General features: G+C 41.7%; 55 protein-coding genes and 2 pseudogenes (1 of these 57 running past the window's edge). 30 read left to right on the top strand and 27 right to left on the bottom strand.

Annotated features, from left to right (window positions below; translation table 11 throughout):
• The 6 genes from argH to trmD all read right to left on the bottom strand — a co-directional run.
• Positions 1–266 carry the start of an argininosuccinate lyase gene (argH, locus tag AACU32_RS05335; RefSeq protein WP_096598539.1) on the bottom strand. It extends 1,126 nt beyond the left edge of the window, so 266 of the gene's 1,392 nt are visible here — the first part of the coding sequence; its start codon is at positions 264–266; its stop codon lies beyond the left edge, outside the window.
• A 75-nt stretch (positions 267–341) separates the two neighbouring features.
• Complete coding sequence (locus AACU32_RS05330) at positions 342–545, bottom strand: hypothetical protein (RefSeq protein ID WP_096598537.1); 204 nt, start codon at positions 543–545, stop codon at positions 342–344.
• 207 nt (positions 546–752) lie between these two features.
• Complete coding sequence (larB, locus tag AACU32_RS05325) at positions 753–1,532, bottom strand: nickel pincer cofactor biosynthesis protein LarB (RefSeq protein WP_096598535.1); 780 nt, start codon at positions 1,530–1,532, stop codon at positions 753–755.
• A gap of 96 nt (positions 1,533–1,628) precedes the next feature.
• Positions 1,629–3,410, bottom strand: coding sequence for an ABC transporter substrate-binding protein (locus AACU32_RS05320; RefSeq protein WP_096607866.1), 1,782 nt, complete (start codon positions 3,408–3,410; stop codon positions 1,629–1,631).
• A gap of 78 nt (positions 3,411–3,488) precedes the next feature.
• Positions 3,489–3,983, bottom strand: a complete 495-nt coding sequence (ispF, locus tag AACU32_RS05315; protein WP_096598533.1) for a 2-C-methyl-D-erythritol 2,4-cyclodiphosphate synthase — start codon at positions 3,981–3,983, stop codon at positions 3,489–3,491.
• Between the two features lie 66 nt (positions 3,984–4,049).
• Entirely contained in the window at positions 4,050–4,793 is a 744-nt protein-coding gene (gene trmD, locus AACU32_RS05310) for a tRNA (guanosine(37)-N1)-methyltransferase TrmD (RefSeq protein ID WP_096598531.1), read from the bottom strand.
• A gap of 226 nt (positions 4,794–5,019) precedes the next feature.
• On the opposite strand from trmD, the gene AACU32_RS05305 reads away from it, so the two are divergent.
• The 3 genes from AACU32_RS05305 to cphA all read left to right on the top strand — a co-directional run bounded on the left by AACU32_RS05305 (position 5,020) and on the right by cphA (position 9,078).
• Positions 5,020–5,352: a hypothetical protein gene (locus AACU32_RS05305; RefSeq protein ID WP_096598529.1), complete on the top strand. Its 333-nt coding sequence runs from the start codon at positions 5,020–5,022 to the stop codon at positions 5,350–5,352.
• Positions 5,340–6,203, top strand: coding sequence for a cyanophycinase (locus AACU32_RS05300; protein WP_096598527.1), 864 nt, complete (start codon positions 5,340–5,342; stop codon positions 6,201–6,203). The genes AACU32_RS05305 and AACU32_RS05300 overlap by 13 nt, the downstream gene beginning before the upstream one ends.
• 172 nt (positions 6,204–6,375) lie before the next feature.
• Positions 6,376–9,078 carry a cyanophycin synthetase gene (gene cphA, locus AACU32_RS05295; RefSeq protein ID WP_096598525.1) on the top strand — a complete coding sequence of 901 codons (2,703 nt, stop codon included), beginning with the start codon at positions 6,376–6,378 and terminating at the stop codon, positions 9,076–9,078.
• Between the two features lie 67 nt (positions 9,079–9,145).
• On the opposite strand, the gene tatA is transcribed toward cphA, so the two are convergent.
• Together tatA and AACU32_RS05285 are read right to left on the bottom strand one after the other, a co-directional pair.
• Positions 9,146–9,319 (bottom strand): twin-arginine translocase TatA/TatE family subunit, encoded by a 174-nt coding sequence (gene tatA, locus AACU32_RS05290; protein WP_096598523.1) that lies wholly within the window; start codon positions 9,317–9,319, stop codon positions 9,146–9,148.
• Positions 9,320–9,384: 65 nt separating this feature from the next.
• A complete protein-coding gene (locus AACU32_RS05285; protein ID WP_096598521.1) occupies positions 9,385–10,806 on the bottom strand; it encodes a serine/threonine protein kinase in 1,422 nt (473 codons plus the stop codon).
• Between the two features lie 94 nt (positions 10,807–10,900).
• Between AACU32_RS05285 and cbiT the strand changes: the two genes are divergently transcribed.
• Positions 10,901–11,503: a precorrin-6Y C5,15-methyltransferase subunit CbiT gene (cbiT, locus tag AACU32_RS05280; protein ID WP_096598519.1), complete on the top strand. Its 603-nt coding sequence runs from the start codon at positions 10,901–10,903 to the stop codon at positions 11,501–11,503.
• Between the two features lie 89 nt (positions 11,504–11,592).
• Positions 11,593–12,486 carry a phosphatidate cytidylyltransferase gene (locus AACU32_RS05275; RefSeq protein ID WP_096607865.1) on the top strand — a complete coding sequence of 298 codons (894 nt, stop codon included), beginning with the start codon at positions 11,593–11,595 and terminating at the stop codon, positions 12,484–12,486.
• A 133-nt stretch (positions 12,487–12,619) separates the two neighbouring features.
• Here the strand turns inward: AACU32_RS05275 and AACU32_RS05270 are convergent, their stop codons facing one another.
• Positions 12,620–13,333: an LmeA family phospholipid-binding protein gene (locus AACU32_RS05270; protein ID WP_096598517.1), complete on the bottom strand. Its 714-nt coding sequence runs from the start codon at positions 13,331–13,333 to the stop codon at positions 12,620–12,622.
• Positions 13,334–13,472: 139 nt separating this feature from the next.
• Between AACU32_RS05270 and AACU32_RS05265 the strand changes: the two genes are divergently transcribed.
• Positions 13,473–14,276 carry a pseudouridine synthase gene (locus AACU32_RS05265; RefSeq protein ID WP_096598515.1) on the top strand — a complete coding sequence of 268 codons (804 nt, stop codon included), beginning with the start codon at positions 13,473–13,475 and terminating at the stop codon, positions 14,274–14,276.
• On the top strand, positions 14,263–15,063 hold the full coding sequence (locus tag AACU32_RS05260) for a helix-turn-helix domain-containing protein (RefSeq protein ID WP_096598513.1): 801 nt from the start codon (positions 14,263–14,265) through the stop codon (positions 15,061–15,063). Before AACU32_RS05265 ends, AACU32_RS05260 begins: the two co-directional genes overlap by 14 nt.
• Positions 15,064–15,167: 104 nt before the next feature.
• Here the strand turns inward: AACU32_RS05260 and malQ are convergent, their stop codons facing one another.
• Positions 15,168–16,676 (bottom strand): 4-alpha-glucanotransferase, encoded by a 1,509-nt coding sequence (gene malQ, locus AACU32_RS05255; RefSeq protein ID WP_096598511.1) that lies wholly within the window; start codon positions 16,674–16,676, stop codon positions 15,168–15,170.
• A 171-nt stretch (positions 16,677–16,847) separates the two neighbouring features.
• Between malQ and AACU32_RS05250 the strand changes: the two genes are divergently transcribed.
• The 3 genes and pseudogenes from AACU32_RS05250 (at position 16,848) to AACU32_RS05240 (ending at position 19,502) form a co-directional block, all read left to right on the top strand.
• Complete coding sequence (locus AACU32_RS05250; protein ID WP_096598509.1) at positions 16,848–17,279, top strand: NUDIX domain-containing protein; 432 nt, start codon at positions 16,848–16,850, stop codon at positions 17,277–17,279.
• Between the two features lie 40 nt (positions 17,280–17,319).
• Positions 17,320–17,709: pseudogene (locus AACU32_RS05245) on the top strand (RidA family protein); the annotation flags it as partial.
• Positions 17,710–18,181: 472 nt separating this feature from the next.
• Positions 18,182–19,502, top strand: a pseudogene (locus tag AACU32_RS05240) (IS4 family transposase).
• Positions 19,503–19,603: 101 nt separating this feature from the next.
• Here the strand turns inward: AACU32_RS05240 and AACU32_RS05235 are convergent.
• Positions 19,604–19,888, bottom strand: coding sequence for a hypothetical protein (locus tag AACU32_RS05235; protein ID WP_339377527.1), 285 nt, complete (start codon positions 19,886–19,888; stop codon positions 19,604–19,606).
• Positions 19,889–19,982: 94 nt separating this feature from the next.
• Here AACU32_RS05235 and AACU32_RS05230 point away from each other — a divergent pair, with 94 nt between their 5' ends.
• The 4 genes from AACU32_RS05230 (at position 19,983) to AACU32_RS05215 (ending at position 24,300) form a co-directional block, all read left to right on the top strand.
• Positions 19,983–22,832, top strand: coding sequence for a pentapeptide repeat-containing protein (locus AACU32_RS05230; RefSeq protein WP_096598503.1), 2,850 nt, complete (start codon positions 19,983–19,985; stop codon positions 22,830–22,832).
• Between the two features lie 295 nt (positions 22,833–23,127).
• Positions 23,128–23,691 (top strand): Uma2 family endonuclease, encoded by a 564-nt coding sequence (locus AACU32_RS05225; RefSeq protein WP_096598501.1) that lies wholly within the window; start codon positions 23,128–23,130, stop codon positions 23,689–23,691.
• A gap of 100 nt (positions 23,692–23,791) precedes the next feature.
• Entirely contained in the window at positions 23,792–24,019 is a 228-nt protein-coding gene (locus tag AACU32_RS05220) for a hypothetical protein (RefSeq protein ID WP_096598499.1), read from the top strand.
• A complete protein-coding gene (locus tag AACU32_RS05215; RefSeq protein ID WP_096598497.1) occupies positions 24,016–24,300 on the top strand; it encodes a type II toxin-antitoxin system RelE/ParE family toxin in 285 nt (94 codons plus the stop codon). Before AACU32_RS05220 ends, AACU32_RS05215 begins: the two co-directional genes overlap by 4 nt.
• A 129-nt stretch (positions 24,301–24,429) precedes the next feature.
• On the opposite strand, the gene AACU32_RS05210 is transcribed toward AACU32_RS05215, so the two are convergent.
• A complete protein-coding gene (locus AACU32_RS05210; protein ID WP_096598495.1) occupies positions 24,430–25,122 on the bottom strand; it encodes a LuxR C-terminal-related transcriptional regulator in 693 nt (230 codons plus the stop codon).
• Positions 25,123–25,207: 85 nt separating this feature from the next.
• On the opposite strand from AACU32_RS05210, the gene AACU32_RS05205 reads away from it, so the two are divergent.
• The 5 genes from AACU32_RS05205 (at position 25,208) to AACU32_RS05190 (ending at position 30,700) form a co-directional block, all read left to right on the top strand.
• The gene (locus AACU32_RS05205; RefSeq protein WP_096598493.1) at positions 25,208–26,041 is read left to right on the top strand and encodes a sulfurtransferase; all 834 of its coding nucleotides are present in this window, start codon (positions 25,208–25,210) and stop codon (positions 26,039–26,041) included.
• Positions 26,042–26,145: 104 nt separating this feature from the next.
• The gene (locus AACU32_RS40630) at positions 26,146–26,322 is read left to right on the top strand and encodes a DUF6888 family protein (RefSeq protein ID WP_445223215.1); all 177 of its coding nucleotides are present in this window, start codon (positions 26,146–26,148) and stop codon (positions 26,320–26,322) included.
• Entirely contained in the window at positions 26,319–26,540 is a 222-nt protein-coding gene (locus AACU32_RS05200) for a DUF6887 family protein (RefSeq protein WP_096598491.1), read from the top strand. Before AACU32_RS40630 ends, AACU32_RS05200 begins: the two co-directional genes overlap by 4 nt.
• A gap of 170 nt (positions 26,541–26,710) precedes the next feature.
• Positions 26,711–29,179, top strand: a complete 2,469-nt coding sequence (locus AACU32_RS05195) for an ATP-dependent helicase (protein ID WP_096598489.1) — start codon at positions 26,711–26,713, stop codon at positions 29,177–29,179.
• A gap of 525 nt (positions 29,180–29,704) precedes the next feature.
• Positions 29,705–30,700, top strand: coding sequence for a hypothetical protein (locus AACU32_RS05190; RefSeq protein WP_096598487.1), 996 nt, complete (start codon positions 29,705–29,707; stop codon positions 30,698–30,700).
• 417 nt (positions 30,701–31,117) lie between these two features.
• On the opposite strand, the gene mddA is transcribed toward AACU32_RS05190, so the two are convergent.
• Positions 31,118–31,900: a methanethiol S-methyltransferase gene (mddA, locus tag AACU32_RS05185; protein WP_096598485.1), complete on the bottom strand. Its 783-nt coding sequence runs from the start codon at positions 31,898–31,900 to the stop codon at positions 31,118–31,120.
• Positions 31,901–32,761: 861 nt separating this feature from the next.
• On the opposite strand from mddA, the gene rpmI reads away from it, so the two are divergent.
• From rpmI to AACU32_RS05160, 5 genes are all read left to right on the top strand, one after another.
• On the top strand, positions 32,762–32,959 hold the full coding sequence (gene rpmI / locus AACU32_RS05180; protein ID WP_096598483.1) for a 50S ribosomal protein L35: 198 nt from the start codon (positions 32,762–32,764) through the stop codon (positions 32,957–32,959).
• Between the two features lie 21 nt (positions 32,960–32,980).
• Positions 32,981–33,337, top strand: coding sequence for a 50S ribosomal protein L20 (gene rplT / locus AACU32_RS05175; protein WP_096598481.1), 357 nt, complete (start codon positions 32,981–32,983; stop codon positions 33,335–33,337).
• Positions 33,338–33,361: 24 nt separating this feature from the next.
• On the top strand, positions 33,362–34,234 hold the full coding sequence (locus AACU32_RS05170; protein ID WP_339377524.1) for a transporter substrate-binding domain-containing protein: 873 nt from the start codon (positions 33,362–33,364) through the stop codon (positions 34,232–34,234).
• A gap of 121 nt (positions 34,235–34,355) precedes the next feature.
• Positions 34,356–34,880: a tetratricopeptide repeat protein gene (locus tag AACU32_RS05165; protein ID WP_096598479.1), complete on the top strand. Its 525-nt coding sequence runs from the start codon at positions 34,356–34,358 to the stop codon at positions 34,878–34,880.
• Between the two features lie 1,286 nt (positions 34,881–36,166).
• Positions 36,167–38,146 (top strand): primary-amine oxidase, encoded by a 1,980-nt coding sequence (locus AACU32_RS05160; protein WP_096598475.1) that lies wholly within the window; start codon positions 36,167–36,169, stop codon positions 38,144–38,146.
• A gap of 14 nt (positions 38,147–38,160) precedes the next feature.
• Here the strand turns inward: AACU32_RS05160 and AACU32_RS05155 are convergent, their stop codons facing one another.
• Positions 38,161–38,385 (bottom strand): hypothetical protein, encoded by a 225-nt coding sequence (locus AACU32_RS05155; protein ID WP_096598473.1) that lies wholly within the window; start codon positions 38,383–38,385, stop codon positions 38,161–38,163.
• Positions 38,386–39,034: 649 nt separating this feature from the next.
• Between AACU32_RS05155 and bchB the strand changes: the two genes are divergently transcribed.
• Positions 39,035–40,561, top strand: a complete 1,527-nt coding sequence (bchB, locus tag AACU32_RS05150) for a ferredoxin:protochlorophyllide reductase (ATP-dependent) subunit B (RefSeq protein ID WP_096598471.1) — start codon at positions 39,035–39,037, stop codon at positions 40,559–40,561.
• Positions 40,562–40,644: 83 nt separating this feature from the next.
• On the opposite strand, the gene AACU32_RS05145 is transcribed toward bchB, so the two are convergent.
• The 5 genes from AACU32_RS05145 to AACU32_RS05125 form a co-directional block, all read right to left on the bottom strand.
• Complete coding sequence (locus AACU32_RS05145; RefSeq protein ID WP_339377523.1) at positions 40,645–40,938, bottom strand: hypothetical protein; 294 nt, start codon at positions 40,936–40,938, stop codon at positions 40,645–40,647.
• A gap of 87 nt (positions 40,939–41,025) precedes the next feature.
• Positions 41,026–41,838, bottom strand: coding sequence for a hypothetical protein (locus AACU32_RS05140; RefSeq protein ID WP_339377522.1), 813 nt, complete (start codon positions 41,836–41,838; stop codon positions 41,026–41,028).
• Between the two features lie 276 nt (positions 41,839–42,114).
• Positions 42,115–42,561 carry a type II toxin-antitoxin system VapC family toxin gene (locus AACU32_RS05135; protein WP_096598465.1) on the bottom strand — a complete coding sequence of 149 codons (447 nt, stop codon included), beginning with the start codon at positions 42,559–42,561 and terminating at the stop codon, positions 42,115–42,117.
• On the bottom strand, positions 42,558–42,827 hold the full coding sequence (locus AACU32_RS05130; protein ID WP_096598463.1) for a DUF2281 domain-containing protein: 270 nt from the start codon (positions 42,825–42,827) through the stop codon (positions 42,558–42,560). Before AACU32_RS05130 ends, AACU32_RS05135 begins: the two co-directional genes overlap by 4 nt.
• A 45-nt stretch (positions 42,828–42,872) precedes the next feature.
• On the bottom strand, positions 42,873–43,613 hold the full coding sequence (locus tag AACU32_RS05125) for a M50 family metallopeptidase (protein WP_096598461.1): 741 nt from the start codon (positions 43,611–43,613) through the stop codon (positions 42,873–42,875).
• A gap of 229 nt (positions 43,614–43,842) precedes the next feature.
• On the opposite strand from AACU32_RS05125, the gene AACU32_RS05120 reads away from it, so the two are divergent.
• On the top strand, positions 43,843–45,108 hold the full coding sequence (locus AACU32_RS05120; RefSeq protein WP_096598459.1) for an L-lactate MFS transporter: 1,266 nt from the start codon (positions 43,843–43,845) through the stop codon (positions 45,106–45,108).
• A gap of 295 nt (positions 45,109–45,403) precedes the next feature.
• Here the strand turns inward: AACU32_RS05120 and AACU32_RS05115 are convergent, their stop codons facing one another.
• From AACU32_RS05115 to AACU32_RS05100, 4 genes are all read right to left on the bottom strand, one after another.
• Positions 45,404–46,384, bottom strand: a complete 981-nt coding sequence (locus AACU32_RS05115) for an FHA domain-containing protein (RefSeq protein ID WP_096598457.1) — start codon at positions 46,382–46,384, stop codon at positions 45,404–45,406.
• A gap of 229 nt (positions 46,385–46,613) precedes the next feature.
• A complete protein-coding gene (gene pgl, locus AACU32_RS05110; protein ID WP_096598455.1) occupies positions 46,614–47,336 on the bottom strand; it encodes a 6-phosphogluconolactonase in 723 nt (240 codons plus the stop codon).
• Positions 47,337–47,696: 360 nt separating this feature from the next.
• Positions 47,697–48,464 carry a ribonuclease PH gene (gene rph / locus AACU32_RS05105; protein ID WP_096598453.1) on the bottom strand — a complete coding sequence of 256 codons (768 nt, stop codon included), beginning with the start codon at positions 48,462–48,464 and terminating at the stop codon, positions 47,697–47,699.
• Positions 48,465–48,598: 134 nt separating this feature from the next.
• Positions 48,599–49,207, bottom strand: coding sequence for an adenylate kinase family protein (locus tag AACU32_RS05100; RefSeq protein WP_096598438.1), 609 nt, complete (start codon positions 49,205–49,207; stop codon positions 48,599–48,601).
• 480 nt (positions 49,208–49,687) lie between these two features.
• Between AACU32_RS05100 and AACU32_RS05095 the strand changes: the two genes are divergently transcribed.
• Positions 49,688–50,224: a P-loop NTPase family protein gene (locus tag AACU32_RS05095; RefSeq protein WP_096598436.1), complete on the top strand. Its 537-nt coding sequence runs from the start codon at positions 49,688–49,690 to the stop codon at positions 50,222–50,224.
• An 85-nt stretch (positions 50,225–50,309) separates the two neighbouring features.
• Entirely contained in the window at positions 50,310–52,028 is a 1,719-nt protein-coding gene (locus AACU32_RS05085) for a dCTP deaminase domain-containing protein (RefSeq protein WP_445223214.1), read from the top strand.
• Positions 52,029–52,228: 200 nt separating this feature from the next.
• On the opposite strand, the gene AACU32_RS05075 is transcribed toward AACU32_RS05085, so the two are convergent.
• Positions 52,229–52,447 carry a hypothetical protein gene (locus AACU32_RS05075; protein ID WP_096598432.1) on the bottom strand — a complete coding sequence of 73 codons (219 nt, stop codon included), beginning with the start codon at positions 52,445–52,447 and terminating at the stop codon, positions 52,229–52,231.
• A 194-nt stretch (positions 52,448–52,641) separates the two neighbouring features.
• Here AACU32_RS05075 and AACU32_RS05070 point away from each other — a divergent pair, with 194 nt between their 5' ends.
• The gene (locus AACU32_RS05070) at positions 52,642–55,227 is read left to right on the top strand and encodes an NACHT C-terminal helical domain 2-containing protein (protein ID WP_096598430.1); all 2,586 of its coding nucleotides are present in this window, start codon (positions 52,642–52,644) and stop codon (positions 55,225–55,227) included.
• Positions 55,228–55,321: 94 nt separating this feature from the next.
• Here the strand turns inward: AACU32_RS05070 and AACU32_RS05065 are convergent, their stop codons facing one another.
• The 3 genes from AACU32_RS05065 to thyX are packed head-to-tail and all read right to left on the bottom strand — an operon-like array spanning position 55,322 to position 56,699.
• On the bottom strand, positions 55,322–55,681 hold the full coding sequence (locus tag AACU32_RS05065; protein ID WP_096598428.1) for a DUF5615 family PIN-like protein: 360 nt from the start codon (positions 55,679–55,681) through the stop codon (positions 55,322–55,324).
• Positions 55,665–55,916, bottom strand: coding sequence for a DUF433 domain-containing protein (locus AACU32_RS05060; protein WP_096598426.1), 252 nt, complete (start codon positions 55,914–55,916; stop codon positions 55,665–55,667). The genes AACU32_RS05065 and AACU32_RS05060 overlap by 17 nt, the downstream gene beginning before the upstream one ends.
• A 60-nt stretch (positions 55,917–55,976) precedes the next feature.
• Entirely contained in the window at positions 55,977–56,699 is a 723-nt protein-coding gene (thyX, locus tag AACU32_RS05055) for an FAD-dependent thymidylate synthase (RefSeq protein ID WP_096598424.1), read from the bottom strand.
• A 197-nt stretch (positions 56,700–56,896) separates the two neighbouring features.
• Here thyX and AACU32_RS05050 point away from each other — a divergent pair, with 197 nt between their 5' ends.
• Positions 56,897–57,112 (top strand): chlorophyll a/b-binding protein, encoded by a 216-nt coding sequence (locus tag AACU32_RS05050; RefSeq protein ID WP_096598422.1) that lies wholly within the window; start codon positions 56,897–56,899, stop codon positions 57,110–57,112.
• Positions 57,113–57,671: the final 559 nt, after the last annotated feature.

Here is a 57,671-nt window from a genome sequence, read left to right as displayed (position 1 = left end):
GCAAAGTGAACATCTTCCGCATCAATACCAGGCTGAAATTTTCCTTGGCGATATTCCTGGCGAATTTGTTCTAACCCAGCAACTAGTTGTTCTCCTTCTTCTGAGGAAATGATACCAGTATGAGCCAGCATTTTCGCATGGGCTTGGGAACCAGTCAGGTCATATTCGATTAATTCAATGTCGAAATTTATACTTGCATTAAAAAGAGCGATCGCTGGATGCAACGCCGATTCAAACCGCTGGCTCCAAGTTTTTTGTTCGGTCATAAACGTTAAAAGTGGGGCAATCAATTTAAGATTTTGGATGTTAAATAAACCCAAAATCTTAAATTTTAAATTACTTTAACCGTAACTAGTTAGATTCCGAATCATATAGCCAATGACCAAACCAATCAACAGTGCCCAAATTTGGCCTGTCTTGACAAAGTGCTGCCAACTGTTCTGCATTTGTCCCAAAACATTAGGATCGTTAATATGTTGAGCTAACACTGAAGTTACAGGCGAATGCCAAAATAACTCAGATAGCACATCGCTGAAGTAGTGCATACTTAGTAACCTGAAGGATTGTTATGTCATAACCTCTACTTGCAGGTGATGTCCAGCATTGGGAGGAGATGAGGAGGATGAGGGGGATGAGGGGGATGAGGAAGCAGGGGAGACAACTGACAAATGCCCAATGACGGCAGTTGCTACAACGCGGGAAACCCGCGCAACGCACTACCTCCCCAATGCCCAATGCCCAATGCCCATTGACTATTGACTTTTTGTTAACTTATCGGCTGTCCGCAAAATTTGCCCTGCTAAGACTGCTGCACCAAAGCCATTATCAATATTGACTACACCTATTCCCGGCGCACAAGAGTTGAGCATTGTCAATAGGGGTGCTAAACCACCAAAACTCGCACCATAACCGATGCTGGTGGGTACAGCAATCACAGGACAATCCGCCAACCCTGCAACAACGCTGGGTAATGCACCTTCCATCCCCGCTACGACTATCAAAACTGATGCTGACTCAATTAAGTGGCGATTACTCAACAAGCGGTGAATACCAGCAACACCGACATCCCAAAGGCGTAGTACGCGAAAACCAGAAAGTTCTGCTGTCACTGCTGCTTCTTCAGCTACAGGTAAATCAGCCGTTCCTGCCGACAGAATCCCCATCACACCATCAAACTGGGGTTCAATTTCCGTGGGAGTAATGGCACAAATTTTTGCCAACTCATAGTATCGTAAACCTCTCACCCTAGATTGTAATTTGGTGTAGATTCCAGGTTCAATCCGGGTTGCCATTACTACCGGATTGCGCTGACGCATCACCTCCATAATTTGCACAATTTGATCGGGAGTTTTACCTAGACCCCAAATTACCTCTGGGAAACCAGTTCTCAGCGCCCGATGGTGGTCAATTTTGGCAAAATCACCCACTGTTTCATAAGTTAAGTCTTTGAGGGAGTCTAATGCCTGATTTGGGGTAACGTTACCATCTGCAACCGCTTCTAAAAGCGATCGCAAAGCTTTTTCATTGGTCATGAGTCATTTGTCCTTTGTGATTTGTCAGTTACTAATAACCATTGACCAAAAAAGTATGAAATATAAAAGTAGTTTTATCCTTCATCCTTCAGTTGACTAATCTGTTATTTTGATTTCATGAATATTCCAGAAAGCACCACCTATCGCTGAATAATTAATACCTGCAAAGCGATTACGTATTGCTGACATTGACAGCTGATTAACTAGGTAAATAAAGGGTAAATTTTCTTGAGAAATCCGCTGAGTTTCCCCATAAATTTCTTTTACTTTTGCTTCATCAAATTCTTGTGTGGCTTGAATATATAGCTTACCAATTTCTGCTTCCCAATCAGCTACTTCTCTACCCTCAATCTGCTTTTGTCCAGGTTGTGGTTTCTGATTAAACATATGTAATCCGCCATCAGGTGACCAGACATTAGCTCCATCGTTTGGTTCTAAACCACCTGTCAAACCTAAAATAGAAGCTTCCCAATCTAGGCTATTAGATAGCTTATCTGTATAAGTATTCCATGCCAATGGAGTGAAATCGACTTGCATACCTATTTTCTGCAAGTCTTGTTTAATCTGCGCTCCTATTGCTTCGCGGATTTTATTCCCAGAGTTAGTGAGCAAATTAAAGCGAACGCGATTTCCTTCAGCATCTAATAACTGACTTTGTGGGTTATATTTAAATCCAGCCTTAATCAGCAATTGCTTTGCTTTTTCAGGATTATAATCATATACTTTTAGCGCAGCTTTTGACGAAAGGTAATAAGGACTTTGTACTGTAACTGGTGAGTTTTGTGGTTTACCTAAGCCGCGATAAGTGTTATTAATCATCGTTTGGCGATCAATAGCATGAGCTACTGCCTGCCTAAATTCAACTGTATTGAACCAGCGTGATTTAATGGGATCTACTAGAGGTTTTCCGTTTCTTTTACCTTTATTTAAATTAAAGAAAACAAATGTTGTACCAGTGCCAGGTTGATTCCCGTAAATTTTGAAATTACCCTGCTTTTCTTGTACTTTTAGCAAAGAAAAATATTCAGGTGTTACTGCTACAGTATCTAATCCAGTAGACCGAAATTGCAGCAAAGAAGTATCCGTATTTTCGACGATTTGCCAAACTATACGTTCAATATAAGGCTGAGCTTTACCTTGGGTGTCTTTACGCCAGTAGTAAGGGTTACGCCGAAACACTACACGTTGACTTGTGTCATAACGCTCAAGTTTATATGGGCCGTTGACAATAATTTGCTCCGGAGGAGTATCTACACCCCACTTGCTCAAGAAAGTCGGCTTTCCTTCTGAATCTTTCTGTTTTACAGATGCTTTTAGTGCATGGGCAGGTAAAATAGAAGTGCCCGTATTTAATAAGAAAGGTCTAAAAGGTTCCGGGAGAATAAATTCAACCCGACGTTCATCGAGTTTTTTGACTATAGGTAGCTTCCGACTGAGACCGATTCTGAATGCATCTTTAACATCAGTAGGAATCGCTTCATTAAAGTAGATATCGTTATAAGTAAATACGACATCTTCAGCCGTGAGTGGTTGCCCATCAGACCATTTTAATCCTTCACGTAAAGTAAAAGTAAATCGCAATTTATCTTCAGAAATTTGCCATGATTCCGCTAAATCTGGTTCAACTTTACCAGTAATTAAATCTTGGGTAACTAATCCTGCGTAAGTTAAACCAAAAATATTTGGTGATTCTTGGCTGAGAGCTAAGTTAAAGGTTTTAGGATCGCTGAGAATACTAGTTACTAACTGGGGAACTTGAGCAGCTGTTGTTTTAAAATTGGATGGATTACAAGCAGCAACTGTCAGTACTGTTGCTATACAGATAATTATGAGTAACCACAACCGTTTAACTCTAGCCCATATACTAGGAAATTTCATAATTTTAATCATCAAAAGTAAAGTTCATCTGGACTGGGACTTGAGCCAAGCCAGGAATTTTTTGGTATTAGTGAAATACTATTTAAATGAATCAGCAGCTACGAGTAAGACAACAGCATAAGCACATATACCTTCTTCCCGTCCCACAGGGCCTAATTTTTCGTTGGTAGTAGCTTTAATACCAATTTGATTGGGTTGTAATTGTAAAACAGCCGCTAGCTTGTCCCGCATTTTCTCAATATGAAGTTTCAATTTTGGTCGTTCTGCTACTACCACAGAATCAATATTGCCGATTTGCCAACCTTGAGTGCAAATCAGCTGATGTACTTGATTTAATAACACCAAACTGTCTGCTCCCGCCCATTGGGGATCTGTAGGGGGAAAATAATGCCCAATATCCCCTAAAGATAATGCCCCCAGCATGGCATCCATAATCGCATGGGTTAGGACATCAGCATCACTGTGCCCCAGCAAACCCAGTTCATGGGGAATGTTCACTCCGCCTAAAATTAAAGCGCGATCGCTCACCAGTCGGTGAATATCGTAGCCGTTACCTATACGAATATTAGTCATTTGTCAATAGTCAATGGTCAGTTGTCAGTTGTTATGGGGCATTGGGCATTGGGCATGGGGCATTGGCTAATTCTTCCCCTTGTCCCCCTTGTCCCCCTTGTCTTCCTTGTCTTCCTTGTCTCCCTTTTCCCGTTTCCATTTTTCCAGTAAATCGGGACGGCGATCGCCTGTTCTTTTGATTTGTTGTTCGTAACGCCACTGGGAAATGGCGGCGTGATTTCCAGATAGCAAGACATCTGGTACTTTCCAGCCACGAAAATTTGCGGGACGAGTGTATTGGGGATAATCCAACAACCCTTCTTCAAAACTCTCTGCTGTCAATGATTCCACTTTCGCTACAGTGCCAGGTAACAGTCTTACCACACCATTGAGCAAAGCCATTGCGGGTATTTCACCGCCTGTGAGAATAAAATCTCCTAAAGACACTTCACGGGTGACTAAATGCAGTACCCGCTCATCTACTCCTTCGTAATGGCCACAAATGACCACTAATTGGTTATAATTTGATGCCAGCTCGCGTAAAAGCGGTTGATTGATAGTTTGTCCTTGTGGACTCATCAAAATCACCTCTCTTTGCGGTAGAATCGGCAGCGACTCCACAGCGGCAAAAATGGGTTCAGGCTTCATCAGCATCCCCACACCGCCGCCATAGGGTTCATCATCTACTTTCCGGTGCTTATCGTTGGTAAAGTCTCTAGGATTAACCAGATTGACTTGAGCAATCTGTTTGGCTAAGGCTTTAGCCAGCAATCCAGAACCCAAAACAGAGGTAAAACAGTCAGGAAAAAGCGTAACTATATCAAAGCGCACAGTTATTCGTATTCAAGAACACTAATCTTAAATTTGAATGTCGGGGAAAAACAAGAAGCTAATGACTGGTAGGGCTACAGATAAAGTTTGTCAATAGTAACTAAAAGTACCAGAAAACTTGGCTCTTTCGTGGGATCAAAAGTTTTTCTAATTACTTAATTTATGTTTAAATATTGTCAAAACTACATTTAAATTAATATTCTTAACTCAGTTAGCAACTTTCAGGATGCATCAAGCCAGCCTCAGAACACAGCTTGTCAAAACCTACTCGCCCCAATCCAGGGCGCAGCCTAGCCCCCACTTAGCCCTACTCGCACTATTTTGCCAAGCTGGCAAAAGTGGACAGGTGAACAAACAAGGCGCTGGCTTTGAGGACAATGGACATATCAAGACTGAGGCTTCTTGTGGAGCGAGCAAACAGTCGCAACGACGATTAACGCCAATCCCAACTGCAAAAAAGTGTCCTCCCAAACAAGCAAAGCGCGAAAATACTCAGGCTACTGAACCTTGTTATATTCACCTGAAGTTGTTGACAGGAGAAACACAATGCCGCAATTAAAAGCTAAATCGCTGGAAATGAGGACACCCCAAGCAACTAAAACCGCCGTTCTGGTTATCGGAGGAGCAGAAGACAAAGTTCATGGACGTGATATCCTAAGAACTTTTTTTGGCCGTGCTGGTGCTAGCAAGGCCTATATTACAATTATTCCATCTGCCTCTCGTGAACCAGCCATTATTGGCGGTCGGTATATTCGGATTTTTGAAGAAATGGGTGCTGAGAAGGTTGAAATTTTAGATATTCGCGAGCGGGAACAGTGCGAAGCCTCTCAAATTAAAGCAGCCCTGGAAGCCTGTAGCGGAGTCTTTTTGACAGGAGGGGATCAATTGCGTCTTTGTGGCGTATTGGCAGATACGCCAGTGATGGACATTGTCCGACAGCGAGTTAGGGCAGGGCAACTTACCTTAGCTGGCACGAGTGCAGGAGCAGCGGTAATGGGGCATCATATGATTGCTGGTGGTGGTAGTGGGGAAACGCCCAACCGCTCTCTGGTTGATATGGCAACAGGTTTAGGATTTATTCCCGAAGTGATTGTAGACCAACATTTTCACAACCGTAATCGCATGGGGCGATTAATTAGCGCGATCGCCGCTCACCCCGATCGCCTAGGTATCGGTATTGACGAAGATACTTGTGCTGTGTTCGAGCGCGATGGTTGGCTACAAGTTATGGGTAAAGGTAGTGTCACTATTGTTGATCCTACGGAGTTAACCCACACAAATGAACCTCATGTAGGAGCTAATGAACCCTTGACTGTACATAATTTACGTCTACATATCCTCAGCTATGGCGATCGCTTCCACCTGTACCAGCGCACTGTACTGCCTGCTGTACATCGGATCTCCAGCTGACGGAATAGTGTATCTGAGGTTACACTGAGTTGATCGCTTGTTTATTTCTTACTGTAGAAAAATCAACAGAAACAGCATTTAAAAAGAAAAAACTGTTCATGATAAACAGTTTAGCGGTCAATTTCAGTAAGAAACTAGAATTTTGGTTCCGAATCTCCATCTACCTATTCCCATGAGAATCCTCAAGATCCAGACATTACGCGGCCCAAACTACTGGAGCATTCGACGCCACAAGCTGATCGTCATGCGCCTCGATTTAGAAAACCTTGCCGAGAAGCCCTCGAATGAAATCCCTGGTTTTTACGAAGGATTAGTTGAGGCGCTGCCAAGTCTGGAGGGCCACTATTGCTCACCGGGCTGTCGGGGTGGTTTTTTAATGCGTGTGCGCGAAGGCACAATGATGGGCCATATCGTTGAACACGTAGCTTTAGAGTTGCAAGAACTAGCTGGAATGCATGTAGGCTTTGGTCGCACCCGCGAAACAGCTACACCTGGCATTTACCAGGTAGTACTAGAGTACCTAAATGAGGAAGCCGGACGCTACGCCGGACGAGCAGCGGTACGGTTGTGCCAAAGTATTGTCGATCGCGGTCGTTATCCCAAAGCAGAGCTAGAGCAAGACATCCAAGACTTAAAAGACTTCTGGCGAGATTCATCTTTGGGCCCCTCGACAGAAGCGATCGTCAAAGAAGCAGAAAAACGCGGAATACCCTGGATGGCTCTAGGGGCACGCTTTTTGATTCAGCTAGGTTATGGTGTGAATCAAAAGCGGATGCAAGCAACCATGACCGACAACACCGGCATTTTGGGTGTAGAACTAGCTTGCGACAAAGAAGCCACCAAACGTATCCTCGCTGCATCTGGTGTACCAGTGCCTAAAGGTACAGTTATCAGTTTCTTGGACGATTTGGAAGAAGCTATAGAATATGTTGGTGGTTATCCCATAGTCATCAAGCCCTTAGATGGCAATCACGGACGCGGGATCACCATTGATATTAGAACTTGGGAAGAAGCCGAGGCAGCTTATGAAGCAGCCAGACAAGTTTCCCGGTCAATTATTGTTGAAAGGTATTACGTAGGGCGAGATCATCGGGTATTGGTGGTAGATGGCAAAGTCGTAGCAGTAGCAGAACGCGTACCAGCCCATGTGGTTGGTAATGGCAGATCTAGTATTGCGGAACTAATTGAGGAAACAAACCAAGACCCAAATCGCGGTGAAGGACATGATAATGTCCTCACCAAAATTGAACTCGACCGGACTAGCTACCAGCTACTAGAAAGGCAAGGCTATACCCTAAATAGCGTTCTTCCCAAAGGTACAGTTTGTTATCTCCGCGCTACGGCTAACTTAAGTACAGGAGGTAGTGCCCTCGACCGTACCGATGAAATCCACCCTGAAACCGTATGGCTAGCACAACGGGTAGTCAAGATTATTGGCTTGGATATTGCCGGATTGGATATTGTTACCACGGATATTAGCCGTCCTTTAAGGGAAGTAGATGGCGTAATTGTTGAAGTTAACGCCGCCCCTGGCTTTAGAATGCACGTTGCACCCTCTCAAGGCATTCCCCGCAACGTTGCTGGCGCAGTCATGGATATGCTATTCCCCAATGAGCAATCCAGCCGTATTCCCATTCTCAGTGTCACCGGTACAAATGGTAAAACCACTACCACCCGATTGCTGGCACACATATACAAGCAGACAGGCAAAGTAGTAGGTTATACAACCACAGACGGAACTTACATCGGTGATTACTTAGTAGAAGCGGGAGATAATACGGGGCCGCAAAGTGCCCATTTAATCTTGCAAGACCCCACCGTAGAAGTCGCAGTATTAGAAAGCGCTCGTGGTGGTATTCTTCGTTCAGGATTGGGTTTTGAAGCTGCCAATGTGGGCGTGGTTTTGAATGTTGCCGCCGATCATTTAGGAATAGGCGATATAGATACAATAGACCAATTAGCTAACCTTAAAAGTGTAGTAGCAGAAGCCGTATTCCCTGATGGCTATGCCGTACTCAACGCTGACGATCACCGGGTTGCAGCAATGGCAGAGAAAACAAAAGCTAATATTGCTTACTTCACCATGAACGCCGACTCAGAACTGGTGCGCAAGCACATTCAAAAGGGCGGAGTCGCAGCAGTTTATGAAAATGGCTATCTCTCAATTGTCAAAGGCGATTGGACACACCGCATTGAACGGGCGGAAGCTATTCCCTTGACAATGGGCGGACGTGCGCCATTTATGATTGCTAACGCATTAGCAGCAAGTTTGGCAGCTTTTGTGCAAAACGTCACAATAGAGCAGATTCGCTCAGGATTAAAGACCTTCCGCGCTTCTGTGAGTCAAACCCCAGGACGGATGAATTTATTTAATTTAGGCAACCACCATGCTTTGGTAGACTATGCTCATAACCCAGCTAGTTATGAAGCTGTGGGTGCTTTCGTCCGCAACTGGACTTCAGGACAGCGGATTGGCGTAGTTGGCGGCCCTGGCGATCGCCGTGACGAAGATTTTGTCACGTTGGGCAAATTAGCAGCAGATATTTTTGATTACATCATCATCAAAGAAGACGATGATACTAGGGGTCGTCTTCGGGGATCAGCCGCAGAGTTGATTACTAGAGGCATTACCCAAGTTAAACCCAATGCTCGTTTTGAAGCAATTTTGGACGAAACCCAAGCAATTAACAAAGGCTTGGATATGGCTCCAGAGAACAGCCTGGTCGTGATTTTACCAGAAAGTGTCACCCGTGCGATTAAGTTAATTAGGGCACGGGGCGTAGTGAAAGAAGAAACACATCAGCAAAACTCGACTACGGCGATCGTAGATTCTCAAAATGGCGTTGCATCTCCAATCATCAATACGCTGCTTTAGTCAATAGTAGAGATGCGATCGCTCGTATCTCTACTATTAACCTTTGCTTTCCTGCCAACTAAAAATATTATTGGTCTTGGTCTGAATTACTATCTGTACCAGAACCTTTGATTTCCTCCTTAAAACCCCGGAGAGTTTTACCGAGTGCATTCCCCAATTCGGGAATTTTTTTCGGGCCGAAAATTAAAATAGCGACTATCACAATAATGGCAACTTCTGGCCATCCTAGTCCAAATAACATATATACTTCCTCTCAAGCATCTTTAATTAACTATAAATTGCAGTTGCTATAGTGACGAACTATTTCTATTTGGTGGCAATTTTGATTCCTAACCAATCGCTTAATTCCTGGGCTAACCATTCCATTTCCGCCTCAGATTTGAGAGGAAAATGACTATTAGCAAGCTGATATTTTTGTACTCCAGCCCAAAGTTCTAATTGTGCAGGTATATTAATTCTATTGCCATCAGAATCTTTAGTAAAATGTGGTGGAATATACACTAGTTTAGTAATATTATTCCGGGGAGATGGTCGGGGACGATGAAATTTAAATCCAAATAACTCATAGGTTGAAGATACTTGTTGACTATCCAGGCGTAATTTCATACTTCCCCAGATATTAAATAAAAAACTATACATCATAAAGCCGCCAGCGCCCCAAAAAGGCAGGGAGAACAAGGCAAAGGGGATATTAACCGGAAAAGGTGCAGCAAGCGCGCCAATCGTCCAAAATAGGATGAATGAATTCCAAGCGATCGCAAACGAACCTAAAAACAACATCGACGCTTGCCAGCCACTGGGCGGAATGACAACTTCTAGTACATCTGCACTTTTCGTCAGTTGAATTTTACTCCCTGGCGGTTTGATAATAGTTAAATCCGTCAACTCGAGAATTTGGGGTCTATCTAAGGCTTGGAGTGCTTCTAGGGCAGAACTTGCACGCTGTTCTAAGTTAGGTTCAATTAACCACCGCAACCAATTACTGAAATCAGGACTGAGATTAGCCGCTTGCTCAAACTGAATGCGAAAATCCTTTTGGGGTAAATCTGCTGGCTGGATACCCGTCGCCAAATAAATTAATGTCGCCCCTAAACTATAAATATCGGAAGCTGCAACGGTGCGTCCGCCAAATTGCTCTAGTGGCATATAACCATAGGTTCCCACCACCGTCCGAGTTGAGCCTTCAGTTGCCAAAACAGTCTGTACTGAGCCAAAATCTACCAAATAAACTTGACCGACATTATTACCAGAGCGATCGCCCAATAAAATATTGCTAGGCTTAATATCACGGTGAATTACAGGCGGATGTAGCCCATGCAGATAAATGAGAATTTCTAACAGTGTTTTAGCTATCTGTTTAATTTCTGCCTCAGTAAAAGTGCGCCCAGCTTTTAAAGATTGCTCCAGAGTTGGTGCTGATATATAAGTTTGTACCAGGGCAAATCCCTGGAGATTAGGCGAATTTAGCTCAAAATAATCTAAATAGCGAGGAATAGCAGGATGTGATAAAGATTTTAAAGTTTCAGCTTCCCGCTCAAATAGCTTGAGATCATCCCATTCAAAGTCGCCGCCAAAAGTCAGTAACTTAACGATCACAAGTTCCTGAGTGAGTAAGTCACGGACTAACAGCGTTCGTCTTCCTGCCTTTTTTCCCAATTGCTGCTGAATTTCGTAGCGTAGACGCGCAGCGTCTTGTCGCCAGACATCGCCCAATATTTCTTTAGCCATTATGATTACTGATAACGCTACGTCTAAAGGTGGTTAGAGCCTATGACTATCCAAACAAACAAGCTGATATCTTTAGTATAAATAATGTAATTCTATGCCTTCGGAAATTTGGCCTTACATTACCCCTGGTATTCCCGATGAAATGTTCGAGCATTTGCCAGGAATACCCATGAGCCAGCGAGAAGTGAGACTATTGCTGATTGCTCAATTACGGCTTCAGCCAGATTCAATATTGTGGGATATTGGTGCAGGTACAGGTACAATTCCTGTAGAGGTAGGATTATTGTGTCCCGGTGGCAAGATTATCGCTGTCGAACGGGATGAAGAAGTAGCCAATCTGATCCGTCGTAACTGCGATCGCTTTGAGGTAAAAAATGTTGAAGTTATTGAAGGTAGCGCTCCGGAGTGTTTGCAGGAACTAAAACTTACCCCTCATCGCGTTTGTATTGAGGGAGGACGACCTATCCAGGAAATTTTACAGGCTGTATGGGATTATCTGCCACCAACAGGTAGAGTAGTGGCGACAGCTGCTAATCTAGAAAGTCTGTATGCTATCTCTCAAAGCTTTTCCCAATTAAGAGCTAGGAATATTGAAGTTGTCCAATCTGCGGTCAATCGCTTAGAGATGCGCGGCTTTTCTCAAACCTTTGCCGCCTTAGATCCCATTTTTATCCTTAGTGGTGAGAAACTAGACTAAATCTACATAAATTGGGGGCTAGGGACTAGGGGAAAATTCTTCTCCCATGCCCAATGCCCAATGCCCAATCCCCCATCCTAAATACTTCTATGCCTTGGTCTCGGATTATTAGTGGAATTGTTGCGATCGCTCTAGCTCTATTTTCTACCCTGTTAGGGGGTTGGTATTTTACCATTATGATTGCGATTGTGGTGTTTTTAGGACAACAGGAATATTTTAATTTGGTGCTAGCCAGAGGCATAGCTCCTGCTGTTAAAACCACAATGTTTGTCAGCTTAGTCTTACTGGTGATTTGTACCCTTGATGGTGATTTAGCTGACGCTTTCATGCCCATAGCTGGGACATTTATTTGTTTTTACCTGCTGTTTCAGCCAAAAATGGCGACGATCGCTGATATTTCCGCTTCGATTATGGGGCTATTTTATGTCGGTTACTTGCCTAGTTATTGGGTACGCTTGCGATCGCTTGGCAGTATCGCCCTCAGTAATCTACCTTTAGGTGGTTACTGGCCTACCACTTGGACAGATATTATCGAGCAAAGAAATATTGCCTCCCTACCACAAGGCTTGAAAGCAACCGTGCTGACCTTTTTGTGCATTTGGGCAGCTGATATTGGTGCTTACACTATTGGCAAGTTTTTCGGCAAAACCCGTTTATCTGACATCAGCCCGAAAAAAACCGTGGAGGGGGCTGTCTTTGGTATCAGTGCTAGCATTGCTGTAGGTTTAGCCGGGGCTTATTATCTTCACTGGCCCAGAGCTATCTACACTGGCTTAGCGTTAGGTTTGCTAATTGGGATTGCTAGTCTTTTAGGCGACCTCATTGAATCTGTGCTGAAGCGCGATGCTGGCGTCAAAGATTCCGGACAGTTGATCCCTGGTCATGGTGGCATCTTAGATCGTACAGACAGTTATATTTTTACAGCGCCCTTAGTTTACTACTTCGTGACTTTGTTATTGCCCTTGATTGTAGAAGGGAGATGAGGAGCAGAGGGGGAAAGGGAGATGAGGGAGTGTGGGGAGTGTTGGGAGTTTTCTTCCCAATGCCCATGCCCCATGCATTAAAAATATAAATTATTATAAATAATAAGCAATTTCTGTTTTTGATTTCTAATCATCAGGGGTTAACGTTAATCTGCCCGCGACATAGTAACTGGACTGGGATCAATGTGAGTTCTTGGATATCGACTTCTGAGCCAAGATCGAAAGTGTACTCATGATTACTCTGGTTTTGAGTTACCATATCGTACTTTATTTGAACTGGTGCTAGTTGCAACTCGCGACCACTAATTAAATTTAAGCCCATGCATATGTCCAGGGGCGTAGATTGACCGTCAGATGCTAAAATGCCACTCAGTATAATTTGATGATTTTCCAGAATAATTTTTTGCCAAGAAATAGACTTGGTTTTTGCGCAGTGTTCTGGTAAAAGTTTAACCAGTACATCATTTAAGGCCGTTATTAACAGCTCAGATGAGAGGGAATTATTAAGATCCTTCTCTTCGACGATCAATTCACCAACCACTGGTACTGTTTCTAACAGTCTGAGCGGCTGTCCCTTGATAACCGAGCCGATGTTGACTTGAATATTTTCAGCTACAAGTTGAATCTGTGTAATATGGAGGCCTTGATAAACAGCATGACTAGCCCCAATCGATACCCAAGGAATTTTGCCCGAAAGCAGTTGGCGATCGCTAGCTCTGATTTCCACTTCTATTTGCGACACTTGACTTACTTGCGCCCGCAACCATATCTTTAGTGCAGTTGTGAGCAGATTCGTAATTATCCGTATCTTCTGGGTAGGTTTGGCAGTGGAATTTTGCTCAGGCATTTCACTTGATTTGTTTATCGGTAGAGACTCAACAATCGGTTGAATGTTAATCAGTCCTTAAATGTAACATTTATGGCGATTAACGACAAAGTGCAAATATTATGATTTAAATACTAGGGGAAGATTAAGTAATATCCACATGGAGGCTCGGTTACAAAAGGTTCTCGCCCAATGGGGTATTGCCTCACGTCGTGAAGCCGAAGAAATGATCAGGCGATCGCGTGTGCGGATCAACGGGGTATTGGCACATCTAGGTCAAAAAGTTGACCCCCAAAAAGACAAAATTACAGTTGACGGTAAACTCGTAGTTACTAAACATCGTCCGGCTCTTATATATTTGTTGCTAAACAAACCTGCTGGCGTAGTTTCTACTTGCTACGACCCCCAGGGAAGAACGACAGTTTTAGATTTACTGCCACAAGAATTACGCAATAATTCAGGTATTCACCCAGTTGGGCGTTTAGATACAGATTCCACTGGTGCATTATTACTTACTAACGATGGCGAGCTGACATTTGCTCTTACTCATCCCAGTCACAGTGTCCCTAAAACTTATCGAGTATTAGTTAAAGGACATCCCCCCGAAGAAATGTTACAAATGTGGCGTCAGGGTGTGATCTTAGACGGTAGAAGAACAAGACCAGCCGAGGTGCGCCTCAGAGAAAGTTTGAATGCACAAAGCTGTTTAGAAATTGTTTTGAAGGAGGGACGCAACCGCCAGATTCGCCGTATAGCCGAACAGTTAGGCTACCCGGTAATCAAGCTGCATAGGACTGCTATCGGACCGATTAAATTACAAGTTCCCAAACAACCCTATTTAAAAGAGGGTAACTATCGTTCCCTAAGAAATGATGAGATGCGCTTTTTGCAACAGCAAATCAAGCACATACCTATTAATGATTCAGCTGAGTTAAGGAGTGTAACTACGCATGAAATGGTTTAACAGGAAGGATAATCAGCCACCTACTGTTTCAGTAGAGCAACAACAGTCCGAAAAATTGGCGGAAATTGGCGCTCAAATTTGGGCGGCGCGTCAAGAACAAGGTCTATCTTTAGAGGAAGTGGTTATATTAACAAAAATTCCCAAGCGTCTTTTACAAGCTATTGAGGAAGGGAATTTAGAGGAACTACCAGAACCAGTTTATATTCAGGGCTTAATTAGGCAATTTGCTGATGCATTAGGTTTTAATGGCGCAATATTGGCTAGCACTTTTCCCATTTTTTATCAACCGCTGAACCCCAAACCAACTGGGACTACTAAGCCAATTAACCAATTGCGTCCCTTGCATCTTTACCTTCTTTATATATTTGTGATTATCTGCTCTGTTAGCGGTTTATCTCAACTACTGAAGGAATCTGCTCTGCAAGCAAGTACTACCCCACCTCGGCCAAAGCCACAACAACAGTCACAATCAAAACCTTTACCAGAGATTAAACCTTATAGCAACGCCCTGATCAGCACCAAAACTGGTACACCGGTGCAGATTGGTGTAACATTAAAAGCCTCATCTTGGATTCGGGTAGTAGCTGATGGCAAAACTGAGTTTGAGGGTAATCTTGCAGAAGGAACTCATCGGACTTGGAAAGCTAAAGAGCAATTAAGTGTGAAAACCGATAATGCTGGTGGTGTGCTGATCAGTGTGAATCAGCAGCAAGCTAAGGAAATGGGCGAGCTAGGAAAGCCAGAGGAAGTCCAAATTGCTGCTAAACCTCGTGGTCTGTCCCATTAATTGATGACCTCAAGATGAATTGGTTAGGACTTCAGTCGGTGATTTTTGAAGCACTTCAGTGAATTTTCCAGCACTGAAGTGCTTACTACAATGCAACGATAGACTCAGGTCTGTGTAGACGCACGTCCATAGAGTGTAGTCAGAAGTTTTAGCTTCTGGCTTAATTCTTCAGTCAAAGCTTCTTTTTGGTAGCGCCAGCCCCAATTACCCTCAGCAACACTGGGAAAATTCATCCGCGCTTCTGTTCCCAATCCTAAAACATCTTGTAAGGGAATAATTGCCTGATTGGCAATAGAACTTAAAGCTAGTCGAATTAAATCCCAATGAATCCCGTCCGAACTGATGCAACCTAAATAAAGCAATAAGTTTTGCTTTTCCCAGTCACTTGCTTGGTTATACCAACCGACAGTAGTGTCATTATCATGAGTGCCGGTGTAGACTACAGCATTTCGCGGGTAGTTAAAAGGTAAAAAAGGATTAGCCGGATCAGAACCAAAAGCAAACTGCAAAACTTTCATTCCGGGAAATTCAAAATTGTCGCGCAGTGCTTCTACCTCTGGGGTAATTACTCCTAAATCTTCCGCTAACACTGGTAGTATGCCTAACTTTTGTTTGATTGTCTCAAACAATTCTTCCCCAGGCGCTTTTAACCACTCGCCATTAATAGCTGTTTCTTCTCCTTGTTCCACAGCCCAGTACGCTTCAAAACCTCGGAAGTGGTCAATGCGAATCACATCGACATAATCCAGCATGGCTTGAAAGCGCCCCAGCCACCATTTAAAATCTTGTTTTTCCAATTCTTCCCAGTTATATACTGGATTACCCCACAGTTGACCAGTAGCACTAAAGTAATCTGGTGGAACACCAGCCATCAGCGCTGCTTCTCCTGTTTCTTCATCTAAACAAAAGATATCGGGGTTTGCCCAGACATCAGAGCTATCATGAGCTACATAAATGGGGATATCGCCAATAATTTGGATACCGCTCATATTGGCGTAGGTTTTGAGTTTCGACCACTGACGGAAAAATTCAAATTGGATAAATTTGTGAAAGAATATTTCCCCCGTCAGCTGTCGCTGTGCTTGATCAATTGCTTGGGGTTCGCGTTTGGCGAGTTCTGGCTCCCAAGTATGCCAACTTGAGCCGCCATGAGTATCTTTGAGCGCCATAAATAAGGCATAGTCATCCAGCCAATAAGCTTTACTTTGACAAAATCCAGCGAATTCTTTTTGCTGTAAAGGTGTGGCTTTAGTTTTAAAATTCTCGCAGGCTTTTTTGAGCAAATCAATCTTAATTGGTGCAATTCGATCGAACTCTACCTTGGAGGAGTCAAATCCTGGTAAGTTAGCAAAGTCATCTTCTGTGAGTAAACCCTGCTCTTGTAGTTGTTCTGGACTAATGAGTTGCGGGTTTCCTGCCATTGCTGAATAACACGCATAAGGAGAATTACCATACCCAGTAGGCCCTAAAGGTAAAACTTGCCAGTATTGTTGGTAGCTGTCTTTGAGAAAATCAATAAAGCTATAGGCTTCCAAGCCTAAATCCCCAATTCCAAATCGACTGGGAAAGGAAGTAGGATGCAGCAAAATACCGCTGGATCTAGGAAAAGGCATACTTAATTGGATGATATAGGAGCAAGCGATCGCCTTAACATCACGCTAGGCGATCGCATCGAATCTATCACGCTAGGGGTTGCTTTAAAAGCTGCCTATAGTCAGAGTTGTAGAGAATGTAACAAATCCCTATAAAAGCTCATAATTCCTACTTAATACTTAATAATGCATATGAATTACAGAAACCCGGCTCCGACAGTAGATATCATTATTGAATTGGTGGATCGCCCTCATCTGCCTATAGTGTTAATTGAGAGACATAACCCGCCTTTAGGCTGGGCGCTTCCTGGTGGTTTTGTGGATTATGGTGAAGCTGTGGAAGTGGCTGCAAAACGGGAAGCAGAGGAAGAAACGGGTTTGCAGGTGGAGTTAATTGAACAATTTTTGGTGTATTCTGACCCCAGTCGCGATCCGCGTCAGCATACGATTAGCATTGTGTTTTTAGCGATCGCTAAAGGTGAGCCAAAAGCCGGTGATGATGCTAAGAATATCGCCATTTTTGAATCTTGGCGTGTTCCGCTTAATTTGTGTTTTGACCACGATCGCATTTTGCGGGATTATTGGCAGTATCGGCATTATGGTTTGCGTCCCAGGTTGGGATAATGAACCGCCAAGGACGCAGAGGACGCAGAGAGAAGAGAAAATGAGTAAGACTGTTATTCGTACTGATAATGCACCGGAACCAGTGGGGCCATATAATCAAGCGATCGCCGCTTCTGGTCAAATGGTGTTTGTGGCTGGACAAATTGCGATCGATCCGCGCATTGGTCAGGTTGTCTACACTGATGATGTGAAAAAGCAAACTGAGCAGGTAATAGCTAATTTAGAAGCTATCTTGACAGCAGCTGGTGCTAGTTTTGAAAATGTGGTAAAGACCACGGTATTTCTCGCAGATATGAATGATTTTGCGGCGGTGAATGCGGTTTATGCCAAATATTTTCACGAAGACACAGCGCCAGCCCGTGCTTGTGTGGAGGTATCGCGGTTACCGAAGGATGTATTGGTAGAAATTGATTGTATTGCGGTGATTTGAGGGCGCTTCTTGGACATTAGGGAGCAAGATGCTCCCACTACAAATTTATTCAGGATCTGGGAAAGCATATCTTGAGATTTTGAGCTGATCTTACATCCAAACTCGGAACTCTTTAAGGGACTTCCAAATAAAAAAACATCCCTATCATTAACTTACCAAGCCCGCAACTCGTAGGGGCGGGGTGACCCCCATTGGTGTCAACTTAAGCTAAAAGCTATATAGGGCAGGCGTTGTGCAAAACCCTCTCCATACGTGTCAACTTAACGTGAAACCCGCTTGGTGACAAGGTTTCGCCCTCACCCCCAGCCCCTCTCCCCTGGGGAGAGGGGAGCTAGAGATCCAATTCCCCTTCTCCCTGGGGAGAAGGGGTTAGGGGATGAGGGCGAGAGGGTTCATTGGTGTCAACTTAAGCGTGAAGGAACAATTAGATGTAATCTAAGAACATCTTGATTGATGTTCTTAGTGATACATCATGAGTAAAAAACGTCCAGCACGAACAGGAAATCCAGATTTGCGGCAGCAAAAGCATGTACCAGTGCCGCCAATAGAAGAAATCGAGAAAAAAATATTTTCATTGCTATCTCCTGTAAGCTTCAAACCCTTGAGATTGTATGAAGACGAACAAAAGAAAAAATTCCGAGACAGAATCTTAACGCTGCCGATGATGATGGCGATCGTGGTCAGTCTAGTATATCGTCAGATTCCGGGGTTAAGAGAAGTGCAAAGGGTATTGTCACAAGAGGGATTGTTATGGGTTGAGCGAATCGAAGTCAGTGCCCAAGCAGTATCAAAAAGATTGCGAACATTACCAATAGAATTATTTGCACAAATCTTTGCGCAAGTAATGGAAAGAATCAATAATCAGCCAAAAAATCAGGCAATTCCTGAGAATTGGCAACTAGTATCTCAAAAATTTACAGTCATCTGGATTGCGGACGGCTCAACCCTAGAAGCATTACGAAGGAAGTTAAAAGCACTCAAAGAACAAGAAAAAACACTTGCGGGCAAAATCATGATGGTGGTGGAAGCCTTTAGCCATCGACCAGTAACCACCTGGTATACAACAAACAGCAAAGCTAATGATAAAACTTGGTGCGATCAATTAATTGAACGCTTACCGGTTAGTGGATTACTGATTTTTGATTTAGGATTTTTCAAATTTCCTTGGTTTGATGCGTTTACGAAAGCAAACAAGTTTTTTGTCACGCGACTGCGAGAAAAAACTGCTTACAAGGTCACTCGTTGTTTAGCTCATACCCCATTCTACCGTGACGAAATTATAGATATGGGAGAATACCGCTCTAATCCTTGTCAGCACCCAGTACGTTTGGTTTCTGTGTTGTGGGGTTCAACTTGGTATTATTATTTAACCAACGTACTAGATCCGCAAATCTTATCTGCACAGCAAGTTTGTGAACTATATCGAAGACGTTGGCGAGTTGAAGATGCATTTTTGCTAACCAAGCGGCTTTTAGGTCTTGCTTATATCTGGGTTGGTGATAGTCATGGTGTAGAAATTCAAATTTTTGCCACTTGGATTTTTTATGCTGTTCTCAATCAATTATGTATTGATGTGGCGATCGCATTAAATCAACCTTTAGACCGAATTTCTACAGAGATGGTTTTCCGCAGTTTATACCATTTCTCCCAAGCTGTTCTCCGTGGTGATGCATTTGAGGTTGTTCCTTATCTTGTCGAACATCAAAAGCTATGCAGGATTAGTCAAAACTAGGCGTAAGCGTCATCGCGAGATTGACGCTTACACCCAACAAATTTGGGCAAAATCTTCTTAAGTTGACACCAATGAGCAATGCTGTGCCCTTTGCCGTGTTTTACACACAGATTTTTCGTTAAAAGACAAGGCGGGTTTTGTTTGTGTAGCCTTGAATTTCATTCACCAAGACATTTTTGAGCCTTTGAGGCTGACGCTTGAGCCTTTGAGGCTGACAGTTGAACCTTTGAGGCTGACAGTTGAGCCTTTGAAGCTGACGCTTGAGCCTCTGAGGCTGACAGTTGAGCCTTTGAGGCTGACAGTTGAACCTTTAAGGCTGACGCTTGAGCCTTTGAGGCTGACAATTGAGCCTTTTATCCTCGAAGTTGCACCTTTTATCCTCGAAGTTGCGCCTTTGAGCCTGGAAATTGCGTCTTTGAGCTTGAAAATTTTAAGTAAGATATACAAAAATGTTACAAGATTCTAGTTCCACTAACATTTCCTTTATAGTCTTGTTTAAATTGATTATCTAAGTACTGCTGGCTAAACGCCTATAAATGTTATGAACACCACCTCTGGAATTTCAGTTACCAAGCCAATTGCCATATGGAATAAAGATATCAAAGTAAATTTCAGAGATTTGTTTAAATCTCTAGGCAAAGCTGCGATAGATGCTGGTTTTAGTAAATGGGATAGCTTAGCTGGAGATGCTGTAGATACTTTAGGAGCATTAGGACTAGGAGCAGATACTGGACAGGTAGCATGGTTGCTAATTTACCGCTCTCTAATGCAGGCAATGCGTAGCTTGGTAGAAGGAAATAAAGACTTACTAGTTAAGCAAGAACGAAATAAACCCTTGTTAGTCAATGAAATTGATTTTAAAGCATTATGCCATCATCTAGACGAGTCGTTGCAAAATAATGAATTAGTTATTGATCAAAACTTTTTTGAGCGTCCCAAAGAGTTACCTATTTTTGAAGTAATCAAAACTCCGTTTGCTCACTGGCTACAAGACTGTGGTTTTAACCAAGCCCAAGCACAGGCAATTAGTAATCGACTTCCCAGCTATTTTATAGATGCTTTAAATGAACTTTGGGGAAATCATCCTCAAGACTATGCTTGTTTAAAAGACAAGTTAAATACCCCATTTACTCAAGCAAATGAACGGGAACAAAGATGGCGACGTTATTTAGCATGGCTGCAAAAACAGGTAGAAGAACCCATGTTTTTAGAAGCTTTTGGTCTAAAACAAGTTTATGTTCCCTTGCGAGCCTACTATAAACGCAAAGTTGAGGGTGACAAAAATGAGGGATTTAAACGTAGAGTCACAGAAGATGAAAAATATGAGCAGGTTGTTGTTGACTTAGAAACAGAACTGGAAGCTTGGTTAGAAAAGAGTGATCGTCATGATGCCATCCGAGTAATTAGTGGGGGACCTGGAAGTGGAAAATCTTCTTTTGTCAAAATCTTTGCAGCTAAGCAGGCAGAAAAAGGAGAAATTTTCGTCTTATTTATTACATTGCACCATTTTGACCCCTCAGATGACTTAGTTGATGCAGTTGGTAAGTTTGTACGAGACGATGGCTTTCTTCGCCATAATCCTTTAGAACAAGACAAAGCTGAGTCAAGGTTACTAATTATCTTTGATGGCTTAGATGAGCTTGCCATGCAGGGTAAAATTGCAGAAAAAACTGCCCAAGATTTTGTTCGTGAAGTACAGAAGAAAGTAGATCGTTTTAATGGGCACGAAACACGTTTACAAATAATTGTTAGTGGACGAGAACTTGTAGTGCAAGCAAACAGCAGTGATTTTCGTCAACCTCAGCAAATATTACATATACTTCCTTATTTTATTACTGAAGATGAAAGAGAAAATTACATTGATGATCAAAAAATTTTAGAACAAGATCAACGGCAAATTTGGTGGCAGTCTTACGGCCAATCTAGTGGTCATGGGTATATGACCTTACCCCCTGAGCTAGACCAAGGAAATCTTGTAGAAATTACTGCCCAACCATTGCTGAATTATTTGGTTGCATTGAGCTTTGTCAGAGGTACAGTACAATTTTCTGAAGATAGCAACCTAAATGTTATTTATGAAGATTTACTCAAAGCGGTTTACGAGAGGGGTTGGACTGGTTATCAACATCCAGCAATTCAGGGCATTGAAGAAAAAGATTTTGTCCGAATTCTGGAAGAAATTGCTCTTGCTTCCTGGCATGGAAATGGGCATACAACAACAATTCAAGAGATAGAAGACCATTGCAAAAATATTGGACTAAAGCGTCTTTTAGATATATTTCAAGAAGGAGCAAAATTAGGCGTTACCCGTTTGTTAGCTGCTTTTTATTTCCGGCAAAGTGGAGTCAGATATGAGGAGAAAACCTTTGAATTTACCCACAAAAGTTTCGGGGAATATCTTACAGCAAGACGCATTATAAGAGGAATTAAGCGTATTCATGACGAACTAGAGCAAAGAGATAATGATCTAGATCGAGGCTGGGATGAACGACAAGCTCTAGCACACTGGGCAATTTTATGTTGTCCATCCACAATGGATGAATACTTATTTAACTTCATTTTAGATGAACTTCGCTTGCAGACTTTATCAGATGTAAGAAACTGGCAACGGACACTATGTCGCCTGGTTAGTTATGTGTTATTGCGTAGAATTCCAATGGAACTTTTAAGTATCAGACAAGACTTCTGGATAGAAAACTTTCAGGCACGTAATGCTGAGGAATCTTTGTTAGCTGTATTAAATGCCTGTGCCCGATTAACAAGAAAAATATCAAATATTCAATGCCCATACATTGATTCTTTTGGTATATGGATATCACGGCTTCGTGAGCAAAGATTAAATACTAATGTTTTATGTTTGAAATATCTGAGTTTTTTGGATTTAAAAGATGCAATGCTCCTGATTCAAGATTTTTATAATTCAAACTTTGAGGGAGCAAATCTTGAAAATGCAGAAATGGTATTTACAAATCTTGTAGACTCAAATCTAAGCAGTGCAAATCTTCAAGGTGTAAATCTGAGCAGTGCAAATCTTCAAAATGCAAATCTTCAAAATGCAAATCTTCAAAATGCAAATCTTCAAAATGCAAATCTCAAAAATGCAAATCTTCAAAATGCAAATCTTCAAAATGCAAATCTTCAAGGTGCAGACTTAACCTTCGTAAATTTGAAACAGAGCAATCTGAATCAAGCAAATATTACCAGATCTATTTTTATTCCCATAAATCTTGAAGGGGCTGATTTAAGAGAAGCAAATCTTGAAAGTGCATATCTTATTCAGGAGCATATTGAAAAGGCAAATTTTCAAGAGGCAAATTTTGATGATGCTAATCTTCGCGATACTATTCTTGAGGGAAAAGACTTAAAAAATTTAAGAAACGGTATTAGATAAATAAACATCCAGTAGAAGCTGTTCGTATTGCTTTCAAGCTTCTACTCCCCAAACACATACCGCAGCCAGTACCCATCATTGAGAATGTGTACAAAGCAGAGAAGCGACTGAGAGAAGCAGCAAAACAGAGAAGGCTTGTGGCTGGTGTTCAACTGTCTTTGTTCACTGATGACCTTGCAATAAACCCTCAATTTTTATAAAACTTGAGCGCGATCGCTCTTTCTCTCGCAACACAACCAGCAATATGTAAAATAGAAACTTGAGTTAGTCTGGCAGTTCTAGAGGCAATCCCTAAATGCTACAAGCAGCATCCAGAACTCTGACACTGGAAGAGTTTCTGCAATTACCAGAAACCAAACCCGCCAGTGAGTATATTGATGGTCAAATTATCCTCAAACCGATGCCACAAGGCAAACATAGCGCTCTACAAGGAGAACTTGTACCAGCGATCAATTTTGTAGTTAAGCCAAAGCGTCTGGCGCGTGCATTTCCAGAGTTGCGTTGTACATTTGGCGGACGTTCAATTGTACCTGATATTGCAGTTGTCGTCTGGAGTAGAATTCCCCGCGATGAAAATGGGGAAGTTGCAAATATATTTCCCATCGCTCCCGATTGGACAATTGAAATCTTATCTCCCGATCAAAGCCAAACAAAGGTAACCAAAAATATTCTTCATTGTCTCAAACATGGAACTCAAATGGGTTGGTTAATTGATCCAGATGAGCAAACTGTGTTTGTTTATCGCCCTAAACAAGAAACTGAGGTGTTTGATCAGCCAGATGCAATCCTACCTACACCATCGTTTGCGAGTGATTTACAACTGACAGTCCAAGATGTGTTTGCTTGGTTGTTGGAGTGAGATTGAGTCAATCTTTGGGTGCGATCGCACAGGCTGCTGTTTTTTGAACAGTAGAGAGAGTTACAATTTAATCAACTTCATCAGTGGATAGCCTAATTTCATGAGTACCCTCGATCAAGTGCTAGAAATTGCTTTGCAACTACCGTGTGAACAGCAGGAAATGCTGATTCAAATTCTGCAAGATCACCACTATGAAAGTCTCTGTACAGAAATGGCTGCGGATGCAAAGCAAACCTTAGCTGATTTCCATGCTGGCAAATTTCAAAAGCAGTCAGCGGAGGATGCGATCGCAGCATTGCGTGTATATTTACAAGAGCCAGAAGCATGAGACTGCTGGTATTAACACCTAAATTTCAACGAACATTCCGCAAGTTTGTCAAACGAAATCCTGACCTCCAGGAACGTCTTGAAGATACTCTTCAAGAAATGGAAGCGGACGTATTTTCACCAAACTTGGGCACTCATAAACTCAGCGGTAAGCTTGAGGGCCTTCAGTCCTGTTCTTGTGGTTATTACTGTCGTGTTGTGTTCTCAATTGAATCCGATACGGATACAAATAGTGAAGTCATTGTCCTGCTTGATATCGAAACCAATGACGAGGAGTATTAAGAGTGTTCCACAAAATAAATGATCCAAAACCCGTCATTGCGAGCGTTCGCAATGACAACTGGGCATTTTTTTACTTGGAGTACTCTAACTGCTTGTCATCGAATATCGCTGTTGAACTATTTGAACTAATTACAATTTTGTCTTAACTTTTTGTGAAGACAAACGTGTACCTGCAAAAACCTGTGCAATCATCTGCGCACGGGATGAGACCTCAAGTTTACGAAACATTCGCTTTAAAGCTTGCTTGACAGAGTTCTCCGTAATCCAAAGTTCAGCGCCAATTTCTGCGTTTGTGTATCCCTGAGCAACCAATTCAGCAATTTGCATTTCCCGAGGTGTCAGGTGATTCATTGTTAAAGGTTGGCGTTGAGTCCGCACAGTTGCTACCCAAGTTGATAAATGCAGACACAGCGCACTTAAATCTAGCAAATTTTGCGTGTCGAATGCAGGCTTACCTTGCTCACGGGTAAAGCCGACTCCACCAATTAACTTACCACGACTGACAAGTGGCCCTGCCATAACGTGCCAATGATCGCTACGCGGACAAATTAGCCTCCAGGCTTTAGGCGATACCACCAATCCTTCATGAACAGGTGTATGTCGCTCGACTATATAGCGCAAAACTGGGTTGTGTTCAGTGGATAAGGCGAGTTGGAATGCTTTTTGCAGCTTGCTGTCAACTATGGGCAGTTGATCGTAAAAAAACAAACCGCAGCGTTTGGCAGCAAAGTACTCACTGAATTCTACCAATACTTGCGATCGCAATTCCTGTTCATTTTTTGCTTGGGCGATCGCCGCAAATAAAGCTGGTAAGTTCGCCATCATGGCAAATTGTACTCGTTCGAGGACTAGGCGCGGTCGGGTAACGATTCTAATCTTAGCCTAAGTGCGATCGCCGGAGAAACTCATGACTCAGTATGCTCACTCTGAAGTTTTAGTTGATACACAATGGCTGTTAGAACATTTAAACGATCCGCAAATGCGGATAGTAGAAGTCGATACCAGTCCACAGCCATACAAAGATGCTCACATTCCCGGTGCAGTTTTCTGGAATATCTTCACTGATTTACTTCTTCCCAATTTACAAATCAATTTTGACCCTGTCTCGATGGAAAAATTGCTTTCGCGCTCTGGTATCACTAATGATACGACTGTCGTTGCTTATGGTAGCTACCCTGGGACTGGCGCTTGGATTTTTTGGCTATTGCAAGTATTTGGACATAAAAATGTGCGTGTCCTCAACGGTGGACATCAAAAATGGCTGGCTCAAAATTTGCGAGTAGCAACAGAGTTATCAAATTTTGAGCCAACTCAGTATTCTATATCAGCTGTTGATACAACAGAGCGGGTATTTGCCGCAGAAGTTCAAGCATCTATAGGTAACGCAGATCGTGTACTTTTGGATGTGCGTTCAGTTGAAGAGTACCGTGGTGAATTCTTTCTCAATCAGCCTCCACAAGCAACAGAACGCGCCGGACATATTCCCGGTGCAGTGCATATTGAGCATCTGCTGACGCTGAATGAAGATGGAACTTTCAAATCTTTTGATGAATTACAAGCAATTTACAGCAGCCAAGGAATTACACCTGACAAGGAAATTATCCCTTACTGTGCAATTGGTGGGCGATCGGGCTATACATGGTTTGTCTTGAAATATTTACTAGGCTATCCCAAGGTGCGAAATTATGACGGTTCGTGGAATGAATGGAGCCGGATTCCAAATGTAGCAATTGAGAGATAATTATGGTTGTGTGAGATTCCAGATGAGTGGAGCCATGCCGAAGGTATCGCTCCATAACCCTAAGTCCTCTAAAATTGAATTAGTGGTGTTTTGAGGATGAGGTAATTTTACCAACAGGTGAACAGGGGAAATCTTGCATTAAAGTTTGTCAATATCTGACAAATTTTTATCGTCCCATAGAGCTTGTACGTTTTGATGAGCGTACAGGTATCGTGTACATCTTCGCGGGTGAAGATCTGCAAGTTGTAATTTACCGTGATGGCAAGTGGAGGTTTAGATGAAACCAGACTTTGACAATATGAGCATCGCACAACTGAGAGCTTACCTACTTTCACATCGAAATGACGATGAGGCATTTTATAAACTTGCCGATCGCTTGGCAGAAAATTCTGACGATAGTGATTTATACCCGATTCCAGACACACCTGAAAATATTGCCATCATGGAAACAGCGATCCGGGAACATGTTAAAAAGTTGGAACAAAAGCGACAAAGTTGAGCGATAACGTAGATTCTATCTGAGTGGAGCGATCGCTTTTGCTATAGGTTGGTTTGACAAGAGATAATGTAGAGAGTTGGCAATTTGTCATCATAGAACTATTGGTTAATTGATTTGTGAATTCTGCGGATTTGGAATTTAATTTCCAATGCAAAATCAAAATCTCAATAATGTCAGACGCTAATTTTATTGATACTGTGACACAAGAATCTCTCCACTCAGAATTACCTGATAAATCACCTGTTTCTACTTTGCGCCAAGAAGCGATCGCTCGCATTCGCCATAGCTTGCGTCCCGGACAACAGCAAATGGCTGATTGGAACTCTGGCCCCTTGGCTGTTTCGGCTGTCCCTGGTGCGGGTAAATCCACAGGTATGGCGGCGGCGGCGGCGATCGCGATCGCTCGTCAATATGAACAAAAAGCCCTCTCTCGCACTTTTTCCCGTCGCCAATTGGTAGTAGTTACCTTTACACGCTCCGCCGCTGCTAATATTAAAGCTAAAATCCGCAAATATTTACGCGATGATTTATCTTTACCCCAGACAGGTTTTGTTGTCTATACTTTGCATGGTCTAGCATTAAATATTGCCAACCGCCATCCTGACTTATCTGGGTTGCAGTTAGAAAATGTCACATTAATCACGCCTACCCAAAGTCACCGCTTCATCAGGACAGCCGTAGAACAGTGGATTGCCAAGAATCAACATAGTTATTTACGCTTATTGGAAGGTAGCCAATTTGACGGCGAAGAGACAGAAAGGTTGCGTCGTCAATCGGTACTCAGGACAGAAGTCTTACCAGACTTAGCAACTACAGTCATTCATGAAGCCAAAAGTTCTGGTTTATCACCAGAAGATTTACAAAAATGGAGTCAACAAACCGTAGATGCATACGCAATTTTAAGTGTAGCCGCAGGTTTGTATCAGGAATATCAAAACTTAATGCGATCGCGTGACTTCATCGACTACGATGACATGATTTTAGCCGCCTTGCGAGTGCTAGAAAACGACAGCGCCCGCCGCATTGAGCAAAACCAAGTTTTCGCCGTCTTTGAAGACGAAGCCCAAGATTCTAGCCCATTGCAGACGAAATTATTAGAAATTTTGGCGAGTGATTTAGTAGAAGATATGGAGACACAGGGACACGGAGACAGGTCGAGTTCTGTCCCCGCGTCTCCCCCTCTCTCTGTCTCCCCGTCTTCCTCATCCCCCATCAACCTAGTCCGCGTTGGCGACCCCAACCAGGCGATTAACTCCACCTTCACCCCAGCCGATCCGATTTATTTTCGGCAATTTTGCGCCCAGTGCGATCGCCTGCGTAAATTAGCAACAATGGATCAAGCTGGGCGGAGTACGCGAATTATTATTGAAGCGGCGAACTTTACTTTGGAATGGATCAATAATTTTTACGGAGTCAAGCTGCAACAATCATCCCATGACTCGATTTCTTCGCTTCCCTTCCGTCCCCAGAGAATTCGTCCTGTAGACACTGGCGATCCCCAACAAGATGCTAACCCCGCAGCAGTGGGAAGGGGATTAGAACTTTATACTCCCCGTGATATTCATCATACCGTAGAATTACTGTCAAAGCGGGTGATTGAGTTATTTACACCAGACCCCTCAAAAGTGAGTGCAGCAGTGTTAGTGCGGGAAAATCGCCAAGGAAGATGGTTAGCCGAAGCCCTAGAACCTATATGTAAAGAGCATCAAATTACACTTTACGATGTTGGAGAACGCGATCGCCGTTCCCAGATTCCCCAAGAAATTTTGGCATTAATGCAATTTTGCGATCGCCCTCATTCCCCAGATTACCTAAAAGCTGCACTTGAGGTATTAGTAGAACGTCAGTTAATTCCTACCCAAGACTTAAATGCTCTTGCTAGTTTACCAGAAGAGTTTTTATATCCCGGCCCTTTAACACCACCCCAATCTGAAACAGTACAAAAAGCTGCACATTTATGTCGTAGTTTACTCCGCGCCCGCTTGGAATTGCCAATTTATCAGCTAATTTCCTTTTTGGCTTTGACGTTAAATTACGATCAAGCAGAACTAGCAACTGCTGACAAACTCGCAGAACGGGTAAATCAACAAATAGCTGGTAATAGTTCAATGGGCGCGATGTTATCAGCTTTAAGTGAAATAGTCAGTTCCGAACGATTTGAAGCTGTAGAAACAGAAGATTTAGAAGCACGTTACACCCGTAATGGTCAGCTAACAATTATTACCATGCACAAAGCCAAAGGGCTAGATTGGGACTATGTTTTCCTTCCCTTTCTCCATGAAAACTTAATTCCCGGTCGATTTTGGGTTCCACCCCAAAGCCAGTTTTTAGGCAACTTTACCTTATCAGAAGTTGCTCGCGCCCAAGTGCGTGCGGCTTTACACAATGAATCGCGTATACCAGAAGTGTCTCAAGCTTGGGAAGTAGCCAAACACCTCAAAACTGCGGAAGAGTACCGTTTACTTTATGTGGCGATGACAAGAGCCAAGCGTTTGTTGTGGATGTCTGCGGCGCAAAAAGCACCTTTCACATGGAGTAAACCAGAGAATTTACAAGAACAAGCACCTTGTCCAGTATTCCCCGCCTTAAAGCGCCAATTTCCCGAATGCGTGCTTTCTTTAGCAACGGTGCTTAATTGACACTGACAAAACACACATCAATTGTAGGGGTGGGGGAGACCCCACCTGTGTCAACTTAAGTCAAAACGCTTATTCCACAGGCATTTTACCCCACCCCTCAATCCCCTCCCCGCAAGCGGGGAGGGGAGGTTTTGCGTCAGCAAAGCCGGGGTGGGGTAGCGCGGATCTTGGTTGTACGTGATTTTGTCTCAAATCACATCTTGGCAAGGGTTTCACGTTAAGTTGACACGTATGGGTCTCCCCGCCCTTGTCACCGTGAGCAGTCTCAAGCAAAATTTACGTAAAATTAATTCCTCGGAAACTGAATCGCAAGTGCAACGTCAAACAAAATATCCTCTTTTGAAAGCGATATCTGATAGCAATTCACCATGAAGTTGCACTTAATATTTAGTAAACTGGAATGAGCCACAGCCTACCACCGGGTATGATGCCAAGGTGGAAAAAATTAGTCATTTTTAAGTGTAAATTCGGGAGAATTGGTATTAGTAGCGAAATTAATTATTCAATTCTCAAGGTGATAAGACTATGAAATGCATAGATAAACTATCTCATTCAATTAATGTCGCCCGTTATTTTCCGCAAAGCGTGGTATTGACTTTGGCGTTAACCAGCCTGCTATATGGAATGGGATTGACTGCTAACAATCTTGCTACTGCTGCTCCTATAGCCACAAAGGTACAATTAGCCCAAAACGTTCAAAATAGCCAAAGACTGCCAAGAGCCGTTGCTAGAGCCATACTCAATGATGCTTCCCAACGTTCTAGAGTAGCGATCGCGGATTTGAAAATTACCCAAGCTACAGCCAAAACCTTTAGTAATCCCTGTATTTTCCAGTTTGGCGAAGTTTGTACGCGGGAATACAGGCCTATCAAGGGTTGGGAAGTAATTGTTCAGGTAAAAGACCAATCTTGGACTTACCATAGCAATCAATTCGGTTCCCAACTTGTTTTAGATCCAAAAATTAATGCATCGGGAAATGTTACTTTACCCAGAGCGATCGCTAATAAAATTTTAACCGATGCCGCCAAACGTTCTGGAGTCGCAGTTGCGAATTTAAAAATCACCCAAGCTACAACCAAAACCTTTGGAAATCCCTGCGAATTCAACTTTGGCGAAATCTGCACTAAGGAGTATAATCCGGTTGCTGGCTGGGAGGTAATTGTTCAAGTAAAAGACCAATCTTGGACTTACCATGTGAATAAATCCGGTTCGCAAATAGTTTTAGACCCGAAAATTAATGCATCGGGAAATGTGACATTACCCAGAGCGATCGCTAATAAAATTTTAACCGATGCCGCCAAACGTTCTGGGGTTGCAGTTGCGAATTTACAAATTACCCAAGCTACAGCCAAAACCTTTGGAAACCAGTGTCATTTCAATTTTGGCGAAGTCTGTGCAGAGATTTATCAACCCGTTGAAGGTTGGGAAGTAATCGTCAAGGTAAAAGACCAATCTTGGACTTATCATGTCAATACATCTGGAACACAAATTGTCTTAGATCCAAAAGCAAAAGTTTCTTAAGCCCCAAGTCGGCGGGGCGCACTTTAGAGGATGTTTGAAAAGTCCTGTCGTCGGTAACAAAACGTTTTAGATCCCCCTAAATCCCCCTTAAAAAGGGGGACTTCAATAGGTTTTCCCTCCTTTTTAAGGGGGGCTAGGGGGGATCAGCTAGTGCTTAAAATCACAGCCAACCACTTTTCAAACACCCTCTTAGAGGATGTTTGAAAAGTTCTGTCGTCGGTAGCAAAAAATTCTAGATCCCCCATTATCCCCCTTATTAAGGGGGACTTTGAGTCCAGTTCCCCCCTTTTTAAGGGGGGCTAGGGGGGATCTGAAAGTACTTATAATCACAGCCAATCACTTTTAAAACAACCTCTTAAACCGCACCCCACCGACTTTCAATGAAAATTTCCGCAACACGTTCTCTTATCGTCGTATTTACTTCAAACTGTGTTGTTTTTTCCTGAAGGGAATTAGCATCGGTACACGTTGACGGTAAGTAGTGTAAGCTTCACCATAGATGTTAATTAGATCTCGTTCCTCAAATTGAATCGCAACTAAAATATAGATCGTCGTGAGTAGAGCAAATACTAGATGAGCCGCAGTCATTTTTGGTGTTGACCAAAATATTAATAACCAACCTACATAAAGTGGATGACGAACATAATTGTATAGCCAAGGAGTTTTAAATTTTAACTGAGTGTATTCTTTACCCTGTAAGTATAGATAAACTTGTCGGAGTCCAAATAAATCAAAGTGGTTAATTAAAAATGTACTTAAAAACAAAATTAACCAACCAATACCAAAAAGTAACCATAACATCAATTGTCCAACTTGATTTTGAATATTCCAGATTACACCCCCTATGGGCTGCCATTGCCAGAATAAAAACATGAGTGCCAAACTAGAAAAAAGTACATAAGTGCTTCGTTCTGCTGCTTTGTTAATAAATTTTGTCCACCACTGTTTAAATCCTTGGCGTGCCATTACACTATGTTGAATAGCAAACAAACCAAGTAATCCCCCGTTTATAAGTAAGGCAGATAATAAAGGTGATTGCGGTGTCGAATCAATAGATTTCGGAACAAATATATTACCCAAGAATCCCGCAGTATATATTATTGTTACAAAAAATATTGCATAGGAAAATACACCATAAGTAAATACTATTATCCTATTAAATATATCGGCTTTTGTTTGTGTTGGTTGTACTGAAATCATGTATTACTCCTTTGTTAGATTCTGTCCACAGGTATCACAACATCCATTGCGACTGTTTGAATTTTATGAATGTTTAAGCAGATGGAACTATAGCCTTTATCTCTAAATAATACGCTCAATAGAAAATTAGGAAAAAATTTTAAATTGGCATATCATACACTTTTGAAAAAAGCTGATAACTGTGTTTCTGTATTTATGTACGAGGGATTTAAGATTTTATGCAACTTTATTTAGGGAAATTTGAAAATTTCTTGAGATTAAGCTGACGGCCTTGCCTAAAATAGGGATGATTGTTGTAGGTTGGGCATCTTGCCATCCCGCAAATATGCAATGCCAAGCTGACAACGTTACCAACTGCGATCAGCAGGTTTTAGCGGTTATGAGGCGGCAATGGCTCGTGATATTGTCCACAATAGTAATTCTCTACCCCGCCCTTGAGGGCAAGGTCTAGATTAAACTGATGGTCAGATTCCCCGACTTCTATAAGGATGCTGCTGGCGAATTGTGGGTTTGACTACTCAATACCGATATACACTGTTCTCTCGCTTACCCGAAATAACGCCCGCAGGCTTCCAGCCTGGGGCTATCACTACAAAGCCCACCTACCCTTCGGGAACGACTCCGTCGTACGTGGGCTAAGAAAATTCAGCCCACGAAGGTGGCTTTGTTTGATTAGCCGCACCATTCTATGGTGACGGCGGGATTTCGGGATCAGCGAGGGGTATTACCCCTGATTCGCCAGCAGCATCCTATAAGTCGTGCCGATACGGGTGGGGTGTAAATACCCAGTCGAACTCTTTGGCTCGTGCAATTCGATTCGCTTAGTATATAATGATGGATTGTGTCGATCAGAGCCAAACCATGCCTAAACTCAAAACTCGTAAAGCAGCGGCGAAGCGATTCCGTGCCACCGGCACAGGCAAAATCGTGCGTCGTAAAGCTTTCAAAAACCACCTTTTAGAGCACAAAACAACCAAGAAGAAGCGTAACTTGTCCAAGACAGCAATTGTGGACGAACGCGACGCAGATAATGTACGTTTGATGCTCCCCTATTTGTAACTTTTTCAGGAAAATTAATTTATGACACGGGTAAAACGCGGTAACGTAGCTCGTAAACGCCGCAATAAAATTCTCAAACTAGCTAAAGGTTTTCGCGGTTCCCACTCAACTTTGTTTAGAACCGCTAACCAACAAGTAATGAAGGCACTACGGAGTGCTTATCGCGATCGCAAAAAGAAAAAGCGCGATTTCCGTCGCCTCTGGATCGCCCGCATCAACGCTGCTTCAAGGGAACATGGTTTGAGTTACAGCAAGCTCATCGGCAACCTGAAGAAAGCTGATATCCAACTTAATCGCAAAATGTTGGCACAATTAGCAGTTGTCGATCCAGCTAGCTTTAGCAAAATCGCGGAATTGGCAAGCCAAGTTAACGGATAAAGGATAAAGGATGAAGTATGAAGTATGAAGGCTGAAGTATACCCCATAAATAAATTTGGGGGCTGGCACAAAGACACTGTACTAAAAAGAATGGGTGTCTGGCAGCAATTCGGGTTTTCATCCTTTATCCTTTACCTTTTATCTTTATTATTGATTGTTTGCTGTTGCTTTCTAGGCACAGGATCAATTGCATCTGCCGCCGAAATGCCAGAAATTCAGCGGCGAGGCTATTTAACTATTGCGGTAAAAGATAATTTGCGTCCGTTGGCATTTAGAGATAGCAACGGGAATTTGCAAGGTTTGGAAATTGACTTAGCACAGCGTTTAGCAGGTGACTTGTTAGGTAAAGCAGATGCTGTGAAGTTACAACCCGTAGCCAACCGCGATCGCTTATCTGTAGTCTTAAACAATAAAGTTGACTTTGCTATTGCCAGAGTCACAGCCACAGAGTCACGCTCTCGCTTAGTTAGTTTCAGTGTTCCTTACTACTATGATGGTAGTTATCTGGTTGTAAAAGATACTGGAATTCAGCAGATAAAAGATTTAGCAAACCGCAAAATCGCCGTCCTCAAACAATCTAGTACGATTGCTGATGTCAGGTACTATGTGCCCAATGCTGAATTAGTAGGAGTAAGTTCCTATGAAGAAGGGCGATCGCAAATAGAAACTGGACAAGTGCAAGCCTTTGCCGCCGATGCGAGCATTCTCAGCGGTTGGGTGCAACAATATCCCCAGTATCGGCTATTGCCAAACAAACTATCCACAGCACCTTTATCTGTAGCCATGCCCAAGGGATTGCAGTACGATGATTTAAGACTACGGGTAAATGGAGCGATCGCACGTTACATAGCCGAAGGTTGGCTCAAGCAACGCGCTCAATATTGGGGTTTACCATAATTTGGTCAACAGTCAACAGTTAACAGTCAACCGTCAACCGTCAACCGTCGCCTCTGACCCCCAGTCCCCTTGCAGCTGATAATAAATAAGAAGACTCTTTATCATCTCCTATTTCAAGACAATGGATAACAGTCTAGCGGTTGTTTATCTCTCGGTTTTCGTAGCCATACTCGCCTTTGCAGTTGTGACTATTTTTAGTCAAATTTTCAAAACCCGTCGGATTGAAAATTCCTTGTCCCGATTAAAAAATAAGTTGAGTAAAGACAAGGGTACAACTCAAGAATATTACGAGTTAGGCAGTATTTATTCGCAAAAGAAAATCTATTCCCAAGCAATTACCCTGTTTCAACAAGCTCTCAAAGCGGCGACAGAAGAGGGTGAAGAAAATACTGCTCCTATTTACAATGGGCTAGGTTATGTTTACTTTGCCCAAGAGCAATATGATTTAGCAATTCGTCAGTACAAAGAAGCCCTAAAAATCAAACCTGACTATGTGACAGCGCTCAATAATCTTGCTCATGCTTATGAGCGGAAAAAATTAACCACACAGGCGCTACAAACTTACGAAGAAGCCCTCAAATTTGCACCAAATAATTCTACTGCTAAACGCCGTGCTGAATCTTTACGCCGTTTGGTTTCTGCCTAATTACTAAGGGTAATATTATGTCCATTTAAATGGACATACTGAACAAGTTTGTTGTGAGGACTTTAGTCCTGTTCTTAAAGGCTAAAGTCCCCACTACAAAAATATTATTGGATCGCTACTGCCCCAATTAACTAATAAGACAACGTGAGTTCGATGAACTTCTCGCCAACCCCTCTGTGACGCAAAGAGGGGCAGGAATTTCCTGACGCACTTGTCAAAGCGGTAAAGGTGGTTTTATCGAGGACGATTTTGTCAGTCCGGCAGAGAAAGTTGTTGATAGCAGTCTTGATATCAAAGAAGGAGTGATCGCTACCGAAAAATTTGGGTTAGAGCCTCGCCTGGAGGCGACTTTTGTTGATCCTATAAACCGTCAGTTCGATTTGTAGAACACGGCAATTTGTGCTGCAACTAATTTCTCTTCACTATTAGTATAGTTTACAGTGCCTCTGTCATAACCAGCACCATCATTGAGGGTGTTATTACCAGCGCCACCAAATAACGCAGCAATTTGTGCATAGCGAATATTGCCAAGACTATCTCAAAGATTTTTACTGTTTCTATCGTCACTATTACCTCTATTGAGAATGTCATCGTCATCTTAACTTTCTCGGCGATCTCCGCCAGCAAGTCCATCAATGATGTCACTAGATGCTGTTCCGATCAATAAATCATCATTAATTATTCCCGAGATATTCATTGTTTCACCTCTTCAATTAAGGAGTAGAAAATATTCATCCCACCATCCGCCACTGTGCCTAGGTGATAGCCACCGCTGCATTCAATTTTTTGATGATGAATCTAAATCAGTATCCAGAATAACTTGCTCATAACTGGTGCTTGAATAATCTGGAGTTGGGTGCCCTAGAATAAACTTTTCCGGCTATTGCCCAATTGTAGATTCTTCATAAATAGTTTTTTTGGCAATCTTAAACATCATATGCACACATTACTTATCTCTTACAAGAGAAAATAAATTTTAAACATTTCAGAGGCTGTAATATGTCCCTGACAACACTTTGAACGACTTTATTAAGTATTTAACATACAATTTTCCAGTTTTGGCACGATATCCCCTTTCTGGATATGAAATATGTATACTTCACAAATATTTTATCTTGATATGTGATTCTCAAACGCCGTACAGATAAGTATAACGCCTGCGAATTGTGGCAATAGCCGCCGGATGATAGTACTAATGAAAAACATTAAAAATTCATAAAGCTATTCTGTTTTGTCGAATAATCTAAGAAATAGATAAGTATAATCTTGCTGTAAATATGTAAAAGATGATTAAGAGGCGACATTTTTTTGGTTTAATCATTGTATTGATTATTTTGATTTATGGTATTTCAGATATAAGGGGAATTTTATCTGAACAGAAATATTCTATTTCCCATCCTCTTACTGCGTTAACATCAGCAGAAATTAAAACTGCGGTTGCAGTGGTGAAGAAAAATGAAAATCTCACGGAAAAGTCTGTCTTCCCCTTAATAACTTTGCAAGAACCAGATAAAAAAGAAGTTCTTAATTTTACACCTGGTAAGACATTTAGTCGCCAAGCTTTCTTGGTAGTGTATGAGAGAGAGAAAAATCAAACCTATGAAGCTGTTGTTGACCTCAAAACCCAAACTTTAAGTTCTTGGAAACCAATACCTAAAGTCGAACCTGCACTGATTAACCCAGAATATGGTCTAGCACAGAAGGTTGTACAATCTGACCCCCAATGGCAAGCAGCTATGCAAAAACGGGGAATTACAGATTTTGATCAAGTTAAAATTAATTGCTGGGCACCAGGTATTTTAACTGAAAATGAAACTGCTAAAGGTAAGCGTCTTTGTCGCGCCTTATCTTACTACAAAGGCAAGAATTGGAACTATTTTGCCAGTCCGATTGAAGGTGTGCTGGCTACAGTTGATTTAAACACAGGTAAAATCGACAGCTTTGTAGACAACGGGGTAGTACCTTTCTCCAAACAGAATTGGAACTATGATCTGCAATCTTTGGGTAAATTACTTTCACCCCCCAAATTATTAAAGATTCTCCAACCTCAAGGTACTAGTTTCCGAATTAAAGGTAATACAATTACTTGGCAAGGTTGGAATTTCCGTTATCTCATGCATCCCCGTAGTGGGTTAGTTCTTTACCAAGTAACTTATGACGACGGGGAAAAAATTCGACCAGTTTTATACCGTGCTAGCCTATCGGAAATGGTAGTACCTTATGGTTATCCTAACTTTACCTGGGCTTTTAGAAATGCCTTTGATGTTGGCGAATATAATTTTGGTTCCCTTGCTACCTCAATGGAGTTAGGTAAAGATATTCCCGAAAATGGCTTGTTGTTAAATGCTGTAATGGCTAATGAACAGGGAGAACCTTACGAAATGCCAAGGGTGATTGGCATTTACGAACGAGATAATGGGATGCTATGGAAGCATTACGAATACAACACCCAGAAAAATTATGTCCGTCGCAATCGAGAACTAGTAATGACAATGACGGGGGCGGTTGATAATTATGATTACAGCCTGAATTGGATTTTTCACCAAGATGGCAGTTTAGAAGTTCAGAACGATTTAACAGGAATTGTTTTAGCACAGGGGACAGCGGCCGAAAAACAATCTGATGATAATTTATATGGTCGGTTAATAGCCAAGAATATCTTCGGGGTGAATCATCAACACTTTTTCAACTACCGCCTAGATATGGATGTAGATGGTCAGGCTAATTCTGTCATGGAAATGAATGTACAAGCCTTACCGATGGATAATAAAAATACTCTCGGAAATGCGATCGCAGTTACAGATACTCCATTAACCACAGAAACTGCTGCTGTCCGCGATTTGGATATGAAACACAGCCGCGAATGGATGATTGTTAACGCCAATCGTAAAAATACTTTAGGAATTCCACCAGCATATATGCTAATGCCAGGAGGTAATACGATATTTTTCCCTGTGGAAGGTGCGAAGATTCGTGAGAAAGCGGGCTTTGCGACACACCATGTCTGGGTAACAAAATATCAGCCAGATGAACTCTATGCTGGTGGAGATTATCCTAACCAAACTCAACCTGGCCAAGGTTTACCTCAATATATTGCCAATGATGAACCATTGACTGGTGAAGATATCGTACTTTGGTACACAATGGGCGTTACGCATATTCCCCGTCCAGAAGATTGGCCTGTGATGCCAACGCATCGAGTAGGGTTTAAACTTGCTCCTAGAGGTTTCTTTAGCCGTAATCCGGCGATTAATTTACCTGAGTGAACTACCCGACAAATTTATGAATTAGAGGACTTCTCGTGCCTGACTTTTTTGATTAATTCCATGTAGACATTAATTTCATTAACTTCTACATCATGTTCAATTCTTGTTACTTTCCATTTCTCCTTTTTGAGGTAAACTTCCTCTCCCATTCTGGGAAGAAATTGTAAATCATGAAACTTTTTGAGAAAATCTTTTTGATTTTCTTCCCATAACACTACTTTGGCTACTTCTTGGCTCATTGCTGATCCTTTTTTGTTACTAAATGAAAGTCAGTAGTTGGATGACATACATTCAGCAAGTTTATCTTACTCATTCAACGTCAGAGCGTAGTTAAAACCACATTATTTACTAATAATCATTTCCCTTGTGTGGTATTCACTCTCAATCTACTTGGTAGAAGCAGGAAGAAAACGCTAACTTAAACCACATCTATTTTGAGAACCATAGTTTTAAAAGTAGTGGGAGCATCTGCAAGAGAGCTTGTAGTAGCGGGCTTTGAGTCCCGCACTACTCCAGGTTTCAAAATTGACGAGGTTTAATTAACTAGTTTGATTAAGTTTAGGTAAGTTTTTCAAAGCAGTAAAAACGCAAGTACCTGCCGTAGTCCCACACACCCCCAGACTTCACTTCGTTCCCTATGAAGTCTTCCTGGCAAGAAAGATAAAGATTTATGTCACTTAAACAACATCAATGTTGTTTAAATTCAGCGCTAGATCCCAGATGGTAAAAAGGTTTGAGCGATCGCACCTGAGGTGAAACTTAATAATTTCCCCATTTTATAAGAGGCTCAAGTTTTGAGACAATCAGACAACGATGAGAAAACAAGCAATCATAAGTCCATCTGTTAACGCACTCTGTGTTATTTCAGTTTAAAAGGGAGAAACAGTAATGAAATTGGCTTACTGGATGTATGCAGGGCCAGCGCACATAGGTACGCTGCGAATCGCCAGTTCTTTTAAGAATGTCCATGCCATCATGCACGCCCCACTTGGCGATGACTACTTTAACGTCATGCGTTCCATGCTATCGCGGGAAAGGAACTTTACTCCTGTAACAACCAGTGTTGTAGATCGCAACGTTTTAGCACGCGGTTCTCAGGAGAAGGTGGTAGACAACATCACCCGCAAAGATGCCGAGGAAAGCCCAGATCTAATTGTCTTAACTCCCACTTGCACTTCCAGTATCTTGCAAGAAGACTTGCACAACTTTGTTGAACGGGCACAACTGGAAACCAAAGGGGACGTTATTCTAGCGGATGTCAACCACTACCGCTACAACGAACTGCAAGCCGCCGATCGCACTCTCAATCAAATCGTCCAATTTTACATTGAGAAAGCCCGCAAAAAAGGCGAACTACCAGAAGGCAAAACTGCAAAACCCTCAGTTAACATCATCGGTATTTCTACCCTGGGTTTCCACAACCAGCACGATTCCACCGAACTGAAAAAGCTGATGGGTGATTTGGGAATTGAGGTGAACACCGTGATTCCTGAAGGCGCTTCTGTGAACGAATTGAAGAAGATGCCCCAAGCTTGGTTTAACTTAGTACCTTACCGCGAACTCGGTTTAACAACAGCTCGTTACCTAGAAGAACAATTTGGCATTCCCTACGTAGATATTACGCCAATGGGTGTTGTAGAAACTGCTAGATGCATCCGGAAAATTCAGCAGGTAATTAACGCTCAAGGCGCTGATGTAGAATACGAAGACTTCATCAACGAACAAACGTTGTATGTATCTCAAGCTGCTTGGTTCTCCCGTTCCATTGACTGTCAAAACTTGACCGGGAAAAAAGCTGTCGTATTTGGTGACAACACCCACGCTGCTGCACTTACCAAGATTTTGTCACGGGAAATGGGGATTCACGTTGTTTGGGCGGGAACTTACTGCAAATATGATGCAGACTGGTTCCGCGAACAGGTAAGCGAGTATTGCGATGAAGTATTAATTACCGACGATCATGGGGAAATTGGGGATGCGATCGCCCGCGTCGAACCTTCTGCTATCTTCGGTACACAAATGGAACGCCACGTAGGTAAGCGCTTGGATATTCCTTGCGGCGTCATAGCTGCACCCATCCATGTGCAAAACTTCCCCATTGGTTACAAACCATTCTTGGGTTACGAAGGTACAAATCAGATTACAGATTTGATCTACAATTCCTTTACTTTAGGAATGGAAGATCATCTTTTAGAAATCTTTGGTGGACACGATACTAAAGAAGTAATTACCAAAGGAATTTCCGCCGAATCTGATTTGAATTGGACAAAAGATGGTTTAGCCGAATTGAACAAAATTCCCGGATTTGTGCGCGGTAAAGTCAAGCGCAACACCGAGAAATTTGCCCGCGATCGCGGCATTAAAGATATCAACTCTGAAGTACTTTATGCTGCGAAGGAAGCTGTCGGGGCTTAGTTTAGCGGGTTAACAATAATAAAAATTAAGCAGTAAGCCTTAGAAGCTTACTGCTTAATTATGACATTAGTAGAGCTAGTAAATTACCTTTTCTTTTTGTTTAGTGTTTTGATCAGTTCAGTAATTAACTTCAACTGAATCTGGGAAAAGTAAGTCATTGAAATAATTACAGCTACTGCAATTCCTCCATACATAAATATAGGTATTGAAGCTGCGGGTGGCATTGGTGCTGGGGCATCAGTTGGATTAGAAGAGACAATCATTCCTTGGTGTTTTTCTAGCTTATTCACTATTTTTTGATTGGCAAAGTTGTAATCCAAGTTTTGGAATAACAAGGATGAATACTGAAAACAACCAGTTTCATTATCTTTATTCATAGGTTGAAAACCCACTAAATTTACAGTTCTCATACTAGAAGCTGTTCCTAGTGGTTCAATAAAATGTGTCAAAGATGTGAAGAAATATTAAGCACTATAAGTACCTCCCTTGCCAGCAGGAACTTTTTTACCCTTTTTCCAAGCATAAGAATAACTTTTTTGCCACGTAGCTGATTTTCTCTTACGAGTTGAGGTAGCTATATGATTCTGAAATTCATAAAATGCTGTCATAAACTTATCAAAATTTTTTTTAATCCGGTTATTTGACTTTGCCTCTATGCGACAGAAGGTAATAAAGAGAAAATACCAACGTCTTTCTTTAATAAAATAATTTCTTTCCAAAGATTTATATTTGTTTTTTTCTTGTAAATTGCGTTGGTCATCTAAAACTAACTTTGGTGTTCCATCTTCATTTTCTATAAAATGAGCTTTTTTACCTAGCTTAATCATTTCGCTCATTTTTGGCAGTGATTTCTCATAGTGATTTTGTAGACACGGTAAGAACTCATCCTCAGCTTCTTCTTGCAAAAATGCAAATAACATGGTCAAAGGTGATTTAAAAGGGTAATTAAAGTTCAAGTTTACTTTTAAATATTTTTCTCGAAATATTGATTCAGCAACTTCTATAAGTTCCCACAAACCCATCAGGTATTTCACTCTTCGTCTGTAGTGTTCACAGTAATAAGGATCAATTAACTTATTATCAGCAACATACTCTAAGGGATTTTGTAGAGTAGATTGACTTGTTTTCCAAAAAACTGAAAAGAATGCATAATCCAACTTTATCCTTAACCACTCAATTCGCTGCTCGTCTGTTTTGGCTTGAGATATGAGTTTATCGGATGGTAATTGGGCTAGATAGTCGCCAATCAAGTGATATTCCTGCTCTTTGTATGTCATAACTTCTCTCATCTTTATAAGAATTGAAAATATCATGAAACACTTTTAATTTAACTACAGCAAAGTGAAAATTAAAGCTATTAAATTTAGCATAAAATATTTCTAGGTTTAGCCATGAGGTTGGGTTGGAAAAAGTGATACCCAAAACTTATGTATCATTGCTTTGGGTCGCGCTATGCTTAACTAATCAGCCATAAGTCACGGCAGAATTAAACATGAAAACAGCTAGCATATTTCAGTGGTTAGAACTGAAGCAGAATGTTCATAAAAGCCCTGTTAAGGCTGCAATTTCATTGGCAGTTGCACCAACTGTGCGACATCCTCGCCCAGTCGAGTAAAATCATTAGCATTAAGAGTCAGTAAAATATCCACATTTGCTTTTATCGCACTCTGAGCAATCAAAGCATCGTAAATACCTCCCCCAGGAAGGTTTAAACTTACCATCCTGGCTATCGTCGCTTGATAATCCTCAGGCGTGAGAACAACTTTATAAAACTTGTTAAGATTTTCCTCAAGTAACCGCTGTGCTAATGCTGGGTTAATTCGCGGACTACGAGGAAGGCGAGTAAGTATGGCATAAAGTTCAGCAAGAGTATGAGTTGAGACAAATCCTTCTATCGCCTCTGCTTGAACACGTTGCAACCAAGGTAAAGCCTCAGGGTAACTAGGATGATCTGCAACTATCGCCGCCACAAGTACAGAGGTATCAAATAATATTTTCACCAGGATGTAAATTTATTGATTCGTTCTTCTCTTAAATTATGCACAAATGTTTCCCAGTTATTTAATCCGGAAGCTTGTACTACTAAGACTCCCCCAACATACTCAACAGGACAACCTTCTTCTATTTCTTCCTGTTGCAATTCCCTCAATTCTTGATTAGTCACCTTTCGCGACTCTAGAAACTCAACAAAATCTAGAACTTGCTGTTGTGCATTTTCTGGGAGGCGTTCTAGTTTCTTGATTATCTTTTCTTTTAACGAATTCATGATTTAGCCACCATCTTTGGTTAATAGTTTATTGTCGGTTAATCATTAATGACGATAGGCAACTTGAAGACTACGAACTAAAATTACCAAAGATGCGATCGCCATTAATCCACCCCAAAACCAATAAGGTAAAAACAGATACTTTTCTACTTGTGCTGTGTCGGAAAGTCCCAAGTAACCAGCCCGATAGCTAAATAAGTAATTCAGTTGGTGGTATGTACTTATACAAGCTTGTACACCCAAAAATTGAATGCCAAAACCCTGTACCCAACGCGGTGCTTTTAATCCGATAGCCAAGATCATTAAACCCAGCAAGGGAATCGCCACAAAGCCAAATAAGGAACGAACCCAAACTAATGTGGAAAGTAACAAAAAGCCGCCCAAAATTTTCAAACTCAGGGAAGCGGCTTTAAAACTGCGGGAAGCGAGAATCAAAGCTGCGCCGGCAATAGGTGGCCCCATTGGCCCTGCGGCGGCAACCAACGCTGGGCCGATTGGCCCTAATGATGAAGCGATGCGATAAGTTGCGACACCGGAACCATTGCCAAAAATCTCTAATTTCTGAAACTGTCCGCCCAACATTAACGCCATCAAGCCGTGACCCATTTCATGAAACCAAGTAGCTAAGATAGTAAAGGGGTATAAAATATAATCGCCTCCAGGGATTTGCCACAGCAAGCTAGTGGCGATCGCAGCTGCAATTAGCCAAGTTAGCCCCATGCGTTCTACTTCTTTTGGTGCTTCTTGGGGAAGCAAGTTTTCCCAATTCTTTCCTGGTTCCCTCATTGGTCACATTCCTTAGCGTAATTACCTCAATTACTTGAGTGTATTTTCTTCCATCCTAATCTACTTATTCAGTTTCCCGCTTGCACAAAAAACTGAGCTAAGTCTCACTGTTCTTCCAGAAAGGGGGTAAAGATTAATTTAAGGTTGGTTATCTGGTCGCTGCTGTTTGATTATTAATTTTCTGGATGTCTAATGGTAAATTTTAGGTTAGTTGCGACCATTGTAAAAAATGAGTACCAATAAAAATTTTGATAATTCTTTGGTTGATGATGTCAAACTATTTGGTTTACCTGCCGAAAAAGGGCGATGGTTACTAATTCCCCTGGGTGTAACGATCCTACTCTGTTTAGGAACTGCCTATTCTTGGAGTATCTTTCGTAGTACTATCGAAAAATCTCTACAGGTAGGGGCAACGGAAAGTTTACTACCTTTTACAATTTTATTGGTCGTATTTTCAATTTTAATGCCCATTACAGGGTTTTATATTGAAAAGTTTGGCTCACGCCTGGTGACTGCGGTGGGGGCGATCGTTATGGGGATTGGTTACACCGCTTCGGGTCTGGTAAATAATATCCCTTTGCTAACTATTACCTACGGTATCATTGCGGGAGCGGGTGTAGGGATTGTTTATGGTGTACCACTTGCTGTCAATGCTAAATGGTTTCCCGATAAAAAGGGTTTAGCCGTGGGCGCAACGGTAATTGGCTTTGGTTTATCACCGCTTGTCACTGCACCTTTAGCGAAGAATTTAATTGCGGCTAACGGCGATCGCGGTTGGCAACCGACGTTAATAATTTTCGGCATCGCCTTTACTGTAATTATATTAGCGATCGCCCCTGTAATGAAATATCCACCTCATGGATGGCAACCTGCGGGTTGGAAACCGCCGATTAAACTCAACGAAAAACAAAGCGATCGCAGTATCCCTTTATTAAAGTCCCTCAGCTTTTACGGGTTGTGGTTATGCTTTACCATTGGTACTTTTGGGGGGTTAGCCGCAATCGGAATTGCAAGTCCAGTGGGTACAGAAATTATTGGTTTAGACAAAAATGCAGCAGCCAATGCGGTGTCATTATTTGCGGTGTTTAATGGTTTAGGAAGACCTTTATTTGGTTGGATTGCCGATAAGTATAAGCCAAAAAATGCCGCAATTATTGCCTATGTATTAGCGATCGCTGCCTCGATTATGATGCTCACCGCAACTAAGGGTGCGATCGCTACCTACATCATAGCTTTTAGTTTGATTTATCTCGCCCTTGGCGGTTGGTTGGCAATTGGGCCGACATCTACTTTAATTCTCTTTCGTAGTCAAGATTATGCCAAAAATTACGGTATAGTCTTTACTGCCTTTGGAATGGGTGCGTTATTAGGAACCTTAATCGTTGGTAATATCCGCGATATTTTTGGTAACTATTTACCGTTTTTTTATGTCACCATTGGATTATCGATTTTAGGGATTATCTTGGCTGTATTTTTACTGAAACGCAAGGATTAATCCTTAATTGACTTGAGAGGTTTCAGTTGTTAACAATGTTCGTAGTCAAACAATTTTGGATTTTAGATTTTAAATTTTAGATTGACCCCAGCAATCAAGTCAGGGGAACCTATTAATAAATTTTAGATTTTAGATTTATTCCCAGTTGCGTGGGCGGGTTTCCCGACTTGAGCAAACTGGCGTGGGATTGAGACCTTTTAAAATTTTGGATTTTGGATTGAAGATTCAAAATCCAAAATCCAAAATTTAAAATCTAAAATTCGGTCAGGAATCAAGTCCTGACTAGAGAATTACATTAAGCGAGTTGGAAGAGGAATGTTACCAAATCACCCTTACCCAAACTGATGCGATCGCCTGGTCTGAGGCGGTGTCTATTACCAGGTAATAGGGGTAAATTGTTGATGTAGGTGCCATTAGAACTACCAACATCTTCTATATAATAAGCATCTCCCTCAACGCGAATATCTGCATGAATCCGCGAGACAATTTCCGAATTGGAAAATCCGGAAACATCCACATCTGGGGGAATGCGGTCATTAGGCTTGCCGATATGAATTACAGACAGGGTTTGTGGCAATTCAATATTGCTGTCACTTTGGACATGGAATAGCTGTGCGGTTATCTGCTGTAATTGGGTTTTGGCAGGACTGACAACAGGTGGTGTAAATGAGGCAACTGGTTCCGGTTCGGGTGCAAATGAGGCAACTGGTTCCGGTTCGGGTGCAAATGAGGCAACTGGTTCCGGTTCGGGTTCTGCGGCAACTGGTTCTGGTTCCGGTTCGGGTGCAAATGAGACAACTGGTTCCGGTTCGGGTTCTGCGGCAACTGGTTCTGGTTCGGCTATTGGAGCCGCAAAACCTTGTTCAGAAACGACAGGTTGTGGTTCTGGGCTGATTTCTACTACCTGTGGCGGCGGCGCTACTGGTGTTACTTCTGGAGGAACGGCCACCGCTGTCGGTGGTAAGGGTGAAGCAGCAACAGGATTGGGAACAGCGATCGGGTCTGGTTGTACCAGTTCTACAATTGGATCGGGAGTAACCAATGGCGGTACTTCTAAAGGAAAGTCAGGGGCGATAGTTACTGCTACCGCTGTTGGAGGTGCTGCGGCGGCATTGGCACGTAAGTTATAGCCACACTGACCACAGAAAGCGGCATCTGCCTGCACAGTTGCCCCACAGTTGGGACAGTTGTTAGTCGCTGGTAACGGCGTATAACATGCTTCACACTGGACAGCGCCGTCTGGATTAGGGTGATTGCAATTAGGGCAGACGATCATGAATTTCAGCCTTTGTTCGAGCTCATCGTAAAATGGGACTGGCAAGCAGAGAAGCGACTCTAGCTTTCAATTCTAACAATTACACCTGATGAGTTAATACGCATCACAATTAGACATTTTTTCATGAAAATCGTCATTAATCATTTGTCCTTTGTCCTTTGTAAACACAAATGACTAATGACTAATGACAAAGGACGATCCTGATGAATCAAGATCCAGTTTAGGGAACTTAACCTTGGAGTTCCGCACCCGCCGCCGCATCTAGTAACCACCAAAGTTCTCCTTGGGGTTGAATCAAGCGCGATGGGTAAGTGAATTCATCGGCTACGGGTGCAAATATTTGAGCTAAAGCTGGGCGTTTATTAGCACCTGCAACTACAAAAATTACACTACGCGCCGAGTTAATGAATGGGTAGGTAAAAGTGATGCGGATGCTGCTGTCTTTATTGCCCACAGTAATTAAGCGATCGCGTACTTTTAACGCTTCTGTGTGGGGAAACAAAGATGCTGTGTGCGCATCATCACCCATTCCTAGCAAAACTACATCCAAAGCCGGAAAGTCTCCGGATGCAGAATTAAAAAAGTTGTACAGATGGCTTTCGTACTTAACCGCTGCAACAGCGGGATCGGGTTCCAAAGTCGGGATGGGGTGAATGTTGGCATCTGGAATATCAACCCTGTCTAGCCAAGCACGACGCGCCATTAGTTCATTGCTATCAGGATGATCTGGTGGAACATAACGTTCATCGCCCCAGAATACATGAATTTTATCCCAAGGCAGCTTTTGATTAGCGATCGCCTCGTACAACGGCTTAGGTGTACTACCCCCAGATAAGGCGATAGTAAACCGCCCCCGCTGTTTAATAGCAGTATCTATCTTAGACAGGATCAAGTCTAGCGCCCGTTTAACTAGAGCCGACTGATCCGGTAGAACTTCGACCGTTTTGTTCATGACTTTATCATCACTTTGCCTGCTTCCAGGAATACAATACCGAACTTATTACAGTCTTCCGTTTTAACTTTTGAAACTTTTAAGATCATTGGGCATTGGGCATGGGGCATTGGGAAGAAAACTCCCCACACTCCCCACACTCCCTCATCCCCTAGCCCCTAACCCCTAGCCTCTAGTCCCTCACCATACGTGTCAACTTAACGTGAAACCCTTACCAAGACGTGATGAGCGAATTCTCTCACTTAACATCATGATCCGCGTCACCCCACCCCGGCTTTGCTGACGCAAAACCTCCCCTCCCCGTTTACGGGGAGGGGATTGAGGGGTGGGGTAAAATGCCTGTGGGATAAGCCTTTTAACTTAAGTTGACACCAATGGTCCCTCACCCGCCCCTACAAAAATCTCATCCCAGTCGGTAATCGCTTCTCGTTGGGCGATTAATAATTCCTGAATTCCTTGTTCAGCGAAATCTAACAACTGATTTAACTGACTACGGCTAAAGCTACCTTCTTCTCCTGTTCCCTGAACTTCAATCATCTCCAGGTGTTGATTCATCACGACGTTAAAATCTACTGTCGCGGCTACGTCTTCGATATAGTTGAGGTCTAAAAATGGCTCTTTTTCCAATAAACCGACGGAGACAGCAGCTATTTGTCCGCACAAGGGCGATCGCTCTAGTTTCCCTTGCTGCAATAATCGGGAAATGGCATTAGCTAACGCGACAAAGGAGCCTGTAATTGCCGTTGTTCTAGTTCCTGCATCTGCTTGCAATACATCAGCATCTACAGTTAGCGTGCGTTCTCCTAAGGCTTCAAAATCCAATGCTGCACGTAAGCTGCGTCCAATCAACCGTTGAATTTCTTGCGTCCGTCCTGATAATTTCATTAATTCCCTTTCGTGCCGTTGTTGCGTGGCACTGGGAAGCATACGATATTCGGCAGTTAACCAACCCTTGCCGGTTCCTGCGAGAAATTTGGGTACTCCTTCAGTAACGCTGACAGTACAAAGTACCTGAGTATCGCCGCACTTTGTCAGCACAGAACCAGGCGCAAAACGGGTAAAGCCACTGTCAAAGCTGATGGGACGGAGTTGGTAAGGGTACCTACCGTCTGGACGCTGCCAAGCCATTGGAGTTGCCTCAGAATTTTCATAGAGAATACTGCCTTAAGGTTACCTTAATGCCACAGCTTCTCTAGACGCTCTCTGGTATAGTCAGCGCCAAACTTAAGTCCTGAAACTGCTAAGAAAAATTGCAGATTTTTTTAATGAACTGCCAACAGATTGAGAATATGGTGGTGTACCATTTCTGGTGATTGATCGCCATTGATCGTCAAAAGTCGGCGGCGACGGTCGTAATATTCCAGTATGGGGATAGTGCGATCGTAGAATAACTCTATCCGGCGTTGTACAATTTCGGGTTGCTCATCGGGTAATGAACGTCCTAAACAGCGATTAACCATAATAGCTTGTGGTACTTGTAAATAAATTGCCCAGTCTAACTTTTGTCCTAAATATTCCAATAAAAAATCTAATTCTTCTGCTTGGAAAGCTGTACGCGGATAACCTTCCAACAGCCAACCAGATTGCAACTCCATCTGTGTCAGCTGCATCCGAATCAACTCAATCATCATTTCATCGGGGACTAGCTCACCTTTTTCTACGTATGGCTGCGCATAGCGTCCCAAATCACTTATGTGATTGTTCAGGCACAGATGTGGAGCATTTTCTCTTAAGGATAGTGGCTCCTCAACAGACATCGCTTCTCGTAAAATTTCACCGCTAGAAATCTTAGGAATATCAAAATGTCTACAAAGCTTTTGTGCTTGAGTGCTTTTCCCCGATCCTGAACCACCCAGAATCACCAATTTCACAACAATTTACTCCTCATCATGTCAAATTTATTACTTACCTACTCTGTTGTGCCCAAACAAATGGTAAATCTAACATCTGCTAATTTTCAGACATTGCACCCAGTTTTTTGATAAATTTGAACTGCTAGTTATATGTTTTTATTTTTATAGCTACTTGCATTTACGAGTGATAAATGACAATATCATTAACTCTTGACTAAATAAATCACCAAGTGTAAAAGATGTAGGATGAAAAAATTGTGGTACATAATGCCGTGGACGAAACCACCAAAATTTTTCTATACTAAAGCCTTCCCCCTATTAGCTGAGCTAATTTCCGACTTCATCATTCAGTTCAACACAAACCTAGTGCTTGACTAACAATGCAACTTGCCCAATACAATACATTTGTGAAAATCAGATTGGTTATACAGGTTAATTGGCGATCGCTCATCTGCGCAAAATCTCTTTGATAATTTGTAATCTTTTAAACTTTGTTTTATGGTAGTCCAGCTAGATACCTCAAGTGTAAATTCACCCCCTAATTTCCCATCCCCTGTGGCCGGGCTAGTACAAGTTTTCACTAGCTCACACCGTAACTTTTTTACCAATGTTATGGCTCAAGCACTGAGAATTGCTGGTCAAGGTACATCAGTGTTAGTAGTACAATTTCTCAAAGGTGGCATTCGTCAAGGACATGAACGACCAATTCAAATGGGACAAAATTTAGATTGGATTCGTTGCGATTTACCTCGCTGTATCGATACACCACAGCTAGACGATACCGAAAATGAAGCTTTACAAACACTGTGGCAACATACACAAAAGGTAGTATTTGCGGGTAAGTATTCTCTCGTTGTCTTAGATGAATTAAGTTTAGCGATCAACTTTGGTTTAATCCCAGAAGCCGAAGTTTTAGCATTCTTAACAAAACGCCCTCCCCATATCGATATCATCCTGACAGGGCCAGATATGCCTAAATCTCTTTTGGATGTAGCAGATCAAATTACCGAGATCCGGCGCAGTCATAGCCCGTAAAGAATGTACCACTTCACGATATCCTAGTAAGTCGATTTGAATTAGCTGTGAACTTGTGATTAAAAACGATATCTGGATTACGGAAATGGCTCAAAAGGGCATGATTTCTCCCTTTGAGTCAAGTTTAATCCGAAAAGTGCAAAAAGAGCCAGATGTAGCGGTTCGTCCGGTAATCAGCTATGGTTTATCTTCCTATGGCTACGATATTCGCCTTTCTGCTGCTGAATTCCGCATTTTTCGCCACATTCCCGGAACTGTCATTGATCCCAAAAACTTTAATCCTCAAAATCTAGAATCAACGCCCTTACATACGGATGTCAATGGTAGTTACTTTATCTTGCCTGCCCATTCTTATGGTTTGGGTGTAGCCCTAGAAAAACTAGAGGTTCCAAATAATATCACAGTAATTTGTATAGGTAAAAGCACGTATGCAAGGTGCTTTAGAGGTGATACTCGTGTAGCCCTAGTTAATGGCACATCCCCAACGCTAGAAGAAATGGCTGAACGCTCTGAAAATGGAGAAAAATTTTGGGGCTATAGTATTGGTCAACATGGAAGAATAATAGTCACTCTACTAGAAAATCCCAGATATATTGGTCGAGATTCTTTATTGGAAGTGACTTTAGATAATAACGAATCAATATTTTGTACACCAGATCATCTTTTTATGACTAGAGATGGTCGAATGGTTGAAGCTCATACTCTCAAACCACAAGATTCTTTAATGCCTCTTTACCGTCAGGTTGCTCGTGGTTATGAGATGGTATATCAACCGCTTAACGGTCATCTTTATCCGACTCATCGATTGAGTGATGAGTGGAATTTATATTACGGAATTTACGAGAATACTCCTAACACTCACCGTCATCATGTTGACTTTAATCGTTTAAATAATAATCCCTGGAATATTGTGAGAATGGATGCCTCGGCGCACATTCGATTACACAATCAAGAAAACTATGGTGATGAGTTTGATCCTGATGAACATGGGGAATCTATTAGAGAAGCTTTTGCCAGACTCAGACAAAATGTTGAATGGAATACAATGTTTTCTCAACAGCAAAAAGAAAAAGCTTTGAATTTCTGGCATGATTCCAAATATGAAGAAATCCGCCAAAGAGTAATTGAAGGGAGAAGAAATTGCTCTGATGATACTCGAAAAGCGCATCGTGATGCGATGATTGAGTATTACAAAAATCCCACAGCTAGAGCTTTAACAGGAGAACTTAGTAAACAAGCTTGGGCAAAAGATGACGGTACAAGACGTTATCAGCAATCCCAACTGATGAAACAACTGGCGGATGCTTCCAAGACTCGCCATGAAATTACTGCTGATGTTGTCCGTTCAGCGCTAGATCAAACAGGTTCTATTCGTGGTGCGGCTCGATTACTTAATTGTGATCGCTCTGTATTTAGAAGATTTCCAGACGTTATACAATCGTTTAGAGGTTTATCACAAAGTCATTCTGTCAAAAACCACAAAGTTATATCTATAAAAGAAGTACCTGGTATTCACGATGTTTATTGTTTAACAGTACCGGAAGCAGGTAATTTTGCCTTAGAAGCAGGGGTTTTTGTGCATAATTGTGGGATAATCGCAAATCTAACACCTGCTGAGGCAGCTTGGCGCGGCCATCTGACTTTGGAATTTTCTAATTCTTCCAGTGCTGATTGTCGCATCTACGCCAATGAAGGCGTGGTGCAATTGCTGTTTTTAGAAGGCGAACCCTGCGCGATTAGTTACGAAGCCCGTCAAGGGAAATATCAGGATCAATCTGAGATGGTAACATTGGCAAAAGTTTAATACTCTTTTATCGTTTCAGACAGAGAAGAATATTGGCTTTGGTAGCAGAATCAGCAATACTGATTGGCAAGTTATACCAATTTAAAAAAAGAATGCGACAGATGGGTAGGGGCACAACATTGTTGTGCCCTTTGAGCGGTATTACCCTGTATTTGTCAGTCGTCTATAATCGGGATTCTGAACACAGCGACTGGTCAAAATTAGTGTGGTGGTGTACCAGTAACATTACTATCATCATCATTATCATCATCCTTCACAAGGGTGAAGATGGCGCTAGCCCCTGCCACTGAGATCGTGTTACAGGCAGTGCTCAGTTGCATTTGAGCATCCGTAGGGTTGGGAAGAGTAGTGAGGTAAAAACTGGTACCAGCCGCAGAGAGCGTAATGCTAGTTGCTAGTGCCAGTAGTGTTTTCTTCATTTTTTATCTTGTGTTTTTCTTAGGTCTCACTCAATAACCTTAAGACTGTTTATCCTGACATTAAGTATCAACTTTTCATTGAAAGTTTGGTGAACTGCTCCTGACTTATCCTGACTTATCCTGACTTATCTGACTTGCCCTGATTAACAGATAATATAATTGTTGTAATTTCCTTGCCTTGAACCGAGCACAAAATGAATTCCTCGCCTTCACCCAACCATGACATTCATTTTTCTCTAGACTTTCTAACTGACCTGAAGGAAGAATATAAATTCACCGAGGGCGAAATTGAAGTTATTAAATGTTTCAGTGGCGCAGTTCTAGAAAACAATGACACGCCAGAGAACAAAGAAATTAGCAACCATCTTCTTATAACAGATTCAACTGTAAGCACTCGTCTGACAGGTGTGTACAAAAAATTCAACATCTCTAATTCAGGTCCTGTTAAAAAAACCATATTACGAGATACTCTGCGTGACAGGTATCAATCCTGGTCAAAACAGAAGAGTCAGCCAGGAACTAATAAAAATTATCAAAACAATCAACAGCCAAATGATTTACAAGCTGAAGATAATATATTTAAGCCAATTCAAGAACGCTGTAAACAAACAATTAACAAACAACACAGCACCATTCGATTGTTTAATAAAGATACGATTAAAGTTGAGCATCTGTATGTGGATGTTCTGTTACTGAATAAACCTTCGCAAACAAAGGAGGTATTACCGTCTGAGAGGGGAAAATATATTAATATAGTAGACGGTATTTCTAAGCAGAGTAATCCAGATGAGCGCTGTTCAGGGTTTGATGTTGCAAAAAAATACAATAAACTGCTGATTAGCGGTAAACCTGGCTCGGGCAAAACGACTTTTCTCAAGCATTTAGCACAGTGTTGGTCAAATGGAATATTTCAGTCTGACTCGATTGCTGTAGTGATTGAATTTCGTAATATTCAGGGTGAGGAATGGAGTTTAATACATGCGATAGAGAAGGAACTGGAATTGGAAGGAAATTGGAATAAAATACAAGAATTAAAAGCACAAAAGAAAAAGATAAAAGACGAACTTTCCAAGTCGGTATCTGAATATTCTAATGATAAGAAAAACTTAAAGAATGAACAAAGTTTAAAAAAGCTTCAAGAATTAGAACATGAATTGAAATCTCTACCGTTAGAAAGTCTTTTACAACAGGGCAAACTGCTACTGCTGATGGACGGACTTGACGAGGTGCCGACGGATAAATTAAGGCGTAGCGTGCAAAGACAAATCTCCGATCTTGCACAAGAATATGAAAACAATCATTTTATTCTGACCTGTCGTATCCAAATTGACCTTGAGACGGTCTTAACTAGTGATTTTACCTGGGTGCAAGTGGCAGACTTCAACACGGAACAAGTCGAGCACTTCGTCAAGAACTGGTTTACAATGCAGACTGATGATAAAGCAGAACAAAAGTGGCAAATATTTAATAAGATTTTTTTCCAAGATAAAGCACTAAATGAATTAGCATTCACTCCGGTGCTGTTGAATTTGATATGTTTAATCTTAGAAAATAGTTCATCATTGGATAATAAGTTGGCATTAGAATCTAAAGATATCAATCACATATATAGGCGGGGAATTTATTTACTATTGACAGAATTGAATGAGGTCAAGAATATTATTGGCTGGGAAAGGGGGACTGAAAAGTATCGGCAATTAAGTAATAAGGAAAAAGAGCTTTTGCTGATTCACCTTGCAGCACACAAATTTGTGAATCCAGATAATTTTATTACGTTTGAAGAAGACGAAATTATAAATCAAATAATAGATTTTTTCAAGAAAGACAAAAAAATTCAACTGACAAACAACGAAGCAAAGGGAGTGCTGAAAGCGATGGAAGCCCAGCATGGCTTGCTTATTGAACGGGCAAAACAGTGGTGGACATTTTCTCATTTAACGTTGCAGGAATACTTCACCATCGAGTGGCTGACCACACTTACTTCTAAAGAATTAGCTGAAAAGGTTGCAAATAATGTATGGCAGAATGCTGTTCAGCGATTAGTAAAATCACAAAAACCTGCTGATCGGTTTGTACGGCTGATCAAACAGGCGATCGATAATTCAATTAAGGTTGATGAGAATGATATGGATGAACTTGAGGATAACACAAATTTACAGAAATACTTGACCTGGGTATTTAAACAATCCCAAGTTATCCAAGAAGCTATCCAAGCAGACTATAAACCTATAGCTATTAGAGCCTTTTATTTTACCCTTCCTATGTTTAATCTAACCCACGCCATTGAATTTTCTATCTCCTGCGACCTTTCCCGTAATTTCAACTGCGACTTCGACTTTGAAAAAGAATTCGACGGTCTCATTGACATAAATAAATCCTTTGATCGCGCCCGCAAACGCATAAAAGACTGTCGCAAAGGCCTCAAACGCTTCCAATCTTTCGCCTGTTTTCTTGACCCAGAACTAGGAAATAGATTGGCACAGATCACAGAATTATTACCCAACTTGTCGGTAAAAGACCCAGATTTACAGCGTTGGGTCAGGAGTAGTGATATTCAGCAGTTAAAGAATGAAGTTGATCAGGTAATAAATCAACATCTTAATATATGTCCTAATTGCCAATTCAGCGACGAACAAAAACAAAAACTCCAACGCTATTATGATGCCAATAAATTTCTCCTTGATCTGATAAATATTCAGGGGACTGTCAGCGACGCTTTCCGTATCGAAATTGAAAATAGCTTACTGCTCCCCTGGGAAGAATTACAAAATCGTTCTTAATTTTAAATGATAAAATAAGACAAGGTGAGCGATATTTTCCAAAAATTAGGATACTTTCAATAAGTTATTCCACTCTTTTGTTGATTTTTTTTAACTACATATTGAATGGTGTTACTTCACCTGCATCGTTGATTAAGGTGACAGAACAAGATGCCAAAGATGACACCATTCCACTAATTTTAATTATCAATGGCAGCAAATAATCTGGGCGTGTACTGGTTGTACTCAAAACCACAACTCGCAGTTGAATATCCCGAAAATTTTGCTGATATGGCAAATTCTTATCTGAGGTAACAAACACATCAAAAGGATGATTATCTGCTAAAGCCAAAAGTTCTCTATCTTTGACACCACGCCAGCCCATGTCTTCCACATTCTGCACTGAATGTCCTGCATCAACAAACGGCTTCTTCAACTTTTTGCTCAGGAGATTTTCGTCAAGCAGAATTAGCACAAGTAATTTGCTCCTGATTCAGCATTGCTTTTGCAATTATCTCCAATACTTGTAAAACCTGAGTTTGCAAATGTGGAAAATCTGCCAAAAATTCGGCTAACCCTTCTTCACCTTCCAAATAGTCGAAAAAAGTCTGCAATGGCACTCTTGTTCCCACAAACACAGGACTTCCACTCATGATATCTGGATCGGAGCAAATAATTCGGCGATCGCTTAGAACTTTTTGAATATCCATATAGTCTAAACCCTGATTTCGGCTCTAGAGTTCGTTTATCATCATACAATTACCTGATTTTCAAGGTGATAGCCTTGCTCTTCCCAAACGAGACTTTTCATACCATTGTGCGATCGCCGGCACCCAATCGGCAAAATGGGGCCACATCATTTCACATAACTTTTGAATTTCCAGTTGAGCGTCTTTCTTGTTTCTTAGGTCACAAAAATGCAAGAAAGACCTTAAATTGAAACTCACTACAAAATGCTGGCGATAATCAAAAGGCATTTTACCTCTTGCATGTTCCTCAGACATACCACCTTCAAAGTCTGCTTTGTATCGCTTGGCTGCTTCTAGACACCAATTTAAATCTGCTGCTCTTTGCTCTGGTGAATAATAGTACTTTTTACCTTGTCTATCAGTGTAATAACCAACAGGACGCAGGTAGAAAACATCTTCAATATCTTTCTTTCCGTCTACTACATCAATGAACTGGTTACCCGTATACCTCAGAGATTGTACATCAAATGATACAGCTACCCTGTGTGTACGCGCCTGTTGCATGACACTGTGGGGAAAGTAGCCGCAGTTAAAAATTATCTGGGGATGCTCTAAAGGCCCATAATGTCCCCTTTCACCGGCTAAAAGTCGTTTGACAATAATTTCGCCGCTTTGTGACTCAGAAGGCCATGAGTCCCTTTCGTCATACACGAACCCCTCAGTGTAGTCCTGATGCATGGCGGCATAAATCACCTGCTGAGGATTGGGTGTTTTGCTAATAACCTCTACGCGGAATCGATGCATGAGCTGATATAGAACTTGATTGGTGTCCGGGAGTGCCTACTAATAAGTTGTGCAGCCTGTTCGTTAGACATTCCCATGAGAACGATCCACTATCATATCTCTGCCTTGGACTTCATCTTCAACTTACTCATTTAGTTTACAAAAATTAATATTTACGTTACACTTTGTTACATAGTGATTCAAAGCGGGAAAATCTCATGCGTACAAATGCTTCCATCGTTGACGACCAAGGTTTAATGAACAACTTTGCGATCGAGCCAAAGGTGTATGTAGATGAACAAGGCGATCGCACTGGCTTTACAACTTATGCAGAACTGCTCAATGGCCGTTTAGCAATGATTGGTTTTGTTTCTCTGATTGCATTAGAAGTTTTTACAGGACATGGTATTTTCGGTCTTTTGGCAAATCTGTAAATAGTAATTTTAATTTTTATATAGCAATTCTCAATAATTCCTGAAAAATAAGATACCCGACTTCTTGAAGAAGTCGGGTATCTTAGCATATCGATTTTCACCAGTAATTTCAAAAATCAAATACTAGCTCAACACCTAATATTAATATTTGGTTTTTTTAAATAAACACAACTTTCCGCATACAGCAGATAGCAATTTAATTATTTCCAGTTGGGCAACTTAATTTATCCAGTAAGCGTTGTATTTTTATCCAGGAAACGTTGTGTATTTTTGGACAAATTTTTCTCTGTTTATCTATCTATGTGAATACCGAGATTATTCTCAATAATCATCATAAAATTAGAAATATTTGCGTAAATATCCTAAACATTATTCAGCATTTTTTTTGCTAAATTGAAATATCAATTCTTAGTTGCCAGCAGATTTATCAACTAAATCTGGCTGTATTCATGTTTGACTAAAATTTTTGTTGCCAGATTACACAATACTGTGAATCGATAACTGAAATTTTAGTTGAATTTTGCATGATTCAAATTTGAAATGTTTTTGAGAGTAAGGC

Source organism: Calothrix sp. NIES-2100 (assembly GCF_963875285.1).
Classification (GTDB): Bacteria; Cyanobacteriota; Cyanobacteriia; order Cyanobacteriales; family Nostocaceae; genus Aulosira.
This window is presented reverse-complemented; position numbering and strand designations above follow the sequence as displayed.

Excerpts from the sequence above, each read along its gene's own strand:
- AACU32_RS05215 (WP_096598497.1), top strand. The coding sequence starts at position 24,016 with ATGAGACTGCTGGTATTAACACCTAAATTTCAACGAACATTCCGCAAG.
- AACU32_RS05205 (WP_096598493.1), top strand. The coding sequence starts at position 25,208 with ATGACTCAGTATGCTCACTCTGAAGTTTTAGTTGATACACAATGGCTG.
- AACU32_RS05220 (WP_096598499.1), top strand. The coding sequence starts at position 23,792 with ATGAGTACCCTCGATCAAGTGCTAGAAATTGCTTTGCAACTACCGTGT.
- AACU32_RS05210 (WP_096598495.1), bottom strand. The coding sequence starts at position 25,122 with ATGGCGAACTTACCAGCTTTATTTGCGGCGATCGCCCAAGCAAAAAAT.
- AACU32_RS05190 (WP_096598487.1), top strand. The coding sequence starts at position 29,705 with ATGAAATGCATAGATAAACTATCTCATTCAATTAATGTCGCCCGTTAT.
- larB (WP_096598535.1), bottom strand. The coding sequence starts at position 1,532 with ATGACCAATGAAAAAGCTTTGCGATCGCTTTTAGAAGCGGTTGCAGAT.
- AACU32_RS05120 (WP_096598459.1), top strand. The coding sequence starts at position 43,843 with ATGAGTACCAATAAAAATTTTGATAATTCTTTGGTTGATGATGTCAAA.
- AACU32_RS05165 (WP_096598479.1), top strand. The coding sequence starts at position 34,356 with ATGGATAACAGTCTAGCGGTTGTTTATCTCTCGGTTTTCGTAGCCATA.
- AACU32_RS05115 (WP_096598457.1), bottom strand. The coding sequence starts at position 46,384 with ATGATCGTCTGCCCTAATTGCAATCACCCTAATCCAGACGGCGCTGTC.
- AACU32_RS05195 (WP_096598489.1), top strand. The coding sequence starts at position 26,711 with ATGTCAGACGCTAATTTTATTGATACTGTGACACAAGAATCTCTCCAC.
- AACU32_RS05125 (WP_096598461.1), bottom strand. The coding sequence starts at position 43,613 with ATGAGGGAACCAGGAAAGAATTGGGAAAACTTGCTTCCCCAAGAAGCA.
- tatA (WP_096598523.1), bottom strand. The coding sequence starts at position 9,319 with ATGTTATTTGGACTAGGATGGCCAGAAGTTGCCATTATTGTGATAGTC.
- AACU32_RS05250 (WP_096598509.1), top strand. The coding sequence starts at position 16,848 with ATGAATTACAGAAACCCGGCTCCGACAGTAGATATCATTATTGAATTG.
- AACU32_RS05085 (WP_445223214.1), top strand. The coding sequence starts at position 50,310 with ATGGCTCAAAAGGGCATGATTTCTCCCTTTGAGTCAAGTTTAATCCGA.
- rpmI (WP_096598483.1), top strand. The coding sequence starts at position 32,762 with ATGCCTAAACTCAAAACTCGTAAAGCAGCGGCGAAGCGATTCCGTGCC.
- AACU32_RS05200 (WP_096598491.1), top strand. The coding sequence starts at position 26,319 with ATGAAACCAGACTTTGACAATATGAGCATCGCACAACTGAGAGCTTAC.
- ispF (WP_096598533.1), bottom strand. The coding sequence starts at position 3,983 with ATGACTAATATTCGTATAGGTAACGGCTACGATATTCACCGACTGGTG.
- cphA (WP_096598525.1), top strand. The coding sequence starts at position 6,376 with ATGAGAATCCTCAAGATCCAGACATTACGCGGCCCAAACTACTGGAGC.
- AACU32_RS05300 (WP_096598527.1), top strand. The coding sequence starts at position 5,340 with ATGCCGCAATTAAAAGCTAAATCGCTGGAAATGAGGACACCCCAAGCA.
- AACU32_RS05140 (WP_339377522.1), bottom strand. The coding sequence starts at position 41,838 with ATGACATACAAAGAGCAGGAATATCACTTGATTGGCGACTATCTAGCC.
- AACU32_RS05230 (WP_096598503.1), top strand. The coding sequence starts at position 19,983 with ATGAACACCACCTCTGGAATTTCAGTTACCAAGCCAATTGCCATATGG.
- pgl (WP_096598455.1), bottom strand. The coding sequence starts at position 47,336 with ATGAACAAAACGGTCGAAGTTCTACCGGATCAGTCGGCTCTAGTTAAA.
- AACU32_RS05160 (WP_096598475.1), top strand. The coding sequence starts at position 36,167 with ATGATTAAGAGGCGACATTTTTTTGGTTTAATCATTGTATTGATTATT.
- AACU32_RS05265 (WP_096598515.1), top strand. The coding sequence starts at position 13,473 with ATGGAGGCTCGGTTACAAAAGGTTCTCGCCCAATGGGGTATTGCCTCA.
- AACU32_RS05305 (WP_096598529.1), top strand. The coding sequence starts at position 5,020 with ATGCATCAAGCCAGCCTCAGAACACAGCTTGTCAAAACCTACTCGCCC.
- cbiT (WP_096598519.1), top strand. The coding sequence starts at position 10,901 with ATGCCTTCGGAAATTTGGCCTTACATTACCCCTGGTATTCCCGATGAA.
- AACU32_RS05270 (WP_096598517.1), bottom strand. The coding sequence starts at position 13,333 with ATGCCTGAGCAAAATTCCACTGCCAAACCTACCCAGAAGATACGGATA.
- AACU32_RS05060 (WP_096598426.1), bottom strand. The coding sequence starts at position 55,916 with ATGGATATTCAAAAAGTTCTAAGCGATCGCCGAATTATTTGCTCCGAT.
- mddA (WP_096598485.1), bottom strand. The coding sequence starts at position 31,900 with ATGATTTCAGTACAACCAACACAAACAAAAGCCGATATATTTAATAGG.
- AACU32_RS05075 (WP_096598432.1), bottom strand. The coding sequence starts at position 52,447 with ATGAAGAAAACACTACTGGCACTAGCAACTAGCATTACGCTCTCTGCG.
- malQ (WP_096598511.1), bottom strand. The coding sequence starts at position 16,676 with ATGCCTTTTCCTAGATCCAGCGGTATTTTGCTGCATCCTACTTCCTTT.
- bchB (WP_096598471.1), top strand. The coding sequence starts at position 39,035 with ATGAAATTGGCTTACTGGATGTATGCAGGGCCAGCGCACATAGGTACG.
- AACU32_RS05155 (WP_096598473.1), bottom strand. The coding sequence starts at position 38,385 with ATGAGCCAAGAAGTAGCCAAAGTAGTGTTATGGGAAGAAAATCAAAAA.
- rph (WP_096598453.1), bottom strand. The coding sequence starts at position 48,464 with ATGGCTTGGCAGCGTCCAGACGGTAGGTACCCTTACCAACTCCGTCCC.
- AACU32_RS05285 (WP_096598521.1), bottom strand. The coding sequence starts at position 10,806 with ATGGCTAAAGAAATATTGGGCGATGTCTGGCGACAAGACGCTGCGCGT.
- AACU32_RS05275 (WP_096607865.1), top strand. The coding sequence starts at position 11,593 with ATGCCTTGGTCTCGGATTATTAGTGGAATTGTTGCGATCGCTCTAGCT.
- AACU32_RS05225 (WP_096598501.1), top strand. The coding sequence starts at position 23,128 with ATGCTACAAGCAGCATCCAGAACTCTGACACTGGAAGAGTTTCTGCAA.
- thyX (WP_096598424.1), bottom strand. The coding sequence starts at position 56,699 with ATGCATCGATTCCGCGTAGAGGTTATTAGCAAAACACCCAATCCTCAG.
- AACU32_RS05320 (WP_096607866.1), bottom strand. The coding sequence starts at position 3,410 with ATGAAATTTCCTAGTATATGGGCTAGAGTTAAACGGTTGTGGTTACTC.
- AACU32_RS05050 (WP_096598422.1), top strand. The coding sequence starts at position 56,897 with ATGCGTACAAATGCTTCCATCGTTGACGACCAAGGTTTAATGAACAAC.
- rplT (WP_096598481.1), top strand. The coding sequence starts at position 32,981 with ATGACACGGGTAAAACGCGGTAACGTAGCTCGTAAACGCCGCAATAAA.
- AACU32_RS05070 (WP_096598430.1), top strand. The coding sequence starts at position 52,642 with ATGAATTCCTCGCCTTCACCCAACCATGACATTCATTTTTCTCTAGAC.
- AACU32_RS05260 (WP_096598513.1), top strand. The coding sequence starts at position 14,263 with ATGAAATGGTTTAACAGGAAGGATAATCAGCCACCTACTGTTTCAGTA.
- AACU32_RS05145 (WP_339377523.1), bottom strand. The coding sequence starts at position 40,938 with ATGAATAAAGATAATGAAACTGGTTGTTTTCAGTATTCATCCTTGTTA.
- AACU32_RS05330 (WP_096598537.1), bottom strand. The coding sequence starts at position 545 with ATGCACTACTTCAGCGATGTGCTATCTGAGTTATTTTGGCATTCGCCT.
- AACU32_RS05130 (WP_096598463.1), bottom strand. The coding sequence starts at position 42,827 with ATGAATTCGTTAAAAGAAAAGATAATCAAGAAACTAGAACGCCTCCCA.
- AACU32_RS05095 (WP_096598436.1), top strand. The coding sequence starts at position 49,688 with ATGGTAGTCCAGCTAGATACCTCAAGTGTAAATTCACCCCCTAATTTC.
- AACU32_RS05170 (WP_339377524.1), top strand. The coding sequence starts at position 33,362 with ATGAAGGCTGAAGTATACCCCATAAATAAATTTGGGGGCTGGCACAAA.